Source organism: Mumia quercus, from assembly GCF_025506335.1.
In the GTDB taxonomy this organism is placed as follows: Bacteria; Actinomycetota; Actinomycetes; order Propionibacteriales; family Nocardioidaceae; genus Mumia; species Mumia quercus.
The window spans coordinates 165,713-222,575 of sequence record NZ_JANZYO010000002.1 but is presented as its reverse complement, the minus strand read 5'-3'; the positions used below and the strand labels follow the sequence as shown (position 1 = coordinate 222,575).

General features: G+C 71.5%; 53 protein-coding genes (2 of these 53 cut by a window edge). 30 read left to right on the top strand and 23 right to left on the bottom strand.

Going from position 1 to position 56,863, the window contains the following annotated elements:
- Positions 1-1,150 carry the 5' portion of an MFS transporter gene (locus NYZ95_RS04455; RefSeq protein WP_262849121.1) on the bottom strand. It extends 260 nt beyond the left edge of the window, so only the first 1,150 of its 1,410 coding nucleotides appear in the window; it begins with the start codon at positions 1,148-1,150; the stop codon falls past the left edge of the window.
- Positions 1,151-1,238: 88 nt separating this feature from the next.
- Here NYZ95_RS04455 and NYZ95_RS04450 point away from each other — a divergent pair, with 88 nt between their 5' ends.
- Positions 1,239-2,858: a nitrilase-related carbon-nitrogen hydrolase gene (locus tag NYZ95_RS04450; RefSeq protein ID WP_262849119.1), complete on the top strand. Its 1,620-nt coding sequence runs from the start codon at positions 1,239-1,241 to the stop codon at positions 2,856-2,858.
- A 13-nt stretch (positions 2,859-2,871) separates the two neighbouring features.
- On the opposite strand, the gene NYZ95_RS04445 is transcribed toward NYZ95_RS04450, so the two are convergent.
- Positions 2,872-3,579 (bottom strand): GntR family transcriptional regulator, encoded by a 708-nt coding sequence (locus NYZ95_RS04445; protein ID WP_262849117.1) that lies wholly within the window; start codon positions 3,577-3,579, stop codon positions 2,872-2,874.
- A gap of 143 nt (positions 3,580-3,722) precedes the next feature.
- Here NYZ95_RS04445 and NYZ95_RS04440 point away from each other — a divergent pair, with 143 nt between their 5' ends.
- The 14 genes from NYZ95_RS04440 to NYZ95_RS04375 all read left to right on the top strand — a co-directional run bounded on the left by NYZ95_RS04440 (position 3,723) and on the right by NYZ95_RS04375 (position 18,634).
- A complete protein-coding gene (locus NYZ95_RS04440; protein WP_262849115.1) occupies positions 3,723-5,042 on the top strand; it encodes a flavin reductase in 1,320 nt (439 codons plus the stop codon).
- A 15-nt stretch (positions 5,043-5,057) separates the two neighbouring features.
- Positions 5,058-6,356: an acyl-CoA dehydrogenase family protein gene (locus NYZ95_RS04435; protein ID WP_262849113.1), complete on the top strand. Its 1,299-nt coding sequence runs from the start codon at positions 5,058-5,060 to the stop codon at positions 6,354-6,356.
- Complete coding sequence (locus NYZ95_RS04430) at positions 6,353-7,858, top strand: aldehyde dehydrogenase family protein (RefSeq protein WP_262849111.1); 1,506 nt, start codon at positions 6,353-6,355, stop codon at positions 7,856-7,858. Before NYZ95_RS04435 ends, NYZ95_RS04430 begins: the two co-directional genes overlap by 4 nt.
- On the top strand, positions 7,855-8,742 hold the full coding sequence (locus tag NYZ95_RS04425) for an isocitrate lyase/PEP mutase family protein (RefSeq protein WP_262849109.1): 888 nt from the start codon (positions 7,855-7,857) through the stop codon (positions 8,740-8,742). Before NYZ95_RS04430 ends, NYZ95_RS04425 begins: the two co-directional genes overlap by 4 nt.
- Positions 8,739-9,923, top strand: a complete 1,185-nt coding sequence (locus tag NYZ95_RS04420; protein ID WP_262849107.1) for an FAD-dependent oxidoreductase — start codon at positions 8,739-8,741, stop codon at positions 9,921-9,923. The genes NYZ95_RS04425 and NYZ95_RS04420 overlap by 4 nt, the downstream gene beginning before the upstream one ends.
- A 4-nt stretch (positions 9,924-9,927) precedes the next feature.
- Positions 9,928-11,382 carry an aldehyde dehydrogenase family protein gene (locus NYZ95_RS04415; protein ID WP_262849105.1) on the top strand — a complete coding sequence of 485 codons (1,455 nt, stop codon included), beginning with the start codon at positions 9,928-9,930 and terminating at the stop codon, positions 11,380-11,382.
- A gap of 161 nt (positions 11,383-11,543) precedes the next feature.
- A complete protein-coding gene (locus tag NYZ95_RS04410; RefSeq protein WP_262849103.1) occupies positions 11,544-12,368 on the top strand; it encodes a hypothetical protein in 825 nt (274 codons plus the stop codon).
- A complete protein-coding gene (locus NYZ95_RS04405) occupies positions 12,365-13,378 on the top strand; it encodes an alpha/beta hydrolase family protein (RefSeq protein ID WP_262849101.1) in 1,014 nt (337 codons plus the stop codon). The genes NYZ95_RS04410 and NYZ95_RS04405 overlap by 4 nt, the downstream gene beginning before the upstream one ends.
- Before the next feature lie 11 nt (positions 13,379-13,389).
- On the top strand, positions 13,390-14,613 hold the full coding sequence (locus NYZ95_RS04400) for an aromatic ring-hydroxylating dioxygenase subunit alpha (RefSeq protein ID WP_262849099.1): 1,224 nt from the start codon (positions 13,390-13,392) through the stop codon (positions 14,611-14,613).
- Positions 14,610-15,395, top strand: coding sequence for a hypothetical protein (locus tag NYZ95_RS04395; protein ID WP_262849097.1), 786 nt, complete (start codon positions 14,610-14,612; stop codon positions 15,393-15,395). The genes NYZ95_RS04400 and NYZ95_RS04395 overlap by 4 nt, the downstream gene beginning before the upstream one ends.
- Entirely contained in the window at positions 15,392-16,387 is a 996-nt protein-coding gene (locus tag NYZ95_RS04390; RefSeq protein WP_262849095.1) for a calponin homology domain-containing protein, read from the top strand. The genes NYZ95_RS04395 and NYZ95_RS04390 overlap by 4 nt, the downstream gene beginning before the upstream one ends.
- Positions 16,384-17,214: an SDR family NAD(P)-dependent oxidoreductase gene (locus NYZ95_RS04385; protein ID WP_262849092.1), complete on the top strand. Its 831-nt coding sequence runs from the start codon at positions 16,384-16,386 to the stop codon at positions 17,212-17,214. Before NYZ95_RS04390 ends, NYZ95_RS04385 begins: the two co-directional genes overlap by 4 nt.
- Complete coding sequence (locus tag NYZ95_RS04380; RefSeq protein ID WP_262849090.1) at positions 17,214-17,891, top strand: hypothetical protein; 678 nt, start codon at positions 17,214-17,216, stop codon at positions 17,889-17,891. Before NYZ95_RS04385 ends, NYZ95_RS04380 begins: the two co-directional genes overlap by 1 nt.
- Positions 17,888-18,634 carry a maleate cis-trans isomerase family protein gene (locus tag NYZ95_RS04375; protein WP_262849088.1) on the top strand — a complete coding sequence of 249 codons (747 nt, stop codon included), beginning with the start codon at positions 17,888-17,890 and terminating at the stop codon, positions 18,632-18,634. The genes NYZ95_RS04380 and NYZ95_RS04375 overlap by 4 nt, the downstream gene beginning before the upstream one ends.
- A gap of 104 nt (positions 18,635-18,738) precedes the next feature.
- On the opposite strand, the gene NYZ95_RS04370 is transcribed toward NYZ95_RS04375, so the two are convergent.
- Both NYZ95_RS04370 and NYZ95_RS04365 read right to left on the bottom strand, forming a co-directional pair.
- Positions 18,739-18,927 carry a hypothetical protein gene (locus NYZ95_RS04370; protein ID WP_262849086.1) on the bottom strand — a complete coding sequence of 63 codons (189 nt, stop codon included), beginning with the start codon at positions 18,925-18,927 and terminating at the stop codon, positions 18,739-18,741.
- A 2-nt stretch (positions 18,928-18,929) separates the two neighbouring features.
- Positions 18,930-19,604, bottom strand: a complete 675-nt coding sequence (locus NYZ95_RS04365) for a class E sortase (protein ID WP_262849084.1) — start codon at positions 19,602-19,604, stop codon at positions 18,930-18,932.
- 148 nt (positions 19,605-19,752) lie between these two features.
- Here NYZ95_RS04365 and NYZ95_RS04360 point away from each other — a divergent pair, with 148 nt between their 5' ends.
- The 8 genes from NYZ95_RS04360 to NYZ95_RS04325 all read left to right on the top strand — a co-directional run bounded on the left by NYZ95_RS04360 (position 19,753) and on the right by NYZ95_RS04325 (position 30,910).
- On the top strand, positions 19,753-21,465 hold the full coding sequence (locus NYZ95_RS04360) for a hypothetical protein (RefSeq protein ID WP_262849082.1): 1,713 nt from the start codon (positions 19,753-19,755) through the stop codon (positions 21,463-21,465).
- Positions 21,466-21,582: 117 nt separating this feature from the next.
- Positions 21,583-22,590, top strand: a complete 1,008-nt coding sequence (locus tag NYZ95_RS04355) for a DUF916 domain-containing protein (protein ID WP_262849080.1) — start codon at positions 21,583-21,585, stop codon at positions 22,588-22,590.
- Positions 22,587-23,930, top strand: a complete 1,344-nt coding sequence (locus NYZ95_RS04350; RefSeq protein WP_262849078.1) for a hypothetical protein — start codon at positions 22,587-22,589, stop codon at positions 23,928-23,930. The genes NYZ95_RS04355 and NYZ95_RS04350 overlap by 4 nt, the downstream gene beginning before the upstream one ends.
- A 45-nt stretch (positions 23,931-23,975) precedes the next feature.
- Positions 23,976-25,361: an ABC transporter substrate-binding protein gene (locus NYZ95_RS04345; RefSeq protein ID WP_262849076.1), complete on the top strand. Its 1,386-nt coding sequence runs from the start codon at positions 23,976-23,978 to the stop codon at positions 25,359-25,361.
- Positions 25,342-26,130: an ABC transporter ATP-binding protein gene (locus NYZ95_RS04340; protein WP_262849075.1), complete on the top strand. Its 789-nt coding sequence runs from the start codon at positions 25,342-25,344 to the stop codon at positions 26,128-26,130. Before NYZ95_RS04345 ends, NYZ95_RS04340 begins: the two co-directional genes overlap by 20 nt.
- Complete coding sequence (locus NYZ95_RS20310; RefSeq protein ID WP_262849073.1) at positions 26,127-28,985, top strand: branched-chain amino acid ABC transporter permease/ATP-binding protein; 2,859 nt, start codon at positions 26,127-26,129, stop codon at positions 28,983-28,985. The genes NYZ95_RS04340 and NYZ95_RS20310 overlap by 4 nt, the downstream gene beginning before the upstream one ends.
- 48 nt (positions 28,986-29,033) lie before the next feature.
- Complete coding sequence (locus NYZ95_RS04330) at positions 29,034-29,684, top strand: neocarzinostatin apoprotein domain-containing protein (RefSeq protein ID WP_262849071.1); 651 nt, start codon at positions 29,034-29,036, stop codon at positions 29,682-29,684.
- Positions 29,681-30,910 (top strand): hypothetical protein, encoded by a 1,230-nt coding sequence (locus tag NYZ95_RS04325; protein WP_262849069.1) that lies wholly within the window; start codon positions 29,681-29,683, stop codon positions 30,908-30,910. The genes NYZ95_RS04330 and NYZ95_RS04325 overlap by 4 nt, the downstream gene beginning before the upstream one ends.
- Positions 30,911-31,033: 123 nt before the next feature.
- Here the strand turns inward: NYZ95_RS04325 and NYZ95_RS04320 are convergent, their stop codons facing one another.
- Positions 31,034-31,897: an NAD-dependent epimerase/dehydratase family protein gene (locus NYZ95_RS04320; protein WP_262849067.1), complete on the bottom strand. Its 864-nt coding sequence runs from the start codon at positions 31,895-31,897 to the stop codon at positions 31,034-31,036.
- The gene (locus NYZ95_RS04315; protein WP_262849065.1) at positions 31,894-32,724 is read right to left on the bottom strand and encodes a hypothetical protein; all 831 of its coding nucleotides are present in this window, start codon (positions 32,722-32,724) and stop codon (positions 31,894-31,896) included. Before NYZ95_RS04315 ends, NYZ95_RS04320 begins: the two co-directional genes overlap by 4 nt.
- Positions 32,725-32,778: 54 nt before the next feature.
- On the opposite strand from NYZ95_RS04315, the gene NYZ95_RS04310 reads away from it, so the two are divergent.
- Both NYZ95_RS04310 and NYZ95_RS04305 read left to right on the top strand, forming a co-directional pair.
- On the top strand, positions 32,779-33,096 hold the full coding sequence (locus tag NYZ95_RS04310; protein ID WP_262849062.1) for an antibiotic biosynthesis monooxygenase family protein: 318 nt from the start codon (positions 32,779-32,781) through the stop codon (positions 33,094-33,096).
- Complete coding sequence (locus NYZ95_RS04305; protein WP_262849060.1) at positions 33,093-33,791, top strand: alpha/beta fold hydrolase; 699 nt, start codon at positions 33,093-33,095, stop codon at positions 33,789-33,791. Before NYZ95_RS04310 ends, NYZ95_RS04305 begins: the two co-directional genes overlap by 4 nt.
- Here NYZ95_RS04305 and NYZ95_RS04300 read toward each other — a convergent pair.
- Entirely contained in the window at positions 33,763-35,310 is a 1,548-nt protein-coding gene (locus tag NYZ95_RS04300) for a class I adenylate-forming enzyme family protein (protein WP_262849057.1), read from the bottom strand. The genes NYZ95_RS04305 and NYZ95_RS04300 overlap by 29 nt on opposite strands.
- A 149-nt stretch (positions 35,311-35,459) precedes the next feature.
- On the opposite strand from NYZ95_RS04300, the gene NYZ95_RS20305 reads away from it, so the two are divergent.
- Complete coding sequence (locus NYZ95_RS20305; RefSeq protein WP_262849055.1) at positions 35,460-36,269, top strand: IclR family transcriptional regulator; 810 nt, start codon at positions 35,460-35,462, stop codon at positions 36,267-36,269.
- A gap of 42 nt (positions 36,270-36,311) precedes the next feature.
- Here the strand turns inward: NYZ95_RS20305 and NYZ95_RS04290 are convergent, their stop codons facing one another.
- The 4 genes from NYZ95_RS04290 to NYZ95_RS04275 are packed head-to-tail and all read right to left on the bottom strand — an operon-like array spanning position 36,312 to position 41,331.
- A complete protein-coding gene (locus NYZ95_RS04290) occupies positions 36,312-37,778 on the bottom strand; it encodes a dihydroorotase (protein ID WP_262849052.1) in 1,467 nt (488 codons plus the stop codon).
- On the bottom strand, positions 37,775-39,220 hold the full coding sequence (locus NYZ95_RS04285) for an MmgE/PrpD family protein (RefSeq protein WP_262849050.1): 1,446 nt from the start codon (positions 39,218-39,220) through the stop codon (positions 37,775-37,777). Before NYZ95_RS04285 ends, NYZ95_RS04290 begins: the two co-directional genes overlap by 4 nt.
- Entirely contained in the window at positions 39,213-40,055 is an 843-nt protein-coding gene (locus tag NYZ95_RS04280; protein WP_262849048.1) for a cyclase family protein, read from the bottom strand. The genes NYZ95_RS04285 and NYZ95_RS04280 overlap by 8 nt, the downstream gene beginning before the upstream one ends.
- A 25-nt stretch (positions 40,056-40,080) precedes the next feature.
- Positions 40,081-41,331, bottom strand: coding sequence for a CaiB/BaiF CoA transferase family protein (locus tag NYZ95_RS04275; protein WP_308212221.1), 1,251 nt, complete (start codon positions 41,329-41,331; stop codon positions 40,081-40,083).
- Between the two features lie 121 nt (positions 41,332-41,452).
- On the opposite strand from NYZ95_RS04275, the gene NYZ95_RS04270 reads away from it, so the two are divergent.
- On the top strand, positions 41,453-42,310 hold the full coding sequence (locus tag NYZ95_RS04270; RefSeq protein WP_262849046.1) for an HpcH/HpaI aldolase/citrate lyase family protein: 858 nt from the start codon (positions 41,453-41,455) through the stop codon (positions 42,308-42,310).
- A 74-nt stretch (positions 42,311-42,384) separates the two neighbouring features.
- Here the strand turns inward: NYZ95_RS04270 and NYZ95_RS04265 are convergent, their stop codons facing one another.
- The 12 genes from NYZ95_RS04265 to NYZ95_RS04210 are packed head-to-tail and all read right to left on the bottom strand — an operon-like array spanning position 42,385 to position 53,525.
- Positions 42,385-43,545, bottom strand: a complete 1,161-nt coding sequence (locus NYZ95_RS04265) for an acyl-CoA dehydrogenase family protein (RefSeq protein ID WP_262849043.1) — start codon at positions 43,543-43,545, stop codon at positions 42,385-42,387.
- A complete protein-coding gene (locus tag NYZ95_RS04260) occupies positions 43,542-43,973 on the bottom strand; it encodes a Zn-ribbon domain-containing OB-fold protein (protein WP_262849041.1) in 432 nt (143 codons plus the stop codon). Before NYZ95_RS04260 ends, NYZ95_RS04265 begins: the two co-directional genes overlap by 4 nt.
- Positions 43,970-45,115, bottom strand: coding sequence for an acetyl-CoA acetyltransferase (locus tag NYZ95_RS04255; RefSeq protein ID WP_262849039.1), 1,146 nt, complete (start codon positions 45,113-45,115; stop codon positions 43,970-43,972). Before NYZ95_RS04255 ends, NYZ95_RS04260 begins: the two co-directional genes overlap by 4 nt.
- Positions 45,112-45,543, bottom strand: a complete 432-nt coding sequence (locus NYZ95_RS04250) for a MaoC family dehydratase (protein WP_262849037.1) — start codon at positions 45,541-45,543, stop codon at positions 45,112-45,114. Before NYZ95_RS04250 ends, NYZ95_RS04255 begins: the two co-directional genes overlap by 4 nt.
- Positions 45,540-46,040, bottom strand: a complete 501-nt coding sequence (locus NYZ95_RS04245) for a MaoC family dehydratase (RefSeq protein ID WP_262849035.1) — start codon at positions 46,038-46,040, stop codon at positions 45,540-45,542. The genes NYZ95_RS04250 and NYZ95_RS04245 overlap by 4 nt, the downstream gene beginning before the upstream one ends.
- 1 nt (position 46,041) lies before the next feature.
- Positions 46,042-47,262, bottom strand: coding sequence for a RidA family protein (locus NYZ95_RS04240; protein WP_262849033.1), 1,221 nt, complete (start codon positions 47,260-47,262; stop codon positions 46,042-46,044).
- Positions 47,259-48,659, bottom strand: coding sequence for an MmgE/PrpD family protein (locus NYZ95_RS04235; RefSeq protein WP_262849029.1), 1,401 nt, complete (start codon positions 48,657-48,659; stop codon positions 47,259-47,261). The genes NYZ95_RS04240 and NYZ95_RS04235 overlap by 4 nt, the downstream gene beginning before the upstream one ends.
- A gap of 4 nt (positions 48,660-48,663) precedes the next feature.
- Positions 48,664-49,878: a CaiB/BaiF CoA transferase family protein gene (locus NYZ95_RS04230; RefSeq protein ID WP_262849027.1), complete on the bottom strand. Its 1,215-nt coding sequence runs from the start codon at positions 49,876-49,878 to the stop codon at positions 48,664-48,666.
- The gene (locus NYZ95_RS04225; protein WP_262849025.1) at positions 49,875-50,906 is read right to left on the bottom strand and encodes an LLM class flavin-dependent oxidoreductase; all 1,032 of its coding nucleotides are present in this window, start codon (positions 50,904-50,906) and stop codon (positions 49,875-49,877) included. The genes NYZ95_RS04230 and NYZ95_RS04225 overlap by 4 nt, the downstream gene beginning before the upstream one ends.
- A gap of 4 nt (positions 50,907-50,910) precedes the next feature.
- Positions 50,911-51,435: a MaoC family dehydratase gene (locus NYZ95_RS04220; protein ID WP_262849022.1), complete on the bottom strand. Its 525-nt coding sequence runs from the start codon at positions 51,433-51,435 to the stop codon at positions 50,911-50,913.
- A gap of 33 nt (positions 51,436-51,468) precedes the next feature.
- Complete coding sequence (locus NYZ95_RS04215) at positions 51,469-52,209, bottom strand: hypothetical protein (protein ID WP_262849020.1); 741 nt, start codon at positions 52,207-52,209, stop codon at positions 51,469-51,471.
- A complete protein-coding gene (locus tag NYZ95_RS04210) occupies positions 52,206-53,525 on the bottom strand; it encodes a DUF4437 domain-containing protein (protein WP_262849017.1) in 1,320 nt (439 codons plus the stop codon). Before NYZ95_RS04210 ends, NYZ95_RS04215 begins: the two co-directional genes overlap by 4 nt.
- A gap of 141 nt (positions 53,526-53,666) precedes the next feature.
- On the opposite strand from NYZ95_RS04210, the gene NYZ95_RS04205 reads away from it, so the two are divergent.
- The 3 genes from NYZ95_RS04205 to NYZ95_RS04195 all read left to right on the top strand — a co-directional run.
- The gene (locus tag NYZ95_RS04205; protein WP_262849015.1) at positions 53,667-54,194 is read left to right on the top strand and encodes a gluconokinase; all 528 of its coding nucleotides are present in this window, start codon (positions 53,667-53,669) and stop codon (positions 54,192-54,194) included.
- Positions 54,191-55,585, top strand: a complete 1,395-nt coding sequence (locus NYZ95_RS04200; protein ID WP_262849013.1) for a GntP family permease — start codon at positions 54,191-54,193, stop codon at positions 55,583-55,585. Before NYZ95_RS04205 ends, NYZ95_RS04200 begins: the two co-directional genes overlap by 4 nt.
- A gap of 74 nt (positions 55,586-55,659) precedes the next feature.
- Positions 55,660-56,863 carry the 5' portion of an ABC transporter ATP-binding protein gene (locus tag NYZ95_RS04195; RefSeq protein ID WP_262849011.1) on the top strand. The gene runs 530 nt beyond the window's last position, so 1,204 of the gene's 1,734 nt are visible here — the first part of the coding sequence; its start codon is at positions 55,660-55,662; the stop codon falls past the right edge of the window.

Genomic DNA, 56,863 nt, shown 5'->3' with positions numbered 1-56,863 from the left:
CGCCGGCGAAGCCGACGCAGGCCAGCGCGACGAGCGTGACCCGGAGGGCGACGCCGGGCAGGAGGACGACACCGGTGATCGACAGGGCGCCGACCAGGAGGAACCAGACGCTGATCCGGATCCGCCACCCCGACTTCACGCCATGACCCCGGTCGCCGATGCGGCTGCCGAGGATGATGCCGATGACGATGCCGACACCGCCGACGCCACCGGCGATGCCCGCCGCGGCGTCGTACGACATGTCCTCGGTGCGCTGGAGCAAGGTCGGGAGCCAGTAGAAGAGGCCGCCGAGCCCGAGGTAGAGCAGCCCCAGGCTGATCGTGATGCCGCGCAGGGACATGATCGAGAGGACCGCGCGCGCCTCCTGGAGCATCGAGGTGCTCAGGCTCGGGGTCTCGGCGTGCACGCCCCGGTCGGCGGCGGACAGGCTGTCGGCCCGGAGGCGGTCGATGCGGTCGCCGATCCCGCGGACCGGCTCACGGACGGTGAGGACGAGCGCGGCGACGAGGACGCCGGGGATCGCGACGATGAAGAAGACAGCGCGCCAGTCGAGCGCCTCGGCGACGGCACCGCCGACGGCGACGCCCACGGGCAGACCCATGTAGTAGCCCGCGCGCTCGAGGCCGAAGGCCTTGCCGCGGGTGCTCCCGGGGTAGTAGTCGGCGAGGAGGCTCGACGCCGGCGGGTTGTACAGCTGGCCGGCCGCGCCGAGCAGGATGCGGATGACGAAGAACATCGCGAACGTCGTCGCCAGCCCGCTGGCCACCGAGAACAACGCCCACGTCAGCACGACCAGCGCCACGATCCACGTCCGCCGTCCCTTGTCGGCGAGACGGCCGGCCGGGAGGAGGAGGACGACGGCGGCGAGGGAGGCGGCGGTGGGGATGGCGCCGGCCCAGGTGTCGCTGAAGCCGAACTCGTCCTGGATCGCGGGCAGGGCGCCGGCGATCAGGTTGACCTCGATCCGGTCGATGAACGCCACCAGCGCGATCACGATGGCCGCCCACCAGCCGAACGGCGCCGAGCGTGCCAGGTCGACCTCCATCGGGGGGCGACCCACGAAGGCCGTCAGGGGTACGGTGCCCTGGACGGCTGCCCGTGGGACGGCCTCCTCCTGGGGAGGATGAGGATCGAGGGGCTGGTCACTCACGTCGGGCTCCTGTCACGGGGAAACATCGGCGGGGAAGTCCTCTGGGAAACTCTAGGGGAGGATCGTAGAAGGATATATGGTTTCGCCCATGACTGTCGTACGCGTCGCCGCCGTCCAGCTCGCCGCCACCGAGGACGTCGCCGAGAATCTCGCCACCGCCGTTCGCCTCGTCGAGGACGCGGTCGCCCAAGGGGCCCAGCTGGTCGTCCTTCCCGAGTTCGGCAACCACGTGTCCTGGTACGCCGACCGCGCGCACGCGCGCCGCATGGCCCAGACGCTCGACGGGGAGTTCGTCCGCACGCTGGCCGAGACCGCGGCCACGCACGAGATCCACCTGCTGGTGAACTGCACCCTCCTGCGCGAGGACGGGCGCACGACCGGGAGCAACGTCCTCATCGGTCCGGACGGCGCGATCCTCGCGACGAGCGACAAGCAGGTCCTCATGGGCAGCGAGCGCGACCACCTCGATCCTGCGACCGAGCCCTCGCTCGTGGTGGAGACGCCGCTCGGCCGCCTCGGTCTGTACTCCTGCATGGACGGCGTCATCAACGAGACGCCGCGGATGCTCGCCGTCGGAGGTGCGCAGGTCCTTCTCAACAGCCTCAACTCGTTCGCGCTCGACGAGGCCTCCCTGCACGTCCCCGTACGTGCGGTCGAGAACCGTGTCTGGGTGGTGGCGGCCAACAAGGTCGGGCCGCTCGTCCCCGAGCACAGCATCGGTGCCGTCGCCCAGGCGGTCGGCGTGCCGGTCGAGCGCCTCCACGGTGCGGGGGAGAGCCAGATCGTCGCGCCGGACGGCACGGTCGTCGCGCGCGGTCCGCTCACGGGCGAGGCCGTCGTCGTCGCCGACATCGACGTCACCCTCGCGGACGACAAGCGGCGTCCGGACGGCACGGACGTCATGGCCGCCCGGCGGCCGGAGCTGTACGGCCCGATCATCGCTGCGCCGCGCGGGCGTCAGGCGCCTGCCGGCGCTCCCTCCCTCGTCGCGGCGTCGATCTGCCCGGCCGACGGTGACGACCTCGTCGCTCTGGTGCGCCAGGCCGTCGTCGACGGCGCCCAGCTCGTCGTCCTCCCCGAGCTGGCCGGCGTCGCGCTCGACGACCTCCACGCGGTGCTCGCCGGCACGACGGCGACCGCGGTGACGAGCCTGCGCGACGGCGACCAGCACGTCGGGGTCGCCGTGGACGCGGACGGCGTCGTGGTCCGTCAGCCGCAGCTGCACGCCAGCGCGCGGCACGCCGCGTGGGCGACGGGCCTGGGTGACGCGCTCCAGGTCGTCGACCTGCCCTGGGGGCGGCTCGCCGTCGTGGTCGGTGACGACGCGCTGCACCCGGAGACGTTCCGCCTCGCGTCGCTGCAGGACGCCGACGTGGTCGCCGTCCCGTTCACGACGGCGGCGCCCCACGACCTCGACCTGCTGCTGCTCGAGCGGGCGGCAGAGAACCGGCTCAACCTCGTCGTCGCCTCACGCCCGGGGGCGTACGGGGCGGGGATGCTCGTGCCGCTGTCCGCCGACTTCACGCTGTGGAGCGGAGGGTGGCAGTTCGACGGCGTCATCAGCCGCCCGGACCCCGTCCTCACCGAGCAGGCGGTCACGCTCGCCTCGCTGAGCCCCGAGCAGGCGTCGAACCGCCTCGTCTCGCGGGGCACGGACGTCGTCGACGGGCGCCCGTGGGCGATCGCCGACGCGCTGGTCAAGCCCTGACGTCGCGGGCCGCTCAGGCGGAGTCCGCCACCGCGCGGTTCCCCAGGGCGGCCATCAGCGAGCGCTCGCTGCCGTCGAGGTGGGCGATCCACGCCTTCTTGAACGCCGCCGACTTGCGTGCCCGTGCCAGGTCGAGGAGCTCGCGGTGCTCGTCGATGCGGTGCTCCTTGGTCTCGGGCGCGTGGTCGAGGTCGCGCATGAGCAGGTGCAGGTAGCGGTCTGCCGAGTGCCAGAGGAGGTCGAGCACGTTCTTGTCGGCGTTGCCCATGACGTCGGAGAGCAGCGTGGCGTGGAAGGCGTGGTGCGCGGCCGTCAGGGCGGCCGGCTCACGCTCGATGGCGACGTACTCGTCGAGGGCCTCCTCGGCCTCGGCGATCAGCTCGTCGGTCATCTGGCGCGCGGCCTGCGCGGCGAGGTCGCCCTCGATCAGGCGCCGGAGCCGGTAGATGTCGGCGAGGTCCTCGGCGCTGAGCGCGGCGACGAGCGCGGAGCGGCCGGGCCGCAGGCTCACGATGCCCTCGCTCTCCAGCCGGCGCAGCGCCTCGCGCACGGGGATGTGGCTGACGTCGTAGAGCTCGCAGAGCTCGACGATGGAGACCGACGACCCCGGCTGGATCTCTCCGGTGAGGATCGACGCGCGGAGCTCGCTGGTCACGCGGTCGACGAGTGACACGTGGGCGATCGGCCGGGTGGTGCGGTCGGATCGGCTACGTCGTGCCATGCGGGTGCTCCTCTATGAGTCAGGACCTTCGTGCGTCTACATCATAGATTCTCGCAGGCCCTCGACGACTTGGCGAAGAACGACGTGGCACAACCGCAAGTCGATATTGTATATTCTCTACCACCTTTGAAGGAGGTGGATCAGTGGTCGAGGCTTCGACGTTCCGCGACGTGCTGGCCCAGTGGCCCAGCGGCGTCACCGTCGTCACCACCGTCGTCGACGGAGTCCGGCACGGCATGACGGCGAGCTCGTTCTCGAGCGTGAGTCTCGACCCGCCGTTGGTGTCGATATGCCTGGACCGGAGGCTCTACAGCCACGGGCTCGTGGAGAGCAGCGGCGTCTTCGGGATCAGCGTCCTCGCGAAGGACCAGGCCGAGGTCGCGCGCCGGTTCGCGGGGATGGCGGGCGACGTCGCCGACCGCTTCGACGGCGAGACGTGGTCCACGGCGGCCACCGGGGTCCCGCTCCTCGACTCCGCGCTCGGCTGGCTCGACTGCCGGGTGCTGCACGCCTATCCGGGCGGCGACCACACGATCTTCGTCGGCGAGGTCCTCGCCGGGCACGCCGCGCGCCGTACCGCGCCGCTGCTGTTCCACTCGCGCGGCTGGGGCCAGTTCGCCGACGTCCTCCCCGACGTCGCGACGCTGGCCGACAGCGGCCTCGTGAACTCGCTCGCCTCGCGGGGCGAGATCGCCGACTCGGTCCGCCGCACGGCCCACCACGTCGGTCGTTCCGGCATCCGCGTACGGGTGGCCGACCTCACCGCGGGGGCACCTCTCGAGACCCTCCCGTGGGGCGGCGCCGCAGTGGAGGCCGCTGCCGACGCCGACCACCGCAGCGCGTTGGTCGAGTCGGCCGTGCAGGCTCGCCAGGCCGTGGACCGGGGCATCTCCGTCCTCGAGTTCAAGGCCGACGGCCACGACCCGCGCTCCGTCGAGCGCGCTGCGGTGCTCGCCCGCGAGCTCGCGGGCGACGAGGGGACGACGGGCCGCGTGGTGATCCTCGAGGACGCGTTCGCCCTCGCCGGCAACGAGCCCGCGCTCGCGGCCATCGACGTCCTCGCTCACTCCGGGGCGACCGAGATCTGCCTGGACGACACCTCCGGGGCGGCGACGCCGCTGCAGGTGCGCGCCCTCCTCCAGGACGCCGTCGGGCTCGCCCGTCCGGTCCCGCTGCGTCTTCGGCTGCGGGACAAGGACCGGCTGGGCCTGGTCAACGTCCTCACCGCGCTGAAGTCCGGGGTCCACCACTTCGACACGACGCTCGGCGGCCTCGACGGCGCCGTCGCCACCGAGGACCTCCTGCGCCTCCTGGAGACGCTCGACGTCACCACCCCGGCGGACGCCGTGGCGCTGGACCGCGTCGCGCGCCGCCTCCGCGAACACCCACCAGGCCCGCCGGCGCCGTCTCCGAACGGCACGTCCGCGAGCACCGCCCACCCCACCCCGATGCCTTCCCTGTAGGAGCTGATGACGGCCATGCTGACTGCCGAACACCTCTTGACCGACCTCAGCCCCGAGGAGCGTGCGCGCGCCGAGCGGGTCGAGGAGATCCTCCCCGCGGTGCGCGACGCCGCTCAGGCAGCCGATGCCAGCGGCGCCTTCCCCGAGGGCCACGTGAAGCTCCTCGCCGACGCCGGGCTCCTCGGGCTCGTCGTCCCGAAGGAGTACGGCGGCCTCGGCGGAGGCCTGCGCGACCTGGTCGCCACCACGTACGCGCTCGGCACGGTCTGCGGGTCGACCGCGCTCGCGTACTTCTTCCACTGCTCGGCCTCGTCGCGCGGCCTGCTGCCGCTCGCGGCGCTGGAGGCGGGGCTGTACGAGGACGACGAGGCCGAGGAGGTCCGGGCGTTCGCCGAGAAGGTCCTGCACCTGATGGGGACCGAGGAGCGGTGCCTCGCCAACTTCGCGAGCGAGGCCGCCAAGGCGAGCAACGCCAACGTCCTCATCTCGACCACCGCCACGCCGGTCGAGGGAGGCTGGAGCCTCAACGGCGAGAAGTCGTTCGGCTGCCTCTCCGGCACCGCCGACTACTACCTCGTGACCGCACGTCGCGCCGACATCGACGGCATCGACGGCATCTCGCTCTTCCTCGTCGCCCGTGACTCCGAGGGCATCCGGCCGCGTACGGAGTGGAGCGGTCTGGGCATGCGGGCCTCGGACAACTTCGGTCTCGTCATGGAGGACTGCTTCGTCCCCGCCGACCACGCCCTGACGGTCCCTGCGGGATTCGCCCGGGCGACGTCGATGTCGCGCGGGTCGTGGGTGGGCAACCAGATCGCGATCGCCGCGATCTACGCGGGCATCGCGAAGGGCGCGTGGGACTACGCGTTCGCGCGCACGATGAAGGCGACCTTCGCCGACACCGGCAAGCCGATCGCGTCCTCGCCGATGCACCAGGTCCTGATCGGCGAGGCCCAGCACGACCTGACCGACATGCACCTGTGGCTGCGCTACCAGGTGGAGCTCGAGGCGAGCGACCCGCCGATCCTGCCCAAGCCCGAGGTCGTCAAGAACTGGAAGCTCGCCAAGGGCTCGGTCTGCGAGAAAGCCTTCGCGGTGGCCATCACGTCGTTGAAGATGTGTGGGACGTCGGGCGCACTGATGGACAACGTCATCGGTCGCGCCGTACGTGACACCGCGATGGGCCTGGTCCAGGCGTTCCCCGCCGAGCGGGGCAAGCTCGACCTCGCCCAGCTGCTGGTCACCGACGAGTCGTGGATCGGGCTGACCACGCCCGACGCAGTGGACGCGAAGGCGAAGGCGGGACAGGGATGACGAGCACGGCGCAGGACGGGACGGCTGCAGCGGTCACGCTGCCCGCGCTCGTCGAGGTGGTCGCGGGCGAGGTCGCTGCCGCGACGGGCACCCTCGACCTCGTCCTCGAGGACCCGGCGCGCGGTGCTGCGCTGGGCAGCGCCGTCGCGAGCGCGCCGGAGTCCGTCGAGCGCGCGCTCGCCGCTGCGCAGGCCGCGCACACCAGCGGCGCGTGGTCCTCGACGTCACCGGCCGAGCGCGCCGACCTGCTCGACGCGATCGCGGTCGCCCTCGAGGGCCGGCAGGCGGAGCTGGCTGCGCTGGAGGCCTTCGCCACCGGCGTCCCGGTCCGGCAGACGTCCATCGTGGGCATGATCGTGCCCGGCGCCTTCCACCTGGCCGCCGAGATGCTCCGCTCGGGCGCCCTCGTCGACCCCCCGGTGACGGGCGAGAACGGTCAGGCCGTCGAGGTCCTGCGCCTGCCGGTCGGGCCCGCCGTGTGCCTGGTCCCGTGGAACGCCCCCGCGCCGATGGCGGCGCACAAGGTCGCGAGCGCGCTGGCCGCCGGGTGCCCGACGATCCTCAAGCCCAGCGAGTACGCCCCGTACGCGACGACGCTCCTCGGCACCACGGTCGCGCAGGTGCTCGCCGACGCCGGCGTGGACGGCGGCGTGTTCCAGCTGCTGCAGGGTGGTCCCGCCGTGGGCGGCGCGGTCGTCACCGATCCACGGATCCGCGCGGTGTCGTTCACCGGCGGAGCCGTCGGCGGTCGCGCGGTCGCCGCGGCGTGCGCCGAAAAGCTCGCTGCGCTGCAGCTCGAGCTCGGTGGCAACAACCCGCTCGTCGTCATGCCCGACGCCGACCCGGAGGCGGCCGCTCGTGCGGCCGTCGACCTGCTGACCACGCTCAACGGCCAGTGGTGCCGTGCGCTCGGGCGACTCATCGTCCCCGAGGAGCTGGCCGACGAGGTCGTCTCCCGGGCGGTGCAGCGGCTCTCCGGGCTGCGCGCAGGCGATCCGCTCGACGCCGACTCGGACCTGGGGCCGATCGTCCACTCCGTCCACCGTGCCCGCCTGGAGTCCGCGCTCGACGCGCTGCGCGCCGCAGGTGGCGAGGTCCACACCGGCACCGCGGTCCCCGGCACGGGCAACTTCCTGGCGCCGGCGCTCGTCACGGGCGTGGCGGGCGAGGACGCGCGCGAGGAGATCTTCGGTCCGATCGCGACCGTGCACACCTACACGACCGAGGACGAGGCGCTCGCGCTCGCCAACGGCACCGCGTACGGGCTGGAGGGGTACGTGCTCGGCACCGACACGGAGCGGGCGCTCGCGTTCGCCCGGCAGGTGCACGCCGGCGAGGTCAAGGTCAACGGCTCGACCATCATGAGCCTGCACCTCATGACGCCGCGGCCGGCCTGGGGACTGTCCGGCCTGGGCGAGGAGGGCACGGTGGAGACGATCCGCTGCTTCACCAACGCTCGTGTCGTCGGCGTCGAGGGCAGCTTCGCGCTGCACGGGCGATGACGGGGTCAGCCTCGACTCCTGCCGCTGCGCTGCGCACGCTCCTCGCCGGTGACGAGGTCGTCCACCTCCCAGGGGTGTACGACGCGGTGACCGCGCGGCTCGCGGTCGTGTCCGGCGCCCGCGCGGCGTGCCTGTCCGGCGCGGTCGCGTCGGCGGTCGGGCTCGGCCTTCCCGACCTCGGCTTCGTCCACGGCAGCCAGATCGCCGCCCGCGCTCGCGAGGTCGTGCCGGCGCTCGACGGCGTCCCGCTGCTCGCCGACGCCGACACCGGCTATGGCAACGCGCTGCAGGCACGGCACACGACGCGTGCGTACGCCGCGGCGGGCGTCGCCGGTCTGCACCTGGAGGACCAGGTGGCGCCCAAGCGGTGCGGTCACATGACCGGCAAGGCCGTGGTGGGGGTCGCCGAGGCCGCCGGTCGGGTCCGTGCTGCCGTGGAGGCCGGGACCGACGTCGTGATCGTCGCGCGGACGGACGCGCTGTCCGTCGAAGGGCTGGACGAAGTGGTCGCGCGCGCGCGTGCGTTCGTCGCGGCCGGGGCCGACGCGGTCTTCGTCGAGGGCGCCGGCGTGCCGGAGCTGGCCGAGGTCTCCTCGGTGCTCGGTGGCGCGGTGCCGCTGGTCATGAACCGTTCGGAGGCGGCCGGCTCCGTGGAGGGGCCCGACGACGAGACCCTCGCCGCGCTCGGCGTCCGCCTCGTGATCCACCCGGTCTCCGCGCTGCTGGCCGCCGCTCGTGCGGCCGCGGACACGTACGCGGCGATCGCCCGCACCGGCCACGCCGGTGACGTCTCACGGATGGCGTGGGACGACCTGACCGCACTCGTCGGGCTGGGGGACCAGCTCGTCCTGGAGGCGGCGTACGCCGAGGAGGCAGCACAGTGACGAACGAGATCCTGGTCGTGGGAGCGGGCCCGGTCGGCCTCACTACGGCGCTGGTACTGGCGCGGTCCGGCCATGCGGTGACCGTGCTCGAGGCGGGGGAGTCGCTCTCCTCGGAGTCGCGCGCGAGCACGTACCACCCGCCGACGCTGGAGATGCTCGCCGAGCTCGGCGTCCTCGACGAGCTGATCGAGCGCGGGATCGTCTCCCAGGCCTTCCAGTACCGCGACCGCGAGAGCGGTCCCGTGGCCGAGCTCGACCTCGGCATCTTGTCCGAGGACACCCCGTACCCGTTCCGGGTGCAGTGCGAGCAGAGCAAGCTGACGCCGATCCTCCTCGACCGGCTGCTCCGGCACGACGGGTGCGTCGTCGAGTTCGGCGAGGCGGCCACGTCGGTCGAGCAGGCCGACGACCGCGTCACCGTCACCACGGCGAGCGGGCGTTCCTGGAGCGCCGACTGGGTGGTCGGCGCCGACGGTGCGAGCTCGGTCGTGCGCAAGAGCACGGGTGCTGCGTTCGAGGGGATCACCTACCCCGAGCGCTTCCTCGTCGCGTCGACGACGGAGGACCTCGCGAGCGTGCTGCCGGGGATCGCCGACGTCAACTACGTCTTCGACCCGCACGAGTGGCTCGTGCTGCTCAAGACGCCGGAGCACTGGCGGATCCTCTTCCCGACCGACCCGAACAGCCCGGCAGAGGTGGAGGTCGACGCGGAGCGCGTGCAGGAGCGGCTGCGCGGCGTCGCCGATCTCGGCCGGCCGTGGCAGCTGCTGCACGCGTCGCTCTACCACGTGCACCAGCGGGTGGCCGAGCGCTTCCGCACCGGCCGTGTGCTGCTCGTCGGCGACGCCGCCCACGTCAACAACCCGCTCGGCGGGATGGGCATGAACAGCGGGATCCACGACGCCGTCCTCACCGCACGCGCGCTGGCCGACGTCCTCACGGGCGAGGCCGACCTGGCAGCTCTCGACACGGTCGTCGAAGGGCGTCGCGACGTCGCGCTCTCGTACGTCCGCACGGTCACCCACGACAACTGGAAGCAGCTGCGTGAGCAGGACCCGGCTGCGCGCGCCGCGCACCACGCCGAGCTGCGGGCGCTGGCCGCCGACCCGGCCGCGTCGCGGGCGTACCTGCGTCGGACGTCGATGATCGACTCGCTGCGGCCCCTCGAGCCGGCGGGGTGACGCGGTGACCGTCACGGCCGCCGGCGCGCGCCGGGAGAACCCCGCCCGTACGAGCGAGGTGGTCGGGGAGGTGGTGTTCGACGACCCGTCGGCCGTCGACGCCGCGGTCGGGCGGGCGCGGTCCGCGCAGCGCGCGTGGCGCGAGGTCGCCGTCGCGGAGCGGGCGGCTGCCCTGCGCGCGGCCGCCGACCTCCTCGAGCCGCGGCTCGACGCCGTCGCCGAGCTGATGGCCCGCGAGACGGGCAAGCCGCTGGCCGACTGCCGGGGCGAGGCCGGCTTCGCCGTCACAGCGATGCGCTGGGTCGCCGGCCGGGCGGAGGAGCTGCTCGTCGACCGCGAGATCGACGACGCCCAGGGCCGGCTGCTGATGCGCCACCGCCCGTACGGGGTGGTCGCCGCGGTGACCCCCTGGAACGCGCCGGTCATCCTCGCGATGCTGAAGGTCGCACCGGCGCTGGTGGCGGGCAACGCCGTCGTCGTGAAGCCGTCCCCGCTGGCGCCGTTCGCGGTGGGCGAGGTCGTCGCCACCCTCGCCACGGTGCTGCCCGAGGGCCTCCTCCAGGTGGTCCACGGCGACGCCGAGACCGCGACGGCGCTCGTCGGCCACCCCGACGTCGACCGTGTCGCATTCACCGGCGGCGACGTCGCCGGTCGGGCGATCGCGCGTACGGCCGCCGGGGCGCTGACGCCGTCGCTGCTGGAGCTCGGGGGCAACGACCCCGCGATCCTGCTCGCCGACGCGGCCTTCGACGACGCTGTCGCCGAGCGCCTGCTGATGGCGTCCTTCGCGACGAGCGGGCAGGTGTGCATGGCGGCCAAGCGCTTGTACGTCCACCGGTCGCGCTACGACGAGGTGGTCGCCGGTCTGCGCGCGGCCGCCGAGCGGGTGCTGCGCGTCGGCGACCCGCTGTCCGCCGGCGTCACGATGGGGCCGGTGGTGAGCGCCGCCTCCGCGCAGCGGGTCCGCGACCTGGTCGACGCGGCAGGTGCCGCGGGAGCCGAGGTCGTCCCCGTCGGCACGGTGGATCCGGGGACGACGCTGTCCGACGGCTACTTCGTGCTGCCGACGCTGGTCCTCGGCGCCTCGGACACCGACGCGGTCGTCGCCGACGAGCAGTTCGGCCCGACCCTGCCCGTGCTCTCCTTCGACACCGAGGACGAGGCGGTCGTGCGGGCCAACGCCGGCGAGCTCGGGCTCGGCGCGTCGGTGTGGTCGGTGGACGAGGAGCGTGCCTTCGCTCTCGCCGCGCGGCTCGATGCGGGCTTCACCTTCGTGAACACGCACAACCGGACGGGCATGTCCCTGCGGGCCCCCTTCGGTGGAGTGAAGCGTTCGGGGTGGGGGCGCGAGTACGGCGACGAGGGGATCCTCGAGCACGTGCAGACCTGCGTCGTCCACGCGCCGGCGGCGTTCCGGGCGGGCGGCGCCGGCCTGGGCGCGACCGCGTACCCGATCTGACGAGCTGTCATCAAGTTTCGGTTACGGCTCTGGACATGCCGCCCGAAACGGCGGCGAACGAGGCCAAGATTCTGTCCGGAACCCTGTCCGGACACGGTATAGATCATATATAGTCTCACTCGAACGTGAGCCACGTCGCACTACCGGTGAGGAGCCTGCAAGTGAGCCAGAGTCTGAAGTTCGTCCAGGAGCATCTCGACGAGTCGGGTCCGACCGACGTCACCGAGACGTTCCAGGCCTGGTTGGCACTCGTCGAGCGCCTGAAGGACCGCGTCATGGACCGCTTCGACGTCGAGCGCGACCCGTCGTCGGAGGCTCTCGAGGACTTCGCCGGCGACACCGGCGCCAAGGGTCGTGTCCGGACGTACGCCGGCCCGGAGATCGACTGGATGGTCCACTCGCACATGGAGAACGCCGCCGCCGGCTTCTGCAACGTGCACCTCACGATCTGGCTCGGCCCGCAGGTGAAGGTGCCGCACTTCGGGATGGCGCTCGGCTGCTTCCCGCAGGGCTGGTTCTTCCTCGACTCGGTCCCGCGCAGCTACCTCGTCACCGACGTCGACTCCTTCGACCGCTACTACGAGCCCGTCAACGCGCGGTGGGAGCAGCTCCAGAACGACAGCTCGCTCGAGCCGTTCATCAGCCGCTCCGCCTTCGTCCGGGCGGGCCTCTCGCCGACGGCGTTCTGCCACATGGCACCCGCCGACGAGGCGATGACGGCACTGGTCACCGAGGTCGCCGAGGAGCACCTCGACCGCTGGCTCGGCTGGGTCGACGCGGCCGAGGCCGTCCCGGTCGCCGAGCGCGCCACGCTCACCGCCGACGACGAGGCGATCCGCCGCAACATCGCCGAGCGCGATCCCGCCAACGTCATGGGCGAGCGCTACTTCGGCGCCGAGACGACCGACCGGCTCGTTCGCGCCCTGTGGGGCGGCGACCGCGTCCTCCCGCGCGCCCTCGATCACGAGGCACACCCGACGCGATGAGCCAGCCCGTCCTCGTCCGTGCGCTCCGGACCGCGGTGCGGGTCCCGGGCGCCGCCGCCCCGTACGACACCGCGCACGTCACCGTGCGCTACCCGGCGCGGGCGGCGTCGACGACGGCCGAGCGGATGAGCGGTCGGCTCCCGGCCGCCCCCGAGCGCGCGCCGTACCCGCTGGCGGTCGTCCTCCCAGGCGTCAACGTCAGCAGCGACGCGTACGCGTGGCTCGCGGTGCATCTCGTCGAGGCCGGGTTCGTCGCGGTCACGTACGACTGGGTGGCCGAGCTGTTCCCGCCCAGCGAGCACGGCCCCGGCGACTACGGGCTCAGCCCTGGCGTCGACCTCGCGGTGGTCGGACCCGAGACCTACGGCACCGGTCCGACCACCCAGGCGCTGCGCCCGGTGCTCGACGCCGTCACCGCGCTCGGGGAGGACGGCCCGCTGGCAGGGCTCCTCGACACCGGCTCGGTCGGCCTCTTCGGCCACTCGGCCGGCGGGACGGTCGCGCTCCAGTCCGCGAGCCCGCAGTGGTTCCCGGAGGTGCGGGCCGTCGCCACGTACGCCGCGCACACGATGGCGTCGCAGATGCTCGGCCACCCCCCGAGCACCCTGCTGCCGTCGCCGGCCCAGGCGCCCGTGATGCTGCTGGCCGGGACGGCCGACGGCGTCGTCGCCGCGAGCGCCGTCCGGTACGGCGAGGACCCGGGCGCGCCGGAGCACGACCCTGTCACGGCGACCTGGGAACGTGCCCTGCCGGCGACCACCGAGGCGTGGCTCGTCGTGATCGAGGCCGCCACCCACATGCTGGCCGTCCACCCGGACGACCCCACGACCGCGCGCGGGTTCCTCGAGGACCCGCCGACCGGCGACGTCGCCGCCCTGCGCGAGGCGCTCGCCGCCGCCGTCACGTCGTTCTTCCGCGCCACCGTGCGCGGGGACGTCGAGGCCAAGAACGACCTGGAGCTGCTGGCCGAGCAGCCCCGCCCGGAGATCGCCGACATCCGGCGACGCTAGAAGGAGATCCGATGTTCAAGAACTTCTGGTATGCCGTCGAGTTCATCGACGACGTCGTCGCCGGCAAGCCGAAGAAGGTCAAGCTACTCGGGCAGCAGCTCGTGCTGTACCGCAAGACCAGCGACAACTCGATCGTCTGCCTGTCCGACCTCTGCGTGCATCGCGGTGCGGCGCTGTCGGGCGGCGAGATCAAGGACGACTGCATCGTCTGCCCGTACCACGGCTGGGAGTACGAGCCCGACGGCGCCGTGCGCAAGATCCCGGCGCACCCGGAGCGGGGCATTCCGCGCAAGGCGCGCGTCGACTCCTACCCGGTCCAGGAGAAGTACGGCTTCGTGTGGGTCTTCATGGGAGACATCCCCGAGTCGGAGCGCCCCCCGATCCCTGACTGGTCGGCGATCGACGACACCGAGACGTACCGTGCGGTGCGCGGTGAGTTCCTCTGGAAGTCCAACTACGAGCGCATCCTCGAGAACGGCGTCGACGTCGCGCACACGCCGTTCGTGCACGGCGGCGTCTTCGGCAACCGCGAGAAGCCGGAGGTCCCCGACCTCAAGATCGAGGAGTCGCCCTGGCACTGCAAGGTGTCCGTGGAGCTCAACCCGCCGCGCTCCAAGGGCATGTGGGGCCTGATCAACCCCAACAAGCAGGACCTCAAGAACCGCCCGCCCGTGCCCGTCTCCACGACGTGGTACCTGCCCAACATGATCCAGCTCGAGGTCGGCACCCCGATGGGCGCGATGAAGATCTTCGACGTCAACATCCCGATCGACGAGGAGACCACCCTCGTCAAGTTCGTCGCGCTGCGCACGTTCTTCAAGGGGAAGTGGGCAGACCGCGACGCGCTGCGCCGTGTCTTCAAGGTGCTCCGTGAGGACCAGGTGATCGTCGACGCCGTCCGCCCCGAGCTGCTCCCGTTCGACCTGTCGTCCGAGCTCCACGTCAAGAGCGACTACAACGCGGTGCTCTACCGCCGTCGCCGCCAGGAGCTCATCGACGCCGGCTGGTCGGTCGAGGGCAACACGATCGTGGGTGAGGGCCCTGCCCGCGTCGAGGCTCGCGTGATCCCGTCGCCGACCCGCAAGGAGGTTCCCGAGCTCGCGTCGGCGTGGAACTTCAAGGAGGTCCGCAGCAAGGAGCTGCTCGGCAAGCAGACCGAGCGCGAGGAGCGTGGCGACCTGCCCCGCACCGACAGCATGCCCGAGAAGACCCGTGAGGAAGAGGTCCCCGCATGAGCACCACCGAGTCCGTCGCGCCTGAGAGCCTGAGCCTGCCGCACGGTCTGTGCCAGCGCGCCTGGGAGCGCGTCGTCGCCGAGCGCGGTCTGGTCGAGGTCACGGGGGAGGGCGGTGGCCCGGCGCAGATCCTGACCTCGCCCATGTCCCCGGACCCGGTCGGTGAGGTCCGTGTCTTCGCCGCAGCGAGCGAGGACGAGCCGGTCGCCAAGCTCGTGTACGTCGGCCTGACCGTCGCCATGATCGGCCTGGACAGCCACATGGTCTTCGCCTTCACCCGCGAGGGCCTGCCGATCCCGCACTTCACGCTCGACTCGGTGCAGGGCCACGGCACGTTCGCCTTCCACCTCGACCTGATCCCGCGGGCCGACCTCGGCACCCACCTCCCGTACCTCGACTGGGCGTACGAGCCGCTCACGCCGACGTTCGAGGACGTCCAGACCTGGGAGGGACTCACCAAGGCCGAGATCGGCCCGCGCCAGAACGCGATGATGTCGCCGTGGATGCTGGTCAACCGGGCCGACACCGATGCGTTCGTGGCCATCGAGAGCGCGGTCACCACCTACCTCGACCACTGGCTGGGCCTGCTGGACGGAGGCGTGCCCGCGGAGGTCGTCGCCGACGTCGCCGACACCGACCTGCCCGCGCGCGACGCGCGCAACCGCGCTCTGATCTTCAGCCCCGAGGTCGACAAGGTCTGGGCCCAGGTCGCCCAGCTCATCGGTGACGACGCGTCCGAGAAGGTGCGCGCGCAGCTCCTCGACAACGGGGTGGCCGGGTGACCGCAACCGTGGACGCCTCCTCCGGCGCGAGCGAGGCGGAGGCGGCCACCAGCGAGTGGCAGCAGCGCATCGAGGGGGAGTGGCACGGTCGTCCGTCGCTCTTCGACGCGCAGGGTAACCACGTCGGCTACGAGCACGTGGTGCGGGCCAGCGTCGTCGAGGACGGGGTGTCGCGCTACTGGATGCGCACCAACCTCGAGGGCAGCGGTCCGCTCCGCAACCGGTTCGAGCTCGGCGCCCACTTCGACTTCGGGATCGTCGACTCCGACCAGAACCGCGTCTACTGCGGCCCGGACTTCTACGGGACGGGGCAGCCGTACGGCTATTTCGTCGAGGCCAACTACTACTCCCCGGGCTGGCAGGCCGACCTGCGCACCTGGAACCAGGTGCTGCCCGACGGCGTGACGCAGGTCTACTCGTCCGTGCTGCACGACGGCTGGGCGGTGTGCGCGGTCTTCAACGGCGTCTACAAGCGCACGTTCGACCACGAGACCAACCCGGAGACGCAGGCGTTCGTCGACCAGTGGATCGCCGACGAGACGCGCCGTGGCTCGATCCCGCAGGTGCTGCCCACGAAGGAGATGGGTGCCTGGACCGGGACGCTCTCGGTCGAGGACGCCGCCACGCAGACGACCGTCGGCGAGACCCGCGTGCACATCGACCACCAGCCGCAGTCGCTGCTGCGCGCCCGCCAGCACATCACGTGGGAGGGCGCGCTCGACCGTGCGTACACGCTCGACCGCTACCGCGACGGTGCACGGGTCCAGTACGACGGCCCGGACGTGTTCGGCAACGCGATCTCGTACGGTCGCGCGCTGTTCACGACGCAGCACCTGATGGGCGCGGACGCCCGCGGCGTGGAGAAGATCCGCGGACGCGAGTTCCTCCTCGACCCGCAGACCCGCGACCTGTCGATCGTGTGGCAGCTGCTCAGCGGCGAGCGTACGACGCACTTCGTCCACGGGCTCCTGACCTGGGAGCCGGCCGCGTGAGCACGGCGTCGGCGGGCGGCGGCCGCGTCGTCGTCGTCACCGGCGGCACCCGGGGCATCGGCCTCGGGCTCGCCGGCGAGCTCCTGCAGCGCGGGTGCCGCGTGGTGGTGTGCGGGCGCTCGTCGGCGGCGGTCGACACGGCTGTCGCCGCGCTCGCCGAGCACGGCGCCGACCGCGTCACCGGACTGCCCGCCGACGTCACCGACCGCGAGTCGCTGCAGAAGCTGTGGGACCACGCGACGCAGACCTTCGGTCGGGTCGACGTGTGGATCAACAACGCCGGGATCTCGGCGCCGCGTCGCTCGATGACCGAGGTCTCCGCCGACGTTGCCGACGACGTCGTCCGCACCAACCTCGTCGGGGCGATGAACGGCTGCGCGGTGGCGCTCGCCGGGCTGCGCGAGCAGGCCGGCGGCGGGTGGGTCTGGAACATGGAGGGCTTCGGCTCCAACGGACAGATCCAGCCGGGGATGGCGATCTACGGTGCGAGCAAGCGCGGGGTCACCTACCTGACCGAGGCCCTGGTCAAGGAGGCGAAGGGGTCCGACGTCCGCGTCGGGTTCCTGTCGCCCGGCATCGTCGCGACCGACCTCCTCCTCGCCGACTACGACGGGCAGCCCGAGGCGTTCGAGAAGGCGCGCAAGATCTTCAACATCCTCGGCGACCGCGTCGAGACCGTCACCCCGTGGCTGGCCGACCGGCTCCTCGCGGCGACCAAGAACGGCACACGCGTCGCGTGGCTGACCGGGCCGAAGGCGATGCGTCGGTTCATGGCCGCGAGCTTCCGGTCGCGCGACATCTTCAGCGACGCGGAGGCGAAGGTCTGATGGCGATCGATCCGTGCGTCGAGTACGGCCTGGCGCTCGCCATCGAGGACTTCGTCCCCGTGATCCTCGCCGGCGCGGGACTCCTCGTCCTGGCCCACGCCCTCGGCAGGTCGCTCCCGGCCGTACGCGCGGGCGCGCTGCTCGGTGGCGTGGTCGTCACCGCGGGAGGGCTCGGCAAGGCGTTGTGGAAGCTCCTCGTCGCCGGTCCGTGCATCGAGATCCCGTTCCTCGAGCAGATGCTCTTCCCCTGCCTCGCGATCGGGTTCTCCGCCCTCGCGTGGGCGCTGGCGAGCGTGTACGTCGGCAGAGTCGTGTCGTGGGTGCCGTTCGCCCTCGTCCCGTTCGTCGGCGCCTGCATCTCCGGTGCCGCGCGCAACCTCACGCCGATGCTCGCGATCGCCGCGCTGAGCGCCGTCGCGGTCGGGGCGATGGCCTCGATGCTCGCCGCACGCCACCGCGACCAGCTCGGCCGCTGGCTGTTCATCGTCTACCTCGTCGGCACGCTCGTGCTCCCGCCGTTGGCGGCCCGACCGCACCAGACCGAGACGCTGCAGTGGATCGAGCAGCTCACGAACACCGGCGTCCAGCTCTGCTTCCTCATCGGCGCGCTCCGCCTCAGCAGGCGGCTCCCGCGCGCCGAGCAGCCCTCCGTCCCCGAAGGAGCCTCCCTGTCATGACCGACCGCCTCGGTTACCGCCGCAAGTTCGGCGTCATCGCCCCGAGCACCAACACGATCGTCCAGCCCGAGTTCGACATGATGCGCGTCCCCGGCGTCACGTCGCACTACGGCCGGATCCTCATCCGCGACGGCCGGATCGCCGACGACGAGGGCATGCAGAACCTCCTCGTCCAGATCCGTGCGGCGATGGCCGACTGCGTCGAGGGCATCATGACCATGGAGCCCGACTACATGGTCATGGGTATGAGCGCGGAGACCTTCTGGGACGGCGTGGAGGGCAACCGCCAGTTCGTCCAGCAGATCAAGGACCTCTCCGGCGGCCTCGGTGTCGCCACGGGCGCGGAGGCGTGCGAGCGCGCGCTCCAGCTGTACGGCGCCAAGAAGATCGGCATCATCACGCCGTACACCCCGATCGGCGACGAGAACGTCCGCAAGTTCTTCACCGAGCTCGGCTTCGAGGTCGGCGAGATCAAGGGCCTGAGCTGTCCGACAGCCGTGTCGATCGCGCACGTGTCCGAGAAGACGTTGCGGGAGTCCCTCCAGGCGGTCAACGACTCCGACGTCGACGCACTCGTCCAGTGCGGCACGAACCTGTGCATGACCGAGCTCGCCGACGAGGCCGAGCGCTGGCTCGACAAGCCGGTCATCGCGATCAACGCCGCCACCTGGTGGATGGCGCTGCGCGACAACGGCATCGACGACAAGATCCAGGGATTCGGCTCGCTGCTGCGCGAGCACTGACCTCACCTCACCAGCAGATCCCCCAGCCACCGTGCGGGGCCGGCAATTCCCCCGGGCCGGCCCCGCACGGTTGTGGTCTGGGGGTCTCTGACGTCCGGCTCGGGTCAACCGGTGGCGGACGTGCCGTCGGCCGGCGGAGCCTCCAGCACGATCTTGTCGAACGGCAGCAGCGGCTCGAGCGCGGGGAAGGCCCAGAGGAAGAGGGCGGCGACCGCCGCGAGGGCGAGGAGGACGGCCAGGAGGACCTTCACCGGCGTGGGGCCGGGCAGGACCCGCCACAAGGCTGTGTACACGATCAGCTCTCCATCCCTGTGGTCTGGGCGACGAGGTTGGCGTGGACGATGAGGCGTTCGCTGGAGCCCCACCGGGGGTGGCACGTCACGAGCGTGAGTCGTGCCTTGCGAGGCTTGGCTTCCGGCTTGTTCGGGACGGGCAGCAGCACGCCCACCTCCGACGGGGCGACGAGCGCCTGACGGGTGACCTCGTACGTGTAGGTCGCGGTCGGGGTCGTCACGTAGATCGGGTCGCCCGCCTGCAGCTTGTCGAGGTGCGCGAAGGGCTCGCCGTGGGTCGCGCGGTGGCCGGCGATCGCCGCGTTGCCGAGCTGGCCCGGCATCGCGGTGTCGGGGAAGTGGCCCGGTCCCTGCTTGAGCTGGTCGGTGCTGACGCCCTCGACGACGACCCACGACCAGTCCTCGCCCAGCCGCGGGATGCGCAGCTGGGCGATCCCGGTGCCGGTGGAGGGTGCGGGGGCGGCCGCCGCCTTCGCGGCCGCCGCTTTCGTGGCCGGTGCGGCCTGCTCGGTGAGCCGCGCGAAGTCGTCACGCAGGTCTCCTTGGGCGGCGGCGGTCTGGACGTCGCTCCAGACGACCAGGTAGAGCGCGAACAGGAGGACGACGGCACCGCACGTCAGCAGCAGCTCGGCCGCTCCACGCACGGTGCCGCGTACCAGCTGTGCTGGTCGGCCCATCAAAAATCCTCTCGGATATATCATTGACAATATCGTGCTGCGTGCTCCAGCCTATCTCGTACTTGCACTCCGGATGAGTGCAATGCAGTAGACAGGGCTGCGACTCACACGGGTCCTAGACCCCCTACCCGAGAAGGAGAACGGGTAGATGAGATCAAGAATCCGCACCGTCGCCACGATGGCAGGCCTCAGCCTGCTGGCGACCTCAGCGGGCATCGTGGGGGCCAGCTCGGCCTCGGCGGCCACTCCGGTCGGCGGTTGTTGGGTGTACACCGTCGACGCTGGTGCGCCGCTCGAGACCACCGCGATGACCGGAAGCCTCACGCAGACGCTCGCGTCGTGGGGCACCGACGCCGACTACAACCTCACCACCAGTGGGGCGACGGCTCCGGGCGGCACCCGCAACGTCTCGCTGACCTTCAACACCGGACCGACCAACGGTGGTCCGGCGGCCTCGGGCACGGCGTACTACTACTTCTCGGTCAACGGTTCCAACCTGGCACCGTTCGAGACGGCGTTCAACGCACCTGCCTTCGGTCCGATCCCTGGCGGCACCGTCAACGGATCGTTCCCGATCACGGCCTCCGGCTCCAACGAGGTCCGGCTGCGCAAGGTCATCTACGACATCCCGAGCTTCGGCGTGCGCGTCCAGTGCAACGGCCAGACCTCGGGCGTCAACCCTGGCGTCAACCCGGTCAGCACGCCGGTCGACACCAACATCGCGACGTCCTTCAACGTGGTGGGCCCCACCGCCACGATCACCTCCGTTAGCAACCAGGTCGTCACGACCGCAGCACGTCGCGGTGACGCGATCAGCTTCGACCTCACCCTGTTCGGTGCCGCCGGCACCGGCACGGTCGAGCTGTGCAACGTGAGCGGTACTGCGTGCGACGCGGGCGCTGGATCGGTCTCCATCGCGTCCAACGGCACGGGCAGCGGCTCGCTCACCGTGCCGGCGGCTGCGACGACCGGCTCCCGATCGCTGAAGGTGACGTCGGGCAGCGATGTCAGCCTCACGCCGATCACCATCCTCGGCAACCCGACGGTGGCGACCAACGTCGCCGGCGGTGGCGCCGGGACCGTGGTGACCGTCACGGGCACCAACTGGGACCCCAGCCAGGCCGTCACCATCGGTGGCTACAAGGCTGGACCGCCGTTCCCCCCGGGAGCGACGGCGGACCCGACGGTCTCGACGACCGCGAACGCAGCCGGCAACATCTCGGCGACGTTCACGGTCAACGACTCGACGACCGCGTACATCGGTGGCAGCCGCGTCCACGGCGCCACCCAGATCTTCGCCTCGACCGCGTTCTCCTTCTCTGGTGACGCGTGCACGGCGAAGGTCGGACTCTCGGCGACGGGCAGCTGCGCGCTGCTCGAGACGGTCGACCTGACCGTCGTCGCCGGTGACCTGAAGATGTCGAAGGAAGCAGGCAACGTCGCGATGTCGGGCATCTCGCTCGACGGCACCGACCAGACCTCCACCGGCAACCTCCAGGACGTCACGGTGAAGGACTACCGCGGTGGCACCCTCGGGTGGTCGCTCGTCGGTCGCTTCTCGGGCCTCACCGGCCCGGCGAAGGCGTCCGGTGGCAACTTCACCATCGCGCCGTCCAACCTCACCTGGACCCCCTCCTGCGACGCGCAGGCGAACAACGACGACACCGTCGTCGCGGGGTCCGCGGGATCGTTCGCCGATGCCTCGACCGACCTGCCGCTCTGCTCGGTGGCGACGTCTGGTCTCGGTGCTGACGAGACCAGCGGTGGCGACACCCTGGCCGACGCGGACTTGTCCCTGTCGGTCGACTCGGGTCAGGCAGCCGGCAATTACACCGGTCTCCTGACGCTGACGCTGTCCTGAGCCTAGGCTTCGGGCACGTCTGCTGAATCAGCAACACCAGCTGGCCGTACGGTCCGGGTGCTCGTCTTCGACGAAGCCGCCCGGACCGTACGTCCACGTGACACCGAGGAGACGTCCGTGAAACGTCCGCTCCGCCTCCTGTGCGCTGCTCTGCTGGCGCTCGTGGTGGTGCCGTCCGCGCCTGCCACCGCCGCCGACAACGGGGCCTGGTCGGTGACCCCGACGCCCGCCGACGCCAGCTCGCCGACGCCCCGCAGCTACTTCGTCCTCGAAGGCAACCCGGGCGCGACGATCACGGACAAGGTACGCATCCGCAACTACACGAACCGTCCGCTGACCTTCCGGCTCTACGGAGCCGACGGTTACAACACCGCCGAGGGCGGCTTCTTCGCCCTGCGCAGCCTCGAGCGGCCGCAAGAGGGCGTGGGGGCGTGGCTGCAGATGCCGGTGCAGACCGTGAAGGTCGCCAAGCGTACGCAGGTCGACGTGCCGTTCACGCTGTCGATCCCGGCCAACGCCACGCCCGGTGACCACGTCGGCGGGATCGTCGCGCTCAACGAGGCCGTGGAGGGCACGACCGAGAGCGGCGGGGTGGACGTCGGGATCAAGCGCGCCGTCGCGGCTCGTCTCTACCTGCGCGTCGCCGGTCCGACGACACCGGCCCTCAGTGTCGAGGACGTCGCGCTCACGCACGATCGCGGCTTCCTCCCGTGGTCGGGGTCCGGCAAGGGCACGGTGACCTACACCGTGCGCAACACCGGCAACCTCCGCCTCACGCCGGAGAGTGTCATCAAGGTCTCCGGCATGATCGGGCGTCACGTCGACACCGTCGAGAATCCCGGCGTCGTCGACCTTCTGCCGGGACAGGTCGCGCGCCTGCGCGCCAAGGTCACCGGGATCGGCGCCGTCGACCGCCTGAGCGTCACCGTCACCGCCTCCACCGCCGAGGGTGTGACCGCCGAGGACACCACCACCGAGTGGATCCTCCCGTGGCCGGCCGTCCTCCTCTTCTTGCTCTTGCTCACTCTCGCGACCTGGTGGCTGCTGCGCCGCCGTGCCGAGAAGAAACGCGCCTTCGCCGCTGTCGGCGAGGCGCCCCGTCTGACGATCGGAGCCGGTCAGTGAAGTTGTTCCGCACTCTTGCGGCAGGGCTGCTGGTCGCAGTCCTGGTAGTCCTCCAGGTCGGGGTCGCCTCGGCGACGGTGAGCGCGGTGACGGCCGCCGCCGTCCCGGCCGCCGACGGGGCAGGACTCACCGCGAGCGTGACGCCCGGCGAGGCCGGTCGCGCCGAGCGGGTGCGCGTCGAGAGCTCGGGATGGCCGGCGCGTACGCAGGTGCAGGCGGTCGTGTGCGGTGACCTCGCCATCGGTGGTTCGGCCGCCTGCGACCAGACGACCGGGGTCCTCGGCCTCTCCGACGTCGACGGCAAGGTCGAGCTCGACCTGGTCGTCGGCAACCCGCCGCGCCCCTGCCCCTGCGTCGTCCGCATCGCCTCCTACACGGGCCCGGCCCTCGCCGTCGACACGCCGTTCGTCATCACCGGGCACCCGGTGGGGACCCCGCCGACGCCGACGATCCCGATGCCGAACCTGGCGATCAGCGACGTCAGCCTCGAAGGTGGCGGCGGCCTCGGCGCGACGATCGGTGCGCTGTTCGGTCTGGCGCCGGCACGGACGTTGGTGGTCACGGTCCGTAACGAGGGCACGGCCGCCGCTGTCAATCCGCCGGTGAAGATCGGCGTGGAGAAGTCCGAGCGGGCCAAGCCGAGCGTCGTCGACGGGCGCGACCTCACGATCGAGCCGCTGCAGACCGCCACCGTCAAGACGTCGGTGACGCTTCCGGTCTTCGCCTTCGGTACGTACCACGTCGTCGGCGCGGTCGGCGAGGGCGAGGTCGCCGCACCGTTCGCGACGACGTGGACGGCGTACCCGTGGGGTCTCATCGCCCTCTACGTCCCGCTCCTCATCCTCCTCGTCTGGGGGATCCGACGCCGCCTGGCCGCAAGGCGCGAGCGCCAGGCACGCGTGGGTGATCCCGCGCAGGCTGCGAGCCTGCTCGAGCGGCCGTACCCGCTCCCGGACGTCGTCTACGTCGACGCCGTCGGCGGGTTCCTGGTCAGCCCGAAGGCCGTCGGGAAGACCGGCCTGATCAAGCAGCTGGACGGCCGTCTGGAGCGTGGCGACCTCGAGGGCCTCCTGCACGACCCGACCGCCGTCCTCAGCGCGGAAGCGGTCCAGGGGCTCGGGCCGGTCGGAGCGTCCGGCGACCCGGGCGCGGCGGTCGTGGACCTGCGGGCGCTCGACGCGTGGCTGACCCGCCTGCACCCGGGAGCGTCCGCCCACGACGCCGGGGGAGCGGAGGGCACGGACGGTGCGGAGCGGACGGCGGACGCCATCGTCGACGTCGCTGCCGCCGACGCCTGGCTCGACCGTCGTGAGCACAAGAGATCTTCCCAGGCCAACTAATATCGTATATTCTAGCGCCCACATTCAGACGAGGACGGAGGCCCAATGCGGCACCACAGGGACACCCGAGGGACCGCGGATCGATCGCTGGTCGTCCGCGCCAGCGCGGCACTGGCGTGCTTTGCGCTGGCCCTCGTCGGATGCGGCAGCGTGATGCCGGGCAGCGTCGTCGGTGGCGGTTCCGAGGGAAGCGTCGAGGCGTCTGCCGAGGGGCTCGGCCCCGGTGTCACCGCTGACTCCGTGAAGGTGGTCTTCGTGGGGACCGACCTCGAGGCCGTCAAGAGCACGACGGGCTTCAAGACCGCCCACGCGGGTGACCCTGAGAAGCAGGTGCAGGCGCTCGAGGACTGGGTCAACGCCAACGGCGGCCTCGGTGGCGGCAGGAAGCTCGACGCCGTCTTCCGCATGTACGACGCCCAGAACGACTCGGCCGCTGCCGAGGAGGCCCTCTGCAAGCGGATCGTGCAGGACGACAAGGCGTTCGCCGCCGTGCTCACCGGGCAGTTCATGGAGAACGCACGTCCCTGCTACGCACGAGAGAAGACGCTCGTGCTCGACGCGACGCTCGTCGCGACGGACGAGGCCACCTACAAGAAGTGGTCGCCCTACCTCTGGTCGCCGGCCTACCCGTCCTACGACGGCTTCGTGAGGGCCTACATCAAGACCCTCTCCGAGGAGGGCTTCTTCAAGGGCCGCTCGCAGGTCGGTGTCGTCGCCGCGGACAGCCCGATCAACCACAAGACCATCGAAGAGCTCGCCGTGCCGCTGCTCGAGGAGGCCGGTGTCAAGGCGGAGGTCGCCTGGGTCGACACCACCGACCAGGGCAGCCTCTTCATGGGCGCCGGCGAGGGCGCGGTCACCTTCCGCTCCGCAGGGATCGACCGGGTGATGTTCCTCGGAGGCGCACGCCTGGCGTCGATCTTCGCCACCCTGGCCGAGCCCAAGGGGTTCAAGGCCCGGTACGCGGTCTCGACGTTCGACAACCCGACGTTCTTCGTGAACAACCCCCAGCTCGTTCCGTCGTCGGCCATGAAGGGCATGGTCGGCATCGGGTTCGCCCCGTCGCAGGAGGTGCTCGACGAGCAGCTGCCGTTCCCGAGCACCGACGCCGAGAAGAAGTGCGTCGACATCTACTCGGCGGCCGGGATCACGTTCGAGTCCCGTGAGGCAGCCCGGATCGCCCTCCCGTACTGCGACGCGGCGCTGCTTCTGCAGGCCGGCTCCCAGGACCTCACCGACGACTTCAACGCGGCGACCTGGGGCGCGGCGGTCCAGAGCCTCGGCTCGGCGTTCGTCCCGTCCTCCGGGTTCACCGGTGCGCTCGGCGAGGGCCGTCACGCGGCCTCGGGCGCCTTCCGCGTCCTGCGTTACGACGGCGGCTGCAACTGCTTCAAGTACGAGGGGGGCGACGTTGATTTCCCGACGTCGTGACGCCGGGCTCGACATCCTCACCCCGCGGTCCGGCGGCCCTGCACTCGCGCTCGAGGGCATCGCGTGCTCGTACGGGCAGGTGCAGGTCCTCTTCGACGCCAGCCTCCACGTCGACGAGGGCGAGATGGTCGCCCTCCTCGGACCCAACGGCGTCGGCAAGAGCACGACGCTGAAGGTCCTCGCCGGCCTGCTCCGCCCCGACGCCGGCACCGTCCGCCTCGGGGGCGTCGACGTCACGTCGGCGCCGACGCGCGAGCGCATCGCGCGCGGCCTCGGTCAGGTCGTCGGGCAAGCCACGTTCAGCTCGCTGACCGTCGTCGAGAACCTCCGGATGCACGCGTTCACGATCGAGGACCGGGCGTGGGCGAACGACGCGGTCGACGCCGCTCTCGCCGTCTTCCCCCGTCTGTACGCCCGACGTGACCAGCCGGCCTCGACGCTGTCCGGCGGCGAGCGGCAGATGCTCGCCCTCGCCAAGGCGATCGTGCAGGATCCGCGCATCCTCGTCGTCGACGAGTTCTCCCTCGGGCTCGCGCCCGTGGTCGTCGGCGGACTCATCGAGCTCGTCCGCCGGCTCAACGAACGCGGGACCGCCGTGCTGCTCGTCGAGCAGTCCGTCAACGTCGCCCTCTCGCTCGTCGACCGGGCCTACTTCATGGAGAAGGGACAGATCGTGGCCTGCGAGTCCGCGTCCGACCTCGCGGCCGACCCCGACCGCGTACGTGACCTCATGCTCGGCGGGCATGTGACCCCGGCGGTCGCCCCGTGAGCCCCGCGGAGACCGTCCTCGCCGTCGAGGTGGTCGGCTTCCAGATCGGCATCGACCGCCTCCTCATCGGCGTCTTCACCGGCCTCACGTACGGACTGCTCGCCGTCGGCCTGGTGCTGGTCTACCGGTCGAGCAAGTTCGTCAACTTCGCGTACGGCTCGATCGGCGCCTTCGGCGCGTCGATGCTCGGCCTCCTCGTCATCGACTGGGGTGCCCCGTACCTGCTCGCGTTCCCGATCGCGATCGCCGCGGCTGCAGCGCTGGCCGGTGCGATCGAGGTCGTGGTCGTCCGCCGGCTCGCGGGTCGACCCAGCCTCATCGGCATGATCGCGACGCTCGGCCTCTCGCAGTTCATCCTCATCCTGGCGCTGATGATCAACAGCGACGGGGTGAGCGGGTTCAGCTTCCCCGAGCCTCCGCTGCTGCCGTCGTTCACGATCGGCACCATGCCGGTGGGCCCGGCGCACCTCGCGATGGTCCTGCTCGCACCGACCGTGCTGCTCGGTCTCTCGTGGTTCCTGCGCCGCACCCGCCAGGGCTTGGCGATCCGTGCGGCTGCCGACGCCCCGGACACCGCCGCGCTGGAGGGCATCCGCGCCCCGCGCATGGCGTCGTACGCCTGGGCGATCTCGGGCGGGATCGCGGCGCTGTCGGCGATCCTGGTGACGCCCACGGCGGGCCAGTCGATCGACACCCTCGGACCGGAGCTGCTGCTCAAGGGCCTCGCGGGCGCCGTCATCGCGCGGATGTCGTCGATCCCGGTCGCGTTCGGCGCGTCGATCGCCATCGGTGTCCTCGAGCAGATCCTGCTCTCGAACCCCGACACCCGCGGTCTGGTGCCGGTGGTCCTCGGTCTCGTCATCGTCGTCGCGCTGCTGCGCCAGCCGACGCTGGGTCGCGCCGACACCGAGCGCGGCGGCTGGCGACGGGTCGGGTCGCCGCCCGTGCCGGCCGCGTACGCCGCCGTCCGCTCGATCCAGGCCGTCCGCATCGGACTCCCCATCGTGTCGGCCATCCTTGCCTTCGCGCTGGCCTACTTCGTGAGCAACGAGACCGCGGCGATCCTCACCAACGCCGCCGGGTTCGCGCTCGTCGGTCTCAGCGTCGGCCTCATCACGGGTGTGGCGGGCCAGCTCTCCCTCGGTCAGTTCGCGTACGCGGGCATCGGTGCCGGAGCGTCGGTGCACCTCGTGGACCTCACGGGGAGCTTCGTGCTCGGCGTCATCGGCGGGATCGCGGTCGCTGCGCTCGTCTCTGCGCTGGTCGGCATCCCGGCGCTGCGCCTCAAGGGACTGGCGCTCGCGGTCTCGACGCTCGCGTTCGCGCTCGCCACGACCGCCTGGGTGCTGCGCCTCGACATCTTCCTCGGTGACGGAGTCGCGCCCGCGAAGCCGACGTGGTGGGGCTACGAGGTCACCCTCGCGCGCGACTACTACCTGTTCGCGATCACGATGCTCGCGATCGGCGTCTTCGTGTGCGCCAACCTCTGGCGCAGCGGGTTCGGCCGCTCGCTGCAGGCCCTGCGCGACAACGAGGACGCGGCTCGCGCGTTCACCGTCCCGCGGACGCTCCGCAAGCTGCAGCTGTACGCCGTCGCCGGCGCGATCGCCGGGCTGGGCGGTGTCGTGATCGGGCACGGTCAGATGACGTTGACCGTCAACTCCTTCCCAGCATCGGCCAGCATCGACGTCGTCGCGCTCACCGTCGTCGGCGGCCTGGGGCTGATCGTCGGACCCCTCGTCGGCACCCTGATCATCGTCGCGCTCCCGAGCCTGGTGATCCTCGGCATGCCGGGCGAGGCCGCGCTCGCCGTCGGCTGGCTCCTCGTGGTCATCCTGCTGCCCGACGGCCTCGGCGGCGTCGGCATGCGGCTCAGGGACAGGTTCTACGACTGGCTCGCCGCCCGCGCCGGGGTCGACCCTGCAGCTGCACACGCGGAGCCCGACCTCTCGCAGCGCTCGCCGCTCCAGAGCTCGGCGGAGCTCGCCGGGCTGTTCACGCCGGACACGCAGGACGCCGACGCGGGGCCCGACGCACCACCGCTGCTGGTCGTGCGCGACGTCAGCCGCCACTTCGGCGGGGTCGTGGCGGTCGACCACGTCGACCTCGACGTGGCGCCGGGCGAGATCGTCGGCGTGATCGGCCCGAACGGTGCGGGCAAGACGACGCTCTTCGAGCTCATCGCGGGATTCACCACGCCGGACACCGGGCAGATCGTCTTCGCAGGTGCGGACCTGACGCGGGCGACGCCGGAGCGGCGGGCCAAGGAAGGCCTCGTCCGCTCCTTCCAGGACGCGGCGCTGTTCCCGACGATGACCGTGCGCGAGACCGTCATGGTGGCGGCGGAGCGGACGAGTCCGAGCCGCCTCGGCGTCGCGGCGCTCGGCACGCCCCTGCCGGACCGGCTCAAGGCGAAGCGCGCCGACGAGCTGATCGAGCGGATGGGTCTCGGGCCGTTCGCCGAGCGCACGATCGCGGAGCTGTCCACGGGCACCCGTCGCGTCGTGGAGCTGACCTGCATGCTCTCGATGGAGCCGCGCGTCCTCCTGCTCGACGAGCCCTCGGCGGGCATCGCGCAGAGCGAGAGCGAAGCCCTCGGCGACCTGCTGCTCAACGTCCGGCGCGAGCTCGGGACGGCGATGGTCATCATCGAGCACGACCTGCCGCTCCTCGGTCGCCTGTGCGACCGCATGGTCGCGATGAACCTCGGCCGTCTGATCGCGTCGGGCACCCCGGAAGAGGTCCGTACGCATCCCGAGGTCGTCACCTCCTACCTCGGCTCGGACCACGCCGCCATCGAACGCTCAGGCCCGCGCCTCAGCTCCGTCACGACGCTTCCTGCGGGGACGCCATGACCTCGACACGACTCGCCCGTCCCTCCCACCAATCCGGAGAACGATGACATGACACCCAAGATCTCGACCCCCCTCCGCGCCATAGCCGTCATGGCCGTGCTCGGACTCGTGATGCTCGTCGGTGCCCCCGGTGCGTCAGCAGCGCCGAAGCTCGACATCGGCACCAGCGGTGAGGGTGTGAAGGAAGGCCAGAAGATCGTCGTCAAGGCGTCGGGCTTCACCCCCAAGCTCACGAACATCGGCGTCGGACAGTGCAAGGAGAAGCAGAAGGGCCCGGCCGACTGCAACGTCGCGGGCGGCGCGACGATCGTGAACGCCGACGCGAACGGCAACATCCCCGACACCACGCTCACGCTGAGCAAGGTGTTCGGCGAGGGCATCGACTGCACCAAGCAGACGTGCGTGGTCGCGGTCGCGCCGCTGCCGACCACCAACGCCGCCGACGTCGTCGCCGCCAACTCCGTCGCGATCAAGCTGACGTTCGGCTCGCCGGTCGCCCAGGCTACGGCCGCAGCCACGACGCCCGCGCCGACCGCTGCGCCCGCGCCCACGAACACGAACGACGCCAGCGCACTGCCGAAGACCGGTCCGACCGACAGCCTTCCGGTCATGCTGCTGATCGCGGGTGCGTTCGTGCTCACCGGGGCCGGTCTGATGATCGCCATGCCGAGCCGTCGCAACCGGAGGGCGGGCGCATGAGCGTACGCACGAGAGTCGCCCGACTCGCCGTGGTCGCGTCGGCGGCCACGCTCGCCGGCACGGCCCTGATGGCGGGAGCGGGGTCCGCCGCGGCCGCGGAGGGCACGCCTGCCACGGGCACCGTGGCGTTCGACTGCAAGATGCCGGCCTTCCCCACGGGAGACTTCGACTATCCGGCGCAAGTCTCTCTGGCGGGATTCCGGGCGTCTGAGGGTGCCCCTGTCGAGCTGCGCGCGACGATGAGCGACATGCCCGGCGTGTCGCCGGTCCCGCTCAACAACGCGGTGATGAAGACGACGCTGAGCGTGACGGTCGGCGGCCAGCAGGTCACGCTCGAGGGCTCCGGCAGCTCGACCGCCGCAGCGAAGGCCCCGGTGCCGGTCCCCGACGTGTCGGGCAAGGTGACCGCGGCCGAGAACGAGCTTGCTGTGAAGGTCACCGCGTTCAACTTCGTGGTCAGCGGCATCGAGGGTGTGTGCACGGCCTCCTCCGACCTGTCCACGCTCACGGTCGGTGACGGCGCCGCTCCGCCGACCACTCCGCCTCCGACGGTGCCGCCGACGACCGCGCCGACCCAGGAGCCGACGACCGAGCCGCCCGCGACCGAGCCTCCGGGCAACCCGGGCAAGCCGGCCAAGGGCAAGGTCGCGTTCAAGTGCGAGCTCAACATCGGCTCGAAGTTCGACTACAACGCCGACCTCTCCGTCTCCGGCTACCGCGCGAAGGAGGGTGACCCCGTCTCGCTGGTCGCGACCATGAGCGACCTGCCAGGCATCGCGCCGGTGCCGATCGACGGGTCGATGGACTTCTCGGTCGACCTGAGCGTCGGAGGGAAGGCGACCACCCTCAAGGCGAACAGCACGGTGAAGGTGCCGCCCAAGGCCGACGTCGCGGTCCCGAAGCTCAAGGGGACGGCCGACGCAGCGGGTGACGAGCTCGAGGTCAAGGCGTCAGGTTTCGCCTTCGACTTCCCGGCTTCGAACATCAGCGCCACGTGCGTCGGGTCGGCCACGCTGTCGAAGCTGGGCGTCAGCAGCGAGCCGCCCGACGACGACGGCGGCGACGGCGGTGACGACGGCAACGGCGGCGGCACAGGCGGCGACGCGCTGCCGAAGACCGGTCCCACCGACGGGCTTCCCGTGATCGGGCTCTGGGCGGGCGCGCTCGTCCTGCTCGGTGCCGCGGGGATCATCCTCCTGCCCCGCAGGAGTCGCGCCACCAGCTGACCGGGACCCGTCCCGGCGTCAGACGAGCGGGCTCCCCACGTACCTGTCATCGTGGGGGGCCCGCTCTTTCTTCCCTGCGGGGCGGGACCGACCCGCAGGTCGGCCCCGCCCCGCAGTGAGGTGTCAGTGTGCGGCCAGCAGCGGGTGAGCGACGTACGAACGACGCGCCACGAAGCCGGCCTCGCGCAGCCGCTCGACCGAGATCGGCACCGCGGGGGCGGTGATCTCGCCGCGGTAGGTGAGGGCCGGGAGGCCCTGCGCCGCGCTGATCGTGTCGAACAGCTCCTGGTTGGTCGGGGGCAGCTCCGGGTGCGTGAGGTTGTAGGTCCCCACGAGACGGTTCTCGACCGCGTGGACGATCGCGTCGGCCGCGTCCTCCACGGCGAGCCGGTAGAAGAGCGCGTCGGCGCAGAACGGGAGCGAGCCGCCGAGATACTGGTGGGCCATCGCGATCTTGGCCTCGACCGGCGGGTCGTCGGCCCCGAAGACGTCACCGCAGCGGAAGATCGTCGCGCGGTCGCCCGCGGCGTCGCGGTAGGTGGCCTCCATCGCGAGGAACATCGCCGGGCTCGGGTCGTCCGAGTCGGTGACAGGAGAGTCCTCCGTCACCACCTCGAGGTGGTCGGCCGCGTCGCCGAAGACCGAGAGCGCCGACAGCGCGACGAGGTGCGGTGACCCGGGGGCGCTCGTGACGTTCTCGGCGGTGGTCACGAGGATCTCGCGGTAGGTCACCGCGCGCTCCTCGGGAGTCATCGACTGCGCGGCCGACGGACCCGCGGTGACGACCACGGCGTCGGCGTCGGCGACGCGCGCGTGGACGGCGTCGCGGTCGGACCCGCGGAGCACAGCGACGTCGTCGAAGCGCTCACGGAGCCCGGCCTCCTTCGCCGGCGTGGTCGTGGTGACGGTGATGTGGTGGCCGCGCTCGCGCAGCGTCGTCGCTGCCATCGAGCCGACGAGTCCGGCACCCAGGACGAGGATCTTCACGACAGGTCTCCTTCGCGGCTCGCGTGGATCTGGTCAAGGCCCGCGCGCACCGAGACCAGCTCTTCGACGCGCTCGGCGCCGAGGAACTTCTTGGACAGCTCGTTCATCGGGTCGAGCGTGTAACCGTAGCGGCGCAGCAGGTGGTCGCGCTCACGCAGGGCGGCGCGCTCCTCTGCCGGCACGGGCGCTGCGTCGCGGACCATCTGCAGCCACGTGTCGACCCTCTGCTCGACGGCAGCGCGCAGCGTCTCGACCACGTCGTCGGTGCGGTCGGCGACGTAGGAGTTGCCGACGGGGGAGAGGAAGGCGCGCATGTACGTGCCGTGGCTGACCGACCACGTGAACCGGTCGTCGCCGCGCAGCGCGAGCCAGGAAGCATTCTCGGGCTCGTAGTAGCGCTCGAGGTAGTCGACGTCGATCGCCAGGTCGCGACGCGGCACGAAATCGCTGAAGTGGAAGATGTTGGGGATCGTCCCGAACACGAGGATGAGGTGCGGCACGTCGATGTGAGGACCGAGCCACACCTGCAGGTTCATGTCGAGGATCGACGCCTTGCGGTTGCCGATCCAGGAGTGCACGAGCCACTCCGCGCCGTTGTCCGGGTCGCCCGCGTAGGTGTTGAGCGAGCCCTCGTACGAGTCGTCGGGAGTGCTCCAGGCGGCGAGCCCCGCGCTGTTGGGGTGGGGCTGCACCGGCAGCTCCGCGGTGATCTTGTCCTTCGCCGCGGTGAGGATGTCCCAGAACGCCTGCCACAGCTCACGGCTGTCGACGTCCGGCGCCTCGGCGAGGAACTCCGGGATTGTCTTGGTCTGAGCACTGCTTGTCATAGCCGAAGCATAATGATATATCATCTACGAGTCGATACCCCTGGGAGAGCTCGCATGATCGTCGTCGTCAGCCAGGCGTGGACCAAGCCCGGCGAGGAGCACGCGCAGGCGTACATCGCCCTCTCGGGCGAGTTCGGCCGGTTCTTCAAGGACCACCCAGGCTTTCGCGGGCGCCGGCTCGTGCGGGGCCTGGAGGACCCGACCCACTTCACCCACCTGCGGTTCTTCGACACGGTCGAGGCGTACGAGGAGTGCACCAAGCACCCGGAATACGTCGCCCACACCGAGGCAATGTACGAGCACCTCCGCCCGTACGAGTCGTACCCGCGGGAGTACCTCGAGGTCGTGCTCGACGAGCCGGACCCCCGGTGACCACCTTCCTCCTCGTCCACGGGGCGTTCCGTGGCGGCTGGGCGTGGCGGCGGGTCCGCCCGTACCTGGTGGCCGCCGGGCACGACGTCTACGCGCCGAGCCTCGCCGGGGCGGGGGAGCGTGCCCCCGCGGCGGCGCAGGTCTCGGGTCTCGACGACTGGGTCGCCGAGCTCGTCGCCCTCGTCGAGATGGAGGACCTCCGTGACGTCGTGCTCGTCGGCCACAGCCAGGGCGGCGTCGTGGTCCGGGCGGTCGCCGACCGCCTCCCTGACCGGCTGCGCCGCGTCGTCTACCTGGACGCGGGGGTCCCCGACGCCGGCGAGCGGGCCGTCGACCTCACGCCCGCGCCGCCCGGCTTTGCCCTCCCGCCCCGCGACGCGCTGGTGCCGCCACGGGCACCCCAGCCCGCGGGCGACCTCGATGCCGCGACCGCCGCATGGCTGGCCGACCGCCTGACACCCACCCCGGTCGCGCCTTCCCTGGATCCTCTGACGGTCGCCGACGAGCACGGGGTGCCGGTGACGTACGTGTTCTGCGACGGGACTCCGGAGGGCTATCCCTCCCAGACCACGCGTGGGCGTCTCGACGCGCGCGGCGTCGCGTACGAGGTGATCGGTGCCGGCCACGACGCCCCGCTGACCGCGCCGGGCGTCGTGGCCGACCTCCTCATGAGGGAAGCGGCACGTCCCGCTTGACGACCTTGCCCGCCGCGTTGCGCGGGAGGGCGTCGATCGTCGACCAGCGGCGCGGGATCTTGAAGCCCGCCAAGGATTCGCGGCAGTGCTCCTCGAGCGCGGCGACGTCGAGGGTGCCACCGGCCGCCGGCACGACGACGGCGACGACCTCCTCGCCCCACTTCTCCGACGGCGCTCCGAGCACGCATGCCTCGACGACGTCGGGGTGCGTCGCGAGGACGTCCTCGATCTCGCGCGGGTAGATGTTCACCCCGCCCGAGACGATCATGTCCTTCGTCCGACCGACGATGTGGACGTAGCCCTCGTCGTCGAGGCGTACGAGGTCGCCGCAGGTGACGAACCCGTCCTCGGTCGTGCAGGCGGTGGTCGCCGCATCGTCCTTGTAGTAGCCGCGCATGAGGTACGGGGAGCGGCTGTAGAGCTCGCCCGTGCCGCCGTTGCCGACCTCGTTGCCCTCGGTGTCGAGCACCCGGATCTCGGTCATGTACCACGGCTGCCCGACGGAGCCCGGCTTGCGTGAGGCGTCGACGGGGCGCAGGTTCGTGATGATCCCGCTCTCCGTCGACCCGTACAGCTCGTGCACGTCCACGCCCGGGAACGTCGACATGACCCACTGCTTGAGCTCCCACGGCAGCGCGGCCGCGTTGAAGTACAGCGTGTCCAGCCGCGACAGGTCGTACGAGGCGATCGTCTCCTCACCGAGCGCGCGCAGCATCTGCGCGTGCGCGGGCACGAGGAAGACCGACTGGACGCCGTGGCGGGAGGCGAGCTCGAGCATCGTGGTGGGGGACCACGCGCGCAGCATCACGACCGTGCCGCCGGTGAAGACAGGTGCGTACCCGAACGCGAACCCTGCCCCGTGGTAGAGCGGCGCGACCGCGAGCGACACCCGGCCGTTGCCCAGGCCCCACTCCGCCGCGGCCTGGTAGAACGTCAGCGCCCGCGACCGGTGGCTGATCATCACGCCCTTCGGGCGGCCGGTCGTCCCCGACGTGTAGGCGATGCAGAAGGGGTCGCTCTCGTCGACCTGCCGCTGCGGGTCGACGTCCGACGCGGCGCCGATCAGCGTGTCGTAGTCCCGCACACGGTCGTCCTGGTCGGCGGTGTCGAGGTCGATCGCGACGACCGGCAGACCGTGCTCGGCGGCCGCCGGTCCGACGACGTCGAGCAGGGCGGCATCGGCGACGACGGCCCGGGCACCTGAGTGCTCGATCACGTACGACGCCTCGACCGGCGTGTAGCGCGGGTTCACCGGGACCATCGTCATGGCGGCCATCGCGGTCCCGCAGGCGATCTCGAGGTGCTCGAGCCGGTTGCCGACGCACACCGCGACGTGGGCGCCGTCGGGGAGGTCGAGCGCGATCAGCGCGTTGGCCCAGCGGGCCGCGCGGCCCGCCAGGTCGGCGTACGTCAGCGACCGCTCGCCGTCGATGACGGCGGTCGCGGCGGGGGTGGCGCGAGCGAACTCCCGCACGCCGTTGGCGATGTTCAGCGGGGCTCCGACGGCAGTAAGGGTCATGTCGGTCTCCTTGTTCGAGACAATGGACTCGTAGGGCGGGGTTGGAAGGTGGCGGCGCGGCGGATGTTGCTCTCCACCCGGCTTCGTGAGAGAACGGTTCTCGCCGGTGCCGCGCGCGCCGGACGAGTCGTTGACGTAGAGGAGAATCCGTGTCCCCGAGGACCAGAACGGCGGCGCACGAGTCCGCCGACGGCGGCAGCGCCACCATCGCCACCGTCGAGCGGGCCGCCGACGTGCTCCTGCTGTTCACCGAGACCCCGGGACCCGATCTCGGCGTGACCGAGATCGCCGACGCCCTTGGGCTCTCCAAGGCGGCGGTGCACCGCGTGCTGGCCTCGCTGCGCAGCCGCGACCTCGTCGCTCTCGACGAACGCACCCGGCGCTACTCGCTGGGTGTTGCCTCGATGCGCCTCGGGCTGACCTACCTCGACCGGATCGACGTCCGTGGCGCGGCCCGGCCGTACCTCGAGGAGCTCTCGGCGCGTACGGACGAGACGGCGACGCTCTCGATCCGGCTGGGCGAGCGCAGCCGCATCTACGTCGACCAGGTGACGCCCGACCGGGAGGTCATCATGGCCGTCACCCTCGGTGAGCCGTACCCGCTGCACGCCGGAGCGTCCTCGCGGGCCTTTCTCGCGTTCCTCCCCGAGGACGACGTGAACGCCTACCTCGATGGAGGCAGTCTGGACGCGCTGACGCCGCACACGGTCGTCGACGTCGCGACCCTGCGCGAGGACCTCGCCACCGTCCGCTCCCAGGGCTGGGCGCGCTCGTACGGCGAGCGGATGGACGGTGCCGCCTCGGTCGCCGCCCCCGTGCTCGGGCACGACGGCGTGCCCGTGGCGGTCGTGAGCGTCTGCGGGCCCGCGGAGCGGTTCGCCCGCGCGGCCGACGACTGCCGTGACGCCCTGCTCGACACGACGGCGACCCTGTCGCGTCGGTTCGGCTGGGACGGCTGACGCAGGTCCGTCAGGGCAGTCGGCGGCCACGGTCGGAGCCCGTCAGGCCGTCGGCCGCGCGAGGTAGCGGCCGCCGCCCGTCGCGGTGACCACGCCGTCGGTCATCACCTGACGTCCCCGGACGAAGGTGTCGGTGACCTTGGCGGTCAGCTCGGCGCCCTCGAAAGGCGTGTACTCCTGCGAGGACTCCGAGTCCTCCGCGCGCACGGTCCACGTCGCGTCCATGTCGACGACCGCGAGGTCCGCGTCCTTGCCGACCTCGATCGCGCCCTTTGTCGCACCCAGGCCGTAGCGCTGCGCCGGGTTCGTCGCAGTGAGCTCGGCGATCCGGGCGAGCGCGAGGCCTCGCTTGCGGCCCTCGCTGATCATGCCCGCGAGGAGGTACTCCGCCCCTCCGAAGCCGGACTTCGCGAGGAACACGTCGTCGCGGTCGGCGCCGAACTTCTGCTCGTCGCGGCAGCAGGCGTGGTCGCTCACGACCCAGTCGACGGTGCCGTCGAGGACGTGTTGCCACAGGGCCTCGACGTCCTCGCGGGGCCGCAGCGGCGGGTTGACCTTGCCGCCGACGCCGTGGGCGGTGTCGCAGTCGGCCAGCAGGTGGCCGACCGTGACCTCGCGCCGGAAGTCGACGTGCGGGAACGCCTCGGCCATCCGCAGCGACGCGTCGACCGCCTTGCGCGAGGTCAGGTGGAGCAGGTTGATCGTCGGGAGACCGGTCTCGTGCGCGAGGTACGAGGCGATGGTGACCGCCAGGCCCTCGGAGTGCGGCGGGCGGGACGCGCTGTAGGCGGGCAGACCGGTGAGCGAGCCGTCCTCCTCGACGAGCTTGGTGTAGGCGCTCATGATCTCGGCGGTCTCGCAGTGCAGCGAGAGCGAGATCTGGTCGGCGATCTCGGGGTGCTGCTCACGAGCCGCCTGGACCCCCCGCATGACGAACTCGAAGTGCGCGTAGTCGTAGCGCTCGCCCTCCGGCGTCATGAGGAACGCGCGCTGGTCGTCCGAGCGGCCGTGCAGCCCGTGGCTGCCGTAGAACATGAAGATCTTGAACGAGGTGACACCGTGCTCCTTGACCAGCGCCGGGATCTCGTCGATGTGGCCACGCGACATCGGGGCGAGGTGGAAGGCGTAGTCCACGACGGACTGGTTCTCGGTCTGGGCCAGCACCTCGGGGAAGAAGTCCGCGTACGCGCCGCCGCGGTTGAGGTAGTACTGCCCGGTCCGCATGTAGTTGAGCGCCGTGGTGACGCCGCCCTGCGCGCAGGCGCGGCTCTCGCTGGCGGCGTCGACCGACAGCGGGTTGTAGATGCCCCAGTGCTGGTGCGCGTCGACGACGCCGGGGAAGACCGTCTTGCCGGTGGCGTCGACGAGATCCACGCCGGGCTCGACCGGGAGGTCGGGGGCGAGGACGGCGATCCGGCCGTCCTTGATCCCGATGTCGACCTGCTGCGGCAGGTCCGAGCCGGCGACGACGACGTCGGCGTTCTTGATGATCAGGTCGAGGTCGCTCATGCGGACTCCTCCTCGGTGGTGGGGGTGGGGGTGGACAGGGTGGTGAGCGGGCGGAGCAGGTCGTCGACGCGCGGGCGCGTCTCGAGCGACTCCACCTCGCGGCGTACGGTGTCGGCGTCGGCGTCGCTGACCCGGCCGGCGACGTTGTCGCGGAACTTCCTCGCGAGCTCGTCGTCGCTCAGCGGTCGCTGCGGTCCGCCACGGTTGGTGAGGACCTCCTCGACGAGGACCTCGCCCGTGGTCGTCCGCAGGGTGACGACCGCGGGGAACTGGTGCGGGTAGACGGCGTCGCAGCGGGCGTCGGGGACGACGTCGACCTTGGCCATCAGGGCACGCCGGACCGGGTCTTGGGCGAGCGCGTCGGTGTAGTCGTCGAGGCTCGTCCCGAGGCCGCCTCCGCCGAGCAGTCCGGCGACGACGGCGTACGGCCCGCTGAACTGGGCCTGGTAGCCGGTCTCGGGAGCCCGCTTGGTCTCCAGCGGGGCACCGATGGTCCGGATCACCGCGGTCGGGGCGCCGATGGTGATCGACTCGACGTCCTCCGGCCGCACGCCGCGCGCCCGCAGCGCGAGCCCGGCGTCGACGGAGGTGTGCGTGAAGTGGTTGGCCGGGTAGGGCTTGAAGAAGATGTCCGGGACCGCCCAGGTCTTGCCGAGGCCCTCGGTGACCGCCTCGGGGAAGAAGCGCCCGTGGAGCCACGCCTCGAAGAACCCGAACCTGCCCTCCAGCACGGTGGGCGGCCCGGTGAACCCGCGGCGTACGAGCTGGGCGGCGGTCACGCCCGCCTGCGCGGCGAGGCCGCAGTGGAGGCGCTTGACCGTGCCGCCCGTGCGGTTGGCCTCGATGATGCCCGACGCCATCGACGCGGTGAGGCCGAGCGCGTCGAGCACACCGCGCTCGTCGGCGCCGTAGAGGAGCGACGCGGCCACGGCGCTGCCCATCGCCCCTGTGATCGAGGTCGCGTGCTGCCCGTGCTCGAAGAAGACCGAGTTGCCGAGCTCCTGGTCGTACCCGGCCATGCCGAGACGGACCGCGACCTCGAGCCCGACCGCGATCGCCCGCACGGTCAGCGCGCCGTCCGCGCCGGCGTGCTCGGCGGCGGCCAACGCTGCCGGGACGACGCTCGCGCTCGGGTGCAGCACCGACGGGAGGTGCGTGTCGTCGTAGTCGAGGGAGTGGGCGAGCACGCCGTTGGCCAGTGCCGCCTGCGCCGCCGTCACCCGATCGGGTACACCGACGATGGTCGCCTGCGGGTGCCCGCCCTGGTCGAGGACGTGACCGACGATCGCCGCGCTCGTGTCGAGGCGGTGCGCGGCGACGCAGAGGCCCAGCACGTCGAGCACGCGCTGGCGGGTGCTGGCCGCGACGTCGTCGGGCACGCCGTCTCGGGCGGCGTCGGCCGCGAAGGACGCGAGCTGCGCGCCGAGGGTCGTCTCATTCACCGGCGACCACCGCCAGCGGACGCACGGGGGAGCCGGTCGCGCCGTAGAACGCCAGGGGCGAGAGCACGAACACGAACTCGTGGAGGCGGTCGGCGGCGAGCGCCTCGAGGTCCATCGTCTCGACGATGTAGACGCCGTTCTCGACGAGCAGGACGCGGTGCGCGGGCAGCGTCGCGTGGCCCGAACCCGGGGGCAGGCACTCGAAGGCGATCGTGTCGGCGCCGACGGCGTGGACACCCTGGTCGACGAGCCACTGCGCACCCGCCGCCCCGACTCCCGGGACGCCGGAGTCGTGCCCGACGAAGGCCGTCTTGTCGCCGGCGTCGAAGTGCTGGCCCCAGCCGCTGCGGACCAGGGCGACGTCACCGCGCTCGATCGCGGTGCCCTGCTGCTCGACCGTGCGCTCGAGGTCGGCGACGGTGATCTCGTAGCCCGGGTCGAGGCGGCCGGTGCCGAGCGCGGCGGGCACGTCCAGCAGGACGCCGCGGCGGACCATCGGCTCGATCGTGTGGGCGCCGAGCTCCACGTACCGCCCGCCGGCGAGCGCGTCGGCCACGTCCAGGTCGCCGTACAGCTTGCCGTCCTGGGAGACGTGCGCGAGCGCGTCGATGTGCGTGCCGACGTGGGTGCCCATCGAGATCATGTCGTTGGCCGCCGAGCCCCCGTCAGTACGGACCATGTCGCCGTGACGACGGGGGAGGGCGTGCCAGTACGCCGGGTGGTTGGGCGACTGCGGCATGCCGACCGTGAGCATCCGACCGAGGTCGACGACGCGGACCCCGGCGCGCACGGCGTCGAGGAGGGCGGCGGTGGGAGCTGTCGAGAGCGTGGTCATCGGTTCTTCTTTCGGTTCGGCCACGTCAGCAGACGACGGAGCGGGTACGAAGGTCGTCGATCAGGTCCGGCTCGAGCCCGAGCTCGGCGAGGAGGGCGTCGGTGTCGGCACCTCGGTCGCGTCCGGTGAACCGGATGCGACCCGGCGTCTCGGACATCCGCCACATCACGTTGTGCTGGAGCACCGGCCCGAGGTCGTCGTCGTCGACCTCCACGAGCATCTGGGTCTCGCGGACGTGCGGGTCCTCGGCGAGGTCCCGAGCCGTGTAGACGGGAGCGACCGCCGCGCCGGCGTCGGTGAAGGCCGCGACGACCTCGTCGCGCGTGCGCGCGCCGATCCAGTCGCCGACGTACCCGTCCAGCAGGTCGGCGTGGCGCGCGCGGCTGTGGCCCGCGGCGAACCACGGTTCGTCGATCACCTCGGGGTGCCCGACGAGCTGCATGACGCGCTCGGCGATCGCCTGGGCGCTCGTGGAGATGGCGACCCAGTGGTCGTCCTTCGTCCGGTAGGTGTTGCGAGGCGCGTTGTTGTGCGAGCGGTTGCCGTTGCGGGTGCCGACCTTGCCCAGCTGCTGGAAGACGGTGGGTCCAGGGCCGACCGCGGTCATGATCGGCTCGAGCAGGCTCATGTCGATGACCTGGCCACGGCCGTCGCGCTCACGGGCGAGCAGCGCCATCGCGACCGCGGAGGAGGCGGCGATGCCGCAGATCGAGTCCGCGAGCCCGAAGGCGGGCAGGGTCGGGGGGCCGTCCGGCTGCCCGGTGAGGTGGGCGAACCCGCTCATCGCCTCGGCGAGGGTGCCGAACCCGGCCCGCGCGGCGTACGGGCCCTGCTGGCCGAAGCCGGTGATGCGGACGAGGACGAGGCCGGGGTTGATCTCGTGCAGGCGCTCGGGGGAGAGGCCCCACCGCTCGAGCGTGCCGGGACGGAAGTTCTCCACGACGACGTCGGCGGTGGCGACGAGGCGCTCGAAGACGGCCGCGCCTTCGGGAGCGGAGAGGCTGAGCCCGAGCGTGCGCTTGTTGCGGGAGATCTCCTTCCACCACAGCGGCACGCCGTCCTTGCTCTCCCCGTGGCCGCGCATGCTGTCACCGGCGACGGGGTGCTCGATCTTGACCACCTCCGCGCCGAAGTCGCCGAGGATCTGGCAGCAGAGAGGTCCGGCGAGGATCGTCGAGGCGTCGATCACGCGCACGCCCGTGAGGGGCCCGTCAGGCATCGCTGCGGGGTCGGGGCGGAGGTCGGACTGGTCACGTTCCATTGTGCGAAACACCATTCCGGAATCGTAGGTGTCGGGCGCTGTCGTGGTCAACGCATTGGTGATCTCTGCGTTGACGGCGCGCCGAGTGGCGGGCTAGCGTGCCGTGAAACGCCGTTCCAGATTTGGGAGCCCGCACGTGATCGCTCGCTCGTACCTGTACGTCCCCGGCAACGCGCCCGACAAGCTCGCGAAGGTGCTGGGCAGGGGTGCGGACGCCGTGATCGTGGACCTCGAGGACGCGGTGCCCTGGGCGTCGAAGGACGAGGCGCGCGCGACCGTCGCCGCGTGGCTGCAGGCGCTCGGCGGCCAGACCGAGGGCGTCGAGATCTGGGTACGGGTCAACCCCGGACCGCTCGGGGTCGAGGACGTCGCCGCCGTCGTCGCGCCCGCTCTGCGCGGCGTGATGGTCGCGAAGACGGAGTCCCGAGCCGACCTCGACGCCATCGACGACGCGCTCGGCAAGGCCGAGGCGCGCGAAGGCCTCGACGCGGGATCCGTCGGCGTCGTCCCGTTGCTGGAGTCGGCGTCGGCGGTCCTGGAGGCGCGCGCGATCGCCGCGGCCCCGCGGGTCGTCCGCCTCCAGGTGGGCGAGGCCGACCTGGCCGCCGACCTGGGGCTCGGGGAAGACGTCGACGACGCCGACTGGGCCCCGATCCGGAGCCAGGTCGTGCTGGTCAGCGCCGCGGCCGGGATCAGCGCTCCGGTCGCGCCGGTCTCGACCGACTTCCGCGACCTGGAGCGCTTTGCCGCGTCGACGCGTGCGCTGGCGCGGCGCGGCTACGTCGGGCGTGCCTGCATCCACCCCGCGCAGGTCGGGGTCGTGAACGACGTCTTCACGCCCTCGGAGGACTCCCTCGCCCGAGCACGCGCACTCGTCGAGGTGTTCGACCAGGCCGTCGCTGAGGGGCGCGGCGTGGTCGTCGGACCCGACGGACGCATGGTGGACGAGGCCGTCGTCCGCCGCGCGCGCAGCGTCATCGCGCTCGCGCGCTGACGCCGCGAGGGACGCAGCGCGGTCCTGAGGTGCCCCCCGGTGACACCTCAGGACCGCGCTCACGTACGGGCGGGTCATCCGACGACGGTCTCGCCGCTGACGAGGGACTTGGCGACGACCGTACGGAGGATGTCGTTGGTGCCCTCGCCGATGCTCATGAGGATGGCGTCGCGGTAGAGGCGCTCGACCTCGAACTCGGTGGAGTAGCCGTAGCCCCCGTGGACCTTCATCGCGTCGATCGCCGCCTGCAGCGCCACCTCCGAGCAGAAGATCTTGGCCATGCCGGTGGCGCCGTCGGCGCGGCCGTTGCGGACCGCGTCGGCCGCCCAGTACGCCATCAGACGCGCGGCCTGCACCTGTGTGCCAAGCTCGCCGAGCTTGAGCTGGATCGCCTGGAAGTCGGCGATGGGCTTGCCGAACGCCTTGCGCTGCTGGGCGTACGCGAGCGCCTCGTCGTGGGCGCGCTGGGCGATCCCGACCGACCGGGCGGCGATGTTGACGCGCCCCCACTCGAGTGCGGAGAGCACCTGCTGCATGCCGCGGCCCTCGACGCCGCCGACGAGCTGCGAGACCGGGACGCGGACGTCGTCGAGGAGGATCTCGCAGGACTCGGTGCCCTTGTAGCCGAGCTTGGGGATGTCCTTCGTGACCGTGTAGCCGGGGGTGCCGGCCTCGATGAGCAGGACGCTCATCCCCTTGTGGGCGGGGGAGGCGGTCGGGTCGGTCTTGACCAGGACCGGCAGCGGATCGGCGTACCGGGCGTTGGTGATCCACATCTTCGCGCCGTTGACGACGTAGTGGTCGCCGTCGAGGCGGGCGGTGGTCCGGATGCCCTGGAGGTCGGTGCCGGCGTCGGGCTCGGTGAGCCCGATGCCGGTGCGGCGCTTGCCGGTCGCGAGGTCGGGGAGGTACGTCGACTTCTGCTCCTCGGTGCCGTGCATGGCGATCAGCCGGCACGCGAGCGAGTGGCTGCCGAGAATGCCCGCGATGCCCATCCAGCCGCGGGCGATCTCCTCGAACACGAGCGCGAACGAGACGGGGTCGAGGTCGAGGCCGCCATACTCCTCGGGGACGGTGATCCCGAAGAGCCCCATGTCCTTCATGCCGTCGACGATCTCGGTCGGGTAGCGGCCCGCCTGCTCCCAGTCGCGCGCCACCGGCACGATCTCGTTGTCGACGAACTGGCGCAGCAGCGCCTTGAACTCACGCTGGTCCTCGTCGAGCGCGAACTTCATCGGGACTCCTCGGTCGGGTCGGTGGGAAGGAAGAAGGGCAGAGCGCGGCCGTCAGGGAGGTCGGCCCAGGCGACGCCCACGGCGTCACCGATCGACCACGCCTCGGGGTCGTGGCGTCCCTCGAGGCGGCTGAGCAGCAGGACGCCCTCGTCGAGGCGGACGCGGGCCACCACGTACGGGACGGCGAGGTCAGGACGCGGAGCGCGGTGGACGACCGTGTACGCGTCGACGACCCCGCGGCCCGGGCTCGCCGCCTGCGAGAGCGCCTCGGTCGCCCCGCACGAGGTGCAGAGCGCCCGGGGAGGGTGCTGACGGTGCCCGCAGGCGCACGTCTGGACGGTGAGGCGGTGCTCGCGCGTCGCGTCCCAGAAGTCAGCGGTGACCTCGTCGGCGGGCGGCACGTCGCCGGGGACCCAGTCGGTGCTCATCGGTCTGCTCCCAAGACGACGGTGGCGTGGGTGGAGAGGATGCCGCCCGTGCCGTGGGCGACGGCGATCTCGGCGCCGTCCACCTGGCGGTCCCCGCACTCGCCGCGCAGCTGGCGCACGGCCTCGACGAGCAGGAGGACCCCGTACTGGCCGGGGTGGCAGTACGACAGGCCACCGCCGTTGGTGTTCAGCGGCAGGCTGCCGCCAGGTCGGATTGCGCCGTCGGCGATGAGGTCGAGCACCTCGCCCTCGCCGCAGAACCCGAGCGCCTCGACCGAGAGCGCGGCGGTGATCGTGAACGAGTCGTACACCTCGAGGACGTCGACGTCGGCAGGCGTGATCCCGGCGCGGGCGAACGCGTCCGCGCCCGAGGCTGCCGCGCCAGGAACGGTCAGGTCGTCGACCGCGGTGAACGACGTGTTGGTGGTCCGCTCGCCGTACCCGAGGACGTGGACCGGCTTCTGGCGCAGGTCGCGCGCCCGCTCGGCGGACGTGAGGACGACGGCGCCCCCACCGTCGGTGACCAGGCAGCAGTCGGCCGCGGCCAGGGGCGAGGAGATCATGGGGGACCCGACGACGTCCTCGACGCTCAGCGAGCCCTTCCCGTAGCGGAACGCCTTCGGGTTGAGCAGCGCCCACTCCCGGGCGGCGATCGCGACCTCGGCGAGCTGCTCGCGGGTGCCGCCGTACCGGTGGAGGTAGGCGCGCGCCGCCATCGCGTAGTACGACAGCGGGTAGAGCGGGTCGTACGGCTCCTCGAACTGCGCCTCGGGCACCCACGGCTCGTGGACGCCACCCAGCCGGCGCGACTTCGCCGAGCGCTGGTTGGAGGCGAACGAGATCACGACGACCTCGCACTGCCCGGCCTCGATCGCCTGGGCGGCGCGCGCGACGAACATCTCGTACGCGGACCCGCCCGCGAAGGTCGAGTCCGTCCAGCGCGGGACGACGCCGAGGTAGTCCGCGAGCTGCGAGGCCGAGAACCGCGAGACCCCCGTGGTCGCGATCCCGTCCACGTCGGCGAGCGTCAGGCCTGCGTCGGCCAGCGCCCGCGTGACCGCCTGGGTCTGCAGGCCGAGGATCGACCGGTCGGTGACGCCCAGGTCGCACTCGGCCGCGCCGACGATCGCGACGCCGCTCACGAGCCTGCGCTCCCGAGCAGGACCCGCGCGCTCGCCGGCTTCACGGCGTAGCGGTCCTCCGCGCCGTCGGCACCGAGGATCGTCACGCTCAGGTCGACCTCGACGGCGTCGTCGCTGACGGCGCTCACCTCGCCCTCGCAGCGGATCGTCTCTCCGGCGAACATCAGGTTGCGGAACGAGAACTCCAGCGTCGCCACGAAGCAGTCGGGGCCGAGCCAGTCCTGCAGCATCTCGACGAGGTACGCGCCGAACACCTGCCCGTCGACGACCGGGCCCGGCAGCCGCTTCTCCGCCACGTACGCGGGGTCGTAGTGGAGGCGGTGCCAGTCCCAGGTGGCGCCGGCGTAGGCGACCATGTCGGTCAGGGTGACCGTGCGCTCCAGCGGCGGCACCTTCGTGCCGACGGCCGGGGGAGTGGTGGGGGTCATGCGGCGCCTCCGAGGGCGATGAAGATGAGCGTCTCGGTGTTCTCGGCCAGCAGGTCGCCGTCCTGGTTCGTGTACGTCGCCCGGGAGCCGACCACGAGCATGTCCGCGCCCGCGCGGTTGGTCTTCTCCGTCGCGCTGGTGATCTCCCAGGTCGCGGTGACGACGTCGTCGGGGCGCACGCGGCGGTGGAACACGTAACGGTTGCCGCCGCGGACCTGACGGGTGCCGGGGAGGTGGAGCCCCCACGTGTGACCCGCGTAGCCCTCCGCGTCCGCGGGCAGCCCGGCGTACTGGTTGGTCTCGCAGATCAGCGTCGGCGGGAGCGTCACGCCGGGCAGACCGTGCTCGCGCGCGTACGCGTCGTCGGTGTAGAGCGGGTTGTCGTCGCCGACCGCGAGCGCGAAGTAGCGGCCCGCGGCGGCGCCCATCGCCTCCGGCGCGGTGTAGACGCGCGTGGTGCCGACCAGGGCCTTGATCTCCTCGGTGAGCAGTCCCATCTCACTCGCCCGCAGGGCTGTGCTCTTCAGGGAAGAGCGCGGTGGGGAACACCTCGAGGAGGAACTCGGGCCGCAGCAGGTCCGCGCACATGGCGCCGGTGGAGGCGGGCCACGGCGGCGACAGCAGGCGCTCGCGCACGTCCGCGACGACCTTGTAGCGCGGCAGCTCGCGCGCCACGCAGAACTCGACCGTCCGGACGAGGTCCTTCGCCTCGAGCCCCGCGTACGTGAGCAGGTGCAGGATGGCCCCGTACGTCGCCTCGGCCTGGGCCTCGAGGTCGTCGGGGAAGAGTGCCTCCTGCGTCTCCATGTCCAGCGCGGCGAAGCCGGACATGAACAGCGTCCGCCCGGCCCGCACGCCGGGCGCGTACGTCAGCGTGTCGTAGCGCGACCATCCGGGGTTGACGAGCTCCAGCGGGTGCCGCGACGCGGTGACGTCGATCGCGACCAGCTGACCGGGCTGGTGCAGGCGGCTCATGAGGATGCCGCCGGCGCCGGGGTAGACCCCCGCGCCGCCGAGCAGGTCTTTCCGTACGTGGTGGGTCTTGCGGTAGACCGTGCGGGTCTGCGGAGTCGAGTAGTCGTACGTGGTGACGGCGTTGTCGAGCGACAGCCCGGCGCGGCGGAGCAGGACGTCGGCCTGCTCGAGGCAGTAGCGGTACTGAGCGACGAAGTCGCCGGGCGCGACGAGGTCGCCGGTGGCGTCGATCGGGACCATCGTCGGCAGGTGGACGGTGCCGTCGTGCCCTTCCACCACGGGGGAGGCCGCCCAGACGCCGGCGTCGCGGGCCTCGCTGGCGGCGAGCACCTTGCCGCCTCCCGAGGACGCCCGCACCTCGATCTCGAGCAGCGCAGCCGAGCGCACCAGCCGCTCGACGACGACGGTGGTGACCGTCGGCTCGTGCCCGAGCACCTCGCGGCGCACCGCGACGGCCTCCTCGTACGACGCGAGCCCGGCGATCGTGACGTTCTCCGTCACGTGGGTGATGTCGGCAGGCGTGAGGCCGGCGGCCTCGACGAGGCGGAGCACCTTCTCGTACGCGGTGCGGGCCTGGTCGGTCATCGAGCCCGACACCGTCATCTTGCCGACCGACGCGTCGAGCGCGGCGGCGGTGTGGCCTGAGGTCCAGGCGTGGCCCTCCTCGGTCAGGCCGAGGCTGAACGTGAACCCGTCGGCGGGCAGCCAACCGAAGTCGTCGGGGCGGATCGCGGACACGGTCATGCGGTGGCCTCCTGAGGGCGCGGTGCGGTGCTGGGCGGAACGGATGAGGCGGCAGCGGCTGCCGCGTCGAGCAGTGTGCCGAGGCCGGGTGCGTCGGGGAGAGCGCGGACGGCGGCGGCGAGCGCGGGGGCGTGCGGGCCGACGTTGCCGAGCAGCTTGGCATCGAGCGCAACGTCGTCGAGGGGAGCGGCCGCCGTGCCCGGGCTGGCGTCGACGTGGCCGGCGACCCGCGAGCCGTCGTCGAGGACGAGCAGGACCTCGCCGGCGGCGTCCGCTGCCACGGTCTGCGGGGCGGAGTCGACCTCCCAGGTGAGGCGGGCAGCGAGGTCGCGGACGTCGGCACGGTCCAGCGCCGCCGCCTCGTACGTGTCGGTGCCGACGCGGCCGTCGACCAGCAGGGCGGCGACGCTCCACGGCAGGGAGAACTTGGCCGCGTACGGACTGGCCGGGCGGGTGAGGTCACGGTCGGTGGCGCAGACGACGCTCGCTGAGTCGGGGTGGACCCACGCGTGCACCGCACGCACCTCTGCAGCGGAGACGCCGGCGCGCTGCAGCGCGTCCTGCGCCGCTGCCATCGTCACGTGCGCCAGCTGGCAGGTCGGCCACGGCTTGATGCCGATCGCGGTGGTCTGCCACTGCTCGCCGAGGCCTTCGAGGATCGTCGAGGTGTCGACGGGGCCGTCGGCGAGCGCGTCGTAGACCCCGTGGGGCCCGTCGAACACGGTGGCCGGTCCCGTGGCCCCCGCGGCCGCGAGCCGCGCCGCAAGGATCCCGGACTGCGACGCGAGGCCGGGGTGCAGCTGCTTGGTGCTCGCACCGGTGCCGAGGAACGCGAGCAGGCCGCCCGCCTGCGAGCCGGCGATCCCGAGCGCGTGCGTCGTGGTCGCCGCGTCGAGACCGGTCAGACGGGCGGTGACCGCTGCGGAGGCGAAGACGCCTGCGACCATCGTGGCGTGCAGGCCGCGTCGGTGGAAGCCGTGCGGCGCGGCGGCTGCGACGCGGCACGCCACCTCATACCCGACCACTGCCGCGTCGAGGACCTCGCGTCCGCTCGCCCCGACCTGCTCGCCGACCGCGAGCGCCGCCGGCAGCACGACGGCGGTGGCGTGCACGAGGCCGCCCGCGTGGGTGTCGTCGAAGTCCAGGGCGTGGACGAGCGTGCCGTTGGCGAGCGCCGCGGCGGGTGCCCCGAGCCGCGACGACGAGCCGAGGACCGTCGCCTCCGCCGGGCCGCCGAGCCCGCGCGCGACCGCCAGGGCGGGCAGCGCGGCGTCGAGCCGCACCGCGGCGACGGCGGTGCCGCAGCCGTCGAGGAGGTGCCGCAGGGCGGCCTCGTCGACGGCTGCCGGGATCTCGAGGTCACCGGTGACCCACGAGGCGAGCGACGGGGCGATCATCGGCTCAGCCCTCCGACGGCGCCGGCCCGAACGCGCCGTCCGCGGCGAGCTTGGCGACCTGCTCGGCGTCGTACCCCGCGACCTCGCGGAGGACGTGGTCGGCGTCCTCGTTGCGGCGCGGCGCGCGGCGGTACGTCGGCGGCTCGGAGCCCACGCGCACGGGCGAGGCAACCTGCCGCACCGCCCCGTAGCGCGGGTGCTCGGTCTCGACGACCAGGTTGCGGGCCAGGGTGTGCTCCTCGCGCAGCGCCTGCGGGACGTCGTTGATCGGTCCGCACGGGATGGACGCGGGGTAGAGGACCTCGAGCCACTCCGCGACCGTACGGGTCAGGAAGATCTCCTCCAGCTGGGCGAGCAGCTCCTGGCTGCGCTCCTGACGACCCGCGAAGCTCCCGTACGGCGAGCCCTCCTCGGCCCACTCGGGGTGCCCGACGACGACGGCGAGGCGCGCCCAGAACTTCTCCTTGGCGCACCCGACGACCAGCCAGCCGTCGGAGGCCTCGAACGCCTGGAAGGGCACGAGGGACGGGTGCGCCGAGTGCCGCGTACGGGTGGGGGTGAAACCGGCGTTGAGGTGCCACGTCGCCGGATAGGTCAGCATCGCGATCGCGGTGTCGTACAGGCTCACGTCGCAGTCCATGCCGACGCCGTCGCGCCGGGCCGCGTGCAGACCGGCGAGAAGGGAGATCGCCGCGACGTACCCGCCGGAGAAGTCGACGAGCGACAGGCCGGACTTCGTCGGCGGGCCGTCGGGCTCGCCGGTGAGGTCCATCCAGCCGGCGAGCCCCTGGAGGATGTAGTCGTAACCGGGCTCCTTGCTGCGCGGGCCCGTCATCCCGAAGCCGGTGAGCGAGCAGCAGACGATCGCCGGGTTGAGGTGCTTGAGGTCGTCGTAGGTGATCCCGATCTTCGCCGGCACGTCCCCGCGCAGGTTGGAGTAGACCGCGTCGGCGTTCTTGACCAGCTCTTCGAAGACCGCCCGACCCGCCGGGGTCGTCAGGTCCAGCGAGAGGCTCCGCTTGTTGCGGTTGAACGTCTCGAAGAACAGCGAGTCCTCGTCCTCGGCGTACGGGGGGACGTAGCGGCCGACGTCGCCGCCCACGCGCGGGTCCTCGATCTTGATGACCTCGGCGCCGAGGTCGGCGAGGTGGACGCTGCCGAACGGCCCGGCGCCGTACTGCTCGACGGCGATGACGCGGACGTCCTCCAACGGCTTCATGCGGTACCTCCGGCGAGCTCGGCGATGAGCGTGATGATCTGGTCCTGCGCGGCGCGCGTCTCCGCGGGCGTGATGCCGTGGGTCGGCGGGCTCAGCTTGACCGCGTCGGCCAGGCCCTCGTACGCCTCGAGCTGGGAGGCGACCCGGGCGACGTCGCCGTTGAGCGTGAGCGCATCGACCATCTCCGGGTCGACGGACTCGGCGAGGTAGTCCGCGCCGTTGCCCGCCCGGAAGGCGTCGATGACCCGCTGCTGCTGCTCGGCGAGACCGTGGAACGCGAAGAACTCCGCGTACGTCCGCACGCTGGCGTAGAAGCCGACCGTGCCCGCCACGCGGCGGGTCGCGGTCGCGGCGTCGTCGGCGACCGAGCAGCAGGCCGAGACGACGACGTCGACGTCGCCGCGCTCTCGGCCTGCTGCCTCGATCCCGGCCTGGAGCTCGGGCAGGATGCGCTTCTCCAGGTACGACGGCGAGCACAGCTCATGGCTGATCCAGCCGTCGCCGATCCGGCCGGCCAGGCGGGTCATCGCCGGGCCCATGGCCGCCAGGTAGACGGGGATGTCCTGACGGAGTACGGGGTACGGGCGCTCGTACCCGCGGATGCGCATCGGCTCCCACTCGCCCTCGGCTTCGATGGGCTCGCCCGTCGTCGCCTTCTCCCAGAACAACCGGATGTTGCGGACGGTCTCGCGGAGGTGTCCGACCGGCTTGCCCCAGCGGGCGTGGTGCCAGTCCTCGTTGAGCCGCTGGACGCCCGTGCCGAGACCCAGCACGAAACGTCCGCCCGACAGCTCGTCCAGGTCGAGCGCCTCGAGGGCGGTGACCATCGGGCTGCGGGTGAAGGCGAGCGCGATCGCGGTGCCGATCCGGGCGCTGGAGGTCGCCTGGATCAGCGCCGCGGCGCTCACCGTGGCGCTGCGGTGCAGCTCGGGCACCCACAGCACCTCGGCGCCTGCGCGCTCCGCGCGGCGAGCGACGTCGCCGAGCTCGTCGAGCGTCTCGCCCCACGGCGCGTACGTGATGCGCACGACCTCACACGCCCTCGGCGGTGAAGGGGCGCTTGCCCTCGGGGAACGTGCCCTCGACCTGCTCGGCGCCGCGGCGGTACACGTAGAAGGTGCGCTTGAACGAGCACACCTCGTCACCGTGCTGGTTGAGGGTGCGGGTGCGGACGGTGACGATCCCGGCGTGCGGCCGGCTGGCGGACTCCCGCTTCTCCAGCACGAGCGACTCGCTGAACAGCGTGTCGCCGGCGAACACCGGGTGCGTCATCCGGATCTCGTCCCAGCCGAGGTTGGCGAACGCGTTCTGCGTGATGTCGGTGACGCTCTGACCGACGGCGATCGCGACCGTCAGCGTCGACACGACCAGGGGCTTCTCGAACTCCGAGCGCGCGGCGTACTCGGTGTTGAAGTGCATCTGGTTCGTGTTCATCGTCAGCAGCGAGAACCACGTGTTGTCGTTCTCCGTCACCGTGCGCCCGAGCGGGTGCTGGTAGACGTCGCCGATCTCGAAGTCCTCGAAGAACCGGCCGGTCCACCCTTGCTTGACGGTCATGTCTCTCCTTGTCTTTCTTCAGGCTCTGCGTTCTCAGAAGGCGGTCGAGCCCGGCTTGATGACGCCGAGGACCGCGGCGAGGAGCACGAAGCCCCAGATCGCGAAGACGTACGGCTCGCAGCCGCGCAACGAGGAGCGCAGGTCGCGCTCGACCTCGGGTGTCGACCCGGTCGCCATGAGACGGCCGAAGGCGGGCCCGAACGAGCGCAGCTTCCACCGGATGAGGACACCGGCGAGGATGCAGAGGGCGTACGCGGCGAGCTTCGCGCCGAGCCACTTCGGGTTGGTGTCGACGCCGAACGGCTCGGCGACCACCATTGTGTACGCGCCGACCGCCAGCAGCGCGGCACCCAGGCCGTACCGCACGACGAGGTCGAGACGCTGCACGACCTGGCCGAAGCGCGTCGTCGTGTCGCGGAAGTAGTCGTAGACCGCGATCGCGAGCCACACCAGACCCGCCACCCACGTGAGGGCGAGAAGCGGCCCGTTGACGAAGAACTCGTCGCCGAGCGGACCCCACGCCATCAACGTGATCCCGCTGGGCAGGAAGAGCACGAGACAGATCCGCGGTGCGAGGTCGACCCCGTGCATGATCTTCAGTGCCGTCGCCCGCGACTGCGGAGCGAGGTCCTCTCGCAGGATGTAGCGGCTGGAGTAGAAGACGCCGAGGTCCCCGCCGAGCCAGTACGCGAACAGGAGGACGTGCAGGAGGATCGCGACGCTGTAGCCGTTGAACCCGTGGACGGCCTCGACGGCGAGCAGGGACTCGCTCACATCCCGTCTCCGTCCCAGCGCCCGCGCGAGCGGCTGCGCACGGGCAGGCTCGAGAGGATCGGAGCGGGGATCGGGTCGCCCTTCTTCCACGGACGGCCGGCACCCCAGTTGTGGGCCTGCTCGTCGGTGCGCTCGTCGGCGTGCTCGGTCGCCTTGCCGGCCCAGCCCCAGTCGAGGTTGATGACCTCGCGCTCGTGGGTGTGCTCGTGGTCGTGACCGTCGTGGTCGTGGCTGTGCTCGTGACCCTCGTGGTCGTGGTCGTGGTCGTGGTCGTGGTCGTGGCTGTGGCCGTGACCGTCGTGCCCGCCCTGCAGGTTGTAGGCGTCCATGGCCTTGGCGATCGCGATCGCCGACTTGTCCACGCCGGAGCCGTGGTGCTCGACCGGCGCGTTGTGCTGACCCTGGTCGATCTGGAACTGCCAGGACGCGCGCAGCTGGCGCATGTCCTCCTCGGTCCGCCACGGCTGGGCCATGTCGTGCGTCGAGTGCGACCAGCGCGCCGGCGGGTGCGGCTCCTCCTCGAGGCCCTCGGGCCCGTAGTTGACGCCGTCGCCTCCCCAGCGGACCCACTCGTTCTGGGTGTACCAGTTCGCGAGCTCGCCGTCGGAGCGCAGCAGCCAGGTGGCGCCGCCCTCCATCGTGGTGAAGTGGCCGTGCTTCACACGCGCCGGGCGGAAGAAGTACGTGCCGAGGTCGAGGGTGCCGAAGTTGTACTCCATGTGGCCCTGCGTCGTGTACGCCTCCTCGTAGCAGGGGTGGTGCGCCAGGCGGTGGTCCGCCCAGCCTTCCTGCGCGTGCACGAGGCGGGTGTAGAAGCCGGTCGTCGGGTCGACGTGGAGGTACTTGATGAACAGGCCCGGCATCGGCCCGGGGTTGGGGACCGCGTCCCACTGCATCGCCTCGGAGTCGATGACGATGACGTCCTCGCGGGCGTCGTCCCAGCGCTGCGCGCCGGCGAGCGCGTCGACGGCGTCGAAGCCCGCGTCGCCGTACTCGCGGTAGTGGAGGATCTTCGTCCCCTCGGCGATCTTGAGGTAGTCGTTCGGCACGCCCTTGGGCGCGTAGACGTAGCCGCCCTTGCCGATCTTGCGGCCGCCGTAGTCGATCTCGCCCTCGAGCACGTAGTACTCGGTGTTCGCGTGGTGGATGCCAGGACCGCGACCCCAGTCGGTGTGGAAGTCGATGCGCAGCGACGAGGAGCCGTCCTCCTCGTCCACCGAGAGCCGGCGCTCGCTCGCGCGCCCCTCGCCGCCGGGCAGCTCTGCGGCGTGCCAGACGTAGTCGTCTTCCTGGATGAGCTCGACGTGGGGTCGCACGTTGCCTCCTCGATCAGATATCGGATACGAGAATATACGATATCCACTCCAGGATGTATTGGATAGGGGGACGACGAAGAGTCCGTCGCTCGAGCGGCGGTGACCCCTCCGTCGTGCCAGGCTCGCGGCAGGAGGTACGCCATGAGTCGACTGACCCTGCCCCCGCTGGTCGTGGTGATGGGGATCTCCGGAGTGGGCAAGTCCGAGGTCGGGCACGCCCTCGCCGAACGCTTCGACGTCCCGTACGAGGACGGGGACGCCTTCCACTCGGAGGAGAACATCGCGAAGATGTCCGCAGGGACGCCGCTGACCGACGACGACCGGTGGCCCTGGCTCGAGGCGATCGGCGAGTGGCTCCACGCGCACGACGCGACCGGGGGAGTGGTGAGCTGCTCGGCGCTGCGGCGGGTCTACCGTGACGTGCTGGTGGCGGCCGCCCCGCGGGTGGCGTTCCTGCACCTCGCCGGCGACCACGACCTGATCCGCGAGCGGATGGAGCACCGCGACCACTTCATGCCGGTCTCGCTGCTCCAGTCGCAGGAGGAGACCCTCGAACAGCTCGAGCCCGACGAGAACGGTGAGCTTCTCGACATCACGCCGAGCCCGGCCGAGATCGTCGACGAGTTCCTCGCTCGGACCGAGGTCGTCGACGGGAGGGGAGCGCGATGAGCGACCCCGCCGGCCTCTTCGGCATCCTGGGGACCCAGGACGCGGTGACCCCCGCCGCGGGGACCGCCCAGCTCGTCACCGCCGCCCTCTGCGGGATCGCGCTGATCGTCGTCCTCATCGTCTGGTTGAAGGTCCACCCGTTCCTCGCCCTGACTCTCGGCTCCCTGACGGTCGGTGCGGTGGCGACCATGCCGTTGGCCGACACCCTCGAGAGCTTCACGGCCGGGGTCGGCAGCACGGTCGCCGGCGTGGGCGTGCTCATCGCGCTCGGCGCGATGTTCGGCAAGCTGCTGGCTGACTCCGGCGGTGCGGACCAGATCGTCGACACCATCGTCGGCCGCTCCAGCACCCGGATGCTGCCGTGGACGATGGCCGGCATCGGCGCCCTGATCGGCCTGCCGATGTTCTTCGAGATCGGGCTCGTCCTCCTGATGCCCGTGATCTACCTCGTGGCGAAGCGCTCCGGGCTGTCGCTCATCGCGATCGGCCTCCCGACGCTGGCCGGCCTGTCGGCGATGCACGGGTTCGTGCCGCCGCACCCCGGTCCGCTCGCCGCGATCGACGTGCTGAGTGCCGACGTCGGCCTCACGCTCGGTCTCGGCATCGTCGTCGCGATCCCGACCGTCGTGGTCGCGGGGCCGTTGTTCACGATGGCCGCGAGGCGCTGGGTCGACGTCAGCGCCGAGTCCGCCGCGTACGAGTCCACCCGCGACACCGAGGGGCGGCGCCCGTCCTTCGGGATCACGCTGGCGACCGTCCTCCTCCCGGTGGTCCTCATGATGGCCAAGGCGGTGGCCGACCTCGTCCTCGACGAGGACGGCATCTCGTACGCCTTCATGGACTTCGTGGGCGAGCCGCTCGTCGCGCTCCTCATCGCCGTGATCGTCGCGATGTTCACCCTCGGCGTCGGGTCGGGGATGGGGCGCGACGAGCTGAGCCACTCGATCAGCACCTCGCTGCCTCCGATCGCCGGCATCATCCTCATCGTCGGTGCCGGCGGCGGGTTCAAGCAGGTGCTCATCGACTCCGGCATCGGCGAGGTCATCGCCGACTTCGTCACCGACTCCGGGATCTCGGTCGTCCTCGTGGCCTGGCTGGTCGCGGTGCTCATCCGCCTGGCGACGGGGTCGGCGACGGTCGCGACGATCACCGCCGCGGGGATCATGGTCCCGCTGACCGAGGGGATGTCGCAGGGCGAGATCTCGCTCCTCGTGCTCGCGATCGGCGCCGGGTCGGTGTTCTTCTCCCACGTCAACGACGCCGGCTTCTGGCTCATCAAGGAGTACTTCGGCATGACGGTCGGCCAGACGATCAAGTCGTGGTCGCTGATGGAGACGGCGCTGTCGGTCTCCGGCCTGGTGTTCGTCCTGCTGATGCACCTGGTGGTCTAGGCCCGCGCGTTCGCCCTCGGCGTACAGACCGAAACTTGGTGGGAAGGGCAACCACATCGGGGTAGGTTCGTCGCGTGCTGTGGACCCTCGCACGGACCTACCTGCGTCCGTACCGCGTCCCGATCGCGCTGGTGATGGTCTTCCAGCTCGTCGCGACGCTCGCCAACCTCTACCTCCCCGGACTCAACGCCGACATCATCGACAAGGGGATCGTCAACGGCGACACCGGCTACATCCTCGGTGTCGGCGCGGTGATGCTGCTCGTCACCGTCGTCCAGATGGTGTGCACCATCGTGGCCGTCTACTACGGCGCCCGTACGGCGATGGCCTTCGGCCGCGACCTGCGGGCGGCGGTGTTCACCAAGGTGGAGACCTTCGCCTCCCAGGAGGTCGCGCGGTTCGGGGCGCCGACGCTCATCACCCGCAGCACCAACGACGTCCAGCAGATCCAGATGGTCACCTTCATGGTGTTCGTGCTGCTGGTGGCCGCCCCGATCATGTGCGTCGGCGGCATCGTGATGGCGCTGCGCCAGGACGTGGGCCTCTCGTGGCTGATCGCCGTCGTGATCCCCGTGCTGGTGCTGTCCGTGGGCTTCATCATCTCGCGGATGCGCCCGTACTTCCGTCAGATGCAGGTCAAGATCGACGTCATCAACCGCGTCCTGCGCGAGCAGATCATGGGGATCCAGGTCATCCGCGCGTTCGTGAAGGGCCAGTACGAGCGCGACCGCTTCGAGGCGGCCAACCACGAGTACCGCGACGTCGCGATCAAGGCAGGGCAGTGGATGGCCCTCATGTTCCCCACGGTCATGCTCGTGATGAACGCCTCCAGCGTCGCCGTCCTGTGGTTCGGCGGGCACCGGGTCGCCGACGGCACGCTCGAGGTCGGCACCCTCACCGCCTACCTCACCTACCTCGTCCAGATCCTGATGGCGGTCATGATGGCGACCTTCATGTTCGTGATGCTGCCGCGCGCGGAGGTCTCGGCCGAGCGCATCCAGGAGGTGCTGGCGACCGAGCCGAGCGTACGCAACGCGCCCGGCGCCGACGGTGCTCCGGTCCTGCGGGGCCAGGTAGACCTCGTCGGCGTGAGCTTCAGCTATCCCGAGGCCGAGGAGCCGGTGCTCTGCGACGTCGACCTCACGGCGAGGCCGGGGGAGACCACGGCCATCATCGGCTCGACGGGCAGCGGCAAGTCGACGCTGCTCAACCTGGTGCCGCGGCTCTTCGACGCCACGGGCGGGCAGGTCCTGCTCGACGGCGTCGACGTCCGCGACC

Excerpts from the sequence above, each read along its gene's own strand:
- NYZ95_RS04395 (WP_262849097.1), top strand. The coding sequence starts at position 14,610 with ATGAGCACCACCGAGTCCGTCGCGCCTGAGAGCCTGAGCCTGCCGCAC.
- NYZ95_RS04200 (WP_262849013.1), top strand. The coding sequence starts at position 54,191 with ATGAGCGACCCCGCCGGCCTCTTCGGCATCCTGGGGACCCAGGACGCG.
- NYZ95_RS04290 (WP_262849052.1), bottom strand. The coding sequence starts at position 37,778 with ATGAGCGACCTCGACCTGATCATCAAGAACGCCGACGTCGTCGTCGCC.
- NYZ95_RS04430 (WP_262849111.1), top strand. The coding sequence starts at position 6,353 with ATGACGAGCACGGCGCAGGACGGGACGGCTGCAGCGGTCACGCTGCCC.
- NYZ95_RS04260 (WP_262849041.1), bottom strand. The coding sequence starts at position 43,973 with ATGAGCACCGACTGGGTCCCCGGCGACGTGCCGCCCGCCGACGAGGTC.
- NYZ95_RS04280 (WP_262849048.1), bottom strand. The coding sequence starts at position 40,055 with ATGACCACGCTCTCGACAGCTCCCACCGCCGCCCTCCTCGACGCCGTG.
- NYZ95_RS04400 (WP_262849099.1), top strand. The coding sequence starts at position 13,390 with ATGTTCAAGAACTTCTGGTATGCCGTCGAGTTCATCGACGACGTCGTC.
- NYZ95_RS04450 (WP_262849119.1), top strand. The coding sequence starts at position 1,239 with ATGACTGTCGTACGCGTCGCCGCCGTCCAGCTCGCCGCCACCGAGGAC.
- NYZ95_RS04310 (WP_262849062.1), top strand. The coding sequence starts at position 32,779 with ATGATCGTCGTCGTCAGCCAGGCGTGGACCAAGCCCGGCGAGGAGCAC.
- NYZ95_RS04435 (WP_262849113.1), top strand. The coding sequence starts at position 5,058 with ATGCTGACTGCCGAACACCTCTTGACCGACCTCAGCCCCGAGGAGCGT.
- NYZ95_RS04235 (WP_262849029.1), bottom strand. The coding sequence starts at position 48,659 with ATGATCGCCCCGTCGCTCGCCTCGTGGGTCACCGGTGACCTCGAGATC.
- NYZ95_RS04315 (WP_262849065.1), bottom strand. The coding sequence starts at position 32,724 with ATGACAAGCAGTGCTCAGACCAAGACAATCCCGGAGTTCCTCGCCGAG.
- NYZ95_RS04360 (WP_262849082.1), top strand. The coding sequence starts at position 19,753 with ATGAGATCAAGAATCCGCACCGTCGCCACGATGGCAGGCCTCAGCCTG.
- NYZ95_RS04325 (WP_262849069.1), top strand. The coding sequence starts at position 29,681 with ATGAGCGTACGCACGAGAGTCGCCCGACTCGCCGTGGTCGCGTCGGCG.
- NYZ95_RS04245 (WP_262849035.1), bottom strand. The coding sequence starts at position 46,040 with ATGGGACTGCTCACCGAGGAGATCAAGGCCCTGGTCGGCACCACGCGC.
- NYZ95_RS04265 (WP_262849043.1), bottom strand. The coding sequence starts at position 43,545 with ATGAAGTTCGCGCTCGACGAGGACCAGCGTGAGTTCAAGGCGCTGCTG.
- NYZ95_RS04425 (WP_262849109.1), top strand. The coding sequence starts at position 7,855 with ATGACGGGGTCAGCCTCGACTCCTGCCGCTGCGCTGCGCACGCTCCTC.
- NYZ95_RS04250 (WP_262849037.1), bottom strand. The coding sequence starts at position 45,543 with ATGACCCCCACCACTCCCCCGGCCGTCGGCACGAAGGTGCCGCCGCTG.
- NYZ95_RS04240 (WP_262849033.1), bottom strand. The coding sequence starts at position 47,262 with ATGACCGTGTCCGCGATCCGCCCCGACGACTTCGGTTGGCTGCCCGCC.
- NYZ95_RS04220 (WP_262849022.1), bottom strand. The coding sequence starts at position 51,435 with ATGACCGTCAAGCAAGGGTGGACCGGCCGGTTCTTCGAGGACTTCGAG.
- NYZ95_RS04375 (WP_262849088.1), top strand. The coding sequence starts at position 17,888 with ATGACCGACCGCCTCGGTTACCGCCGCAAGTTCGGCGTCATCGCCCCG.
- NYZ95_RS04345 (WP_262849076.1), top strand. The coding sequence starts at position 23,976 with ATGCGGCACCACAGGGACACCCGAGGGACCGCGGATCGATCGCTGGTC.
- NYZ95_RS04205 (WP_262849015.1), top strand. The coding sequence starts at position 53,667 with ATGAGTCGACTGACCCTGCCCCCGCTGGTCGTGGTGATGGGGATCTCC.
- NYZ95_RS04275 (WP_308212221.1), bottom strand. The coding sequence starts at position 41,331 with ATGGTGTTTCGCACAATGGAACGTGACCAGTCCGACCTCCGCCCCGAC.
- NYZ95_RS04380 (WP_262849090.1), top strand. The coding sequence starts at position 17,214 with ATGGCGATCGATCCGTGCGTCGAGTACGGCCTGGCGCTCGCCATCGAG.
- NYZ95_RS04365 (WP_262849084.1), bottom strand. The coding sequence starts at position 19,604 with ATGGGCCGACCAGCACAGCTGGTACGCGGCACCGTGCGTGGAGCGGCC.
- NYZ95_RS04300 (WP_262849057.1), bottom strand. The coding sequence starts at position 35,310 with ATGACCCTTACTGCCGTCGGAGCCCCGCTGAACATCGCCAACGGCGTG.
- NYZ95_RS04330 (WP_262849071.1), top strand. The coding sequence starts at position 29,034 with ATGACACCCAAGATCTCGACCCCCCTCCGCGCCATAGCCGTCATGGCC.
- NYZ95_RS04445 (WP_262849117.1), bottom strand. The coding sequence starts at position 3,579 with ATGGCACGACGTAGCCGATCCGACCGCACCACCCGGCCGATCGCCCAC.
- NYZ95_RS04405 (WP_262849101.1), top strand. The coding sequence starts at position 12,365 with ATGAGCCAGCCCGTCCTCGTCCGTGCGCTCCGGACCGCGGTGCGGGTC.
- NYZ95_RS04230 (WP_262849027.1), bottom strand. The coding sequence starts at position 49,878 with ATGAAGCCGTTGGAGGACGTCCGCGTCATCGCCGTCGAGCAGTACGGC.